Origin of the sequence: Sphingomonas sp. PP-CE-1A-559 (genome assembly GCF_004340965.1) — a bacterium.
Taxonomy (GTDB): Bacteria; Pseudomonadota; Alphaproteobacteria; order Sphingomonadales; family Sphingomonadaceae; genus Sphingomonas.
This window is the reverse complement of sequence record NZ_SLYA01000003.1, coordinates 1-55,527: the sequence shown is the minus strand read 5'-3', so window position 1 is coordinate 55,527 and position 55,527 is coordinate 1. Positions and strand designations below refer to the sequence as shown.

Below are 55,527 nucleotides of genomic sequence, written 5' to 3'. Positions count from 1 at the left end.
AAGCGTCAAAGCGCGAAGTACAAACTCGATCGCCGTATGGGCGAGAACATCTGGGGTCGTCCCAAGTCGCCCGTCAACAAGCGCGAATACGGCCCGGGCCAGCATGGTCAGCGCCGCAAGGGCAAGGTCAGCGATTTCGGTATCCAGCTGCGCGCCAAGCAGAAGCTCAAGGGCTATTACGGCGACGTGACCGAGAAGCAGTTCCGTGCGTGCTACCATGAGGCTGCACGTCTGAAGGGCGATACCTCGCAGAACCTGATCGGCCTGCTCGAGCAGCGCCTCGACATGATCGTCTACCGCGCCAAGTTCGCGCCGACGATCTTCGCGGCTCGCCAGATCGTCTCGCACGGCCATATCCGCGTCAACGGCGTGAAGTGCAACATCGCCTCGCGTCGCTGCTTCGTCGGCGACGAGATCACGCTGGGCACCAAGGCGCAGGAAATGGCGCTGGTCATGGAAGCCCAGAGCCTCGCCGAGCGTGAGATCCCCGACTATGTCGCTACCGACGGCGCCGCCAAGGTCACCTTCACGCGCGTCCCGACGCTCGACGAAGTGCCTTACCCGGTGAAGATGGAACCGAACCTCGTCGTCGAGTTCTACTCGCGCTGATCTTTCGGTACGATCGTTATACGAAAAAGGGCGGTCCTGCGAGGCCGCCCTTTTTTCGTTCTACATCCCCAGCGACGTCCGCAGGAACGCATCGGCCTTGGTCAGCATCGCGGTACGCGCGACATCGTCGTCGAGCTGGTGATCGAGACCGGAGAACTCGACCAGTTCGACCTTGCCACCCGCGCCCCGCAGCTTGGCCGCCATCAATCGCGATTCACCGATTCCGACGTTGCGATCCCGATCGCCGTGGAACAGCAGTACGGGCACCTTGATCTTGTCGGCGTTGCGCGCGGGCGATCCCGCCTGGATATGCGCACCATGCCCGATGAACGTGTCGACCTGGGCGAAGGCCGTAAAGCCTCGCGACTCCTCACGCAACGCGTCCAGATCCGTCACCGGCGCAATGCCGATGACCGCCTTGAACAGGCTAGGATCGAGCACCGCCGATTGTAGCGCTGCATAGCCGCCATAGGACCAGCCAACGATCGCAAGCTTGTCCGGCGCCGCAATCCCTTGCGACATCAGCCAGCGTCCGGCATCGTTGACGTCGCCGATCGCGGTCCGCCACGACTGGAAGCCGTTTTTCTGGAACCATGCCGACCCATAGCCGGTCGAACCCCGGAAGTTCGGCTGCAGCACAGCAAAACCGCGCGCCGCGAAATATTGCGAGAGCCAGTCGAACCCCCATTCGTCGCGTGAGCCCGGCCCGCCGTGCGGCATGACGATCGCGGGCAACCCCTTGCCAGTACCGCCAATGGGCAAAGTCAGATAACCGGGAATCATCGTGCCGTCCGCGGCGCGAAAGGTGATCGACTGGACGCTGGCGAGTGTCGTCTTCCTCAACTCCGGACGTGACGGCGCAACTTCGCCCATCTTGTTGGTCGTCCGATCCAACAGGTAATAACGGCCCGGATCGACGTCGCTGCCGGCGAACAGCAACAGCTTGGTCTCGTTCGCGCTCGCGTCGACGAACGTGATCAGCGGCCTGCCGGGCAAGGCCTTTCGTAACGACGCGGCGAGCTTTTGCAGCGTAGGATCAAAGAATTCGACTTCGCGGCGGTCGGTTGCGTAGGCAGCACCCACCACCCGGTTCTTGCGACCCAACCGGATCAACTGGTCGACGTCCACATCCGGGCGTGCAAGTACGAGATCGCGCTTGAGGCTGCCGTCTAGCGCGATTTTGTACAGCGCTTGCCGGCCGTCCCTGTCGTCGAAGCCGTATGCGACGTTCAGCGCGGGATCGATGGCGTAGGGATCGAACCCGCTCTTGCCACCACTGACAGTACTGGCGACCTGACTTAACGGCTGCCAAGCGCGATCACCGGCCTTGCGGTATGAATAGATCACCTTCGCACCGTCATAGCCTCCACTGGTCATGGCCCGCGAGCCAACGATCCGGACGGAACCCTGGCCGTCGCTGATATATTCAATGGCATTCGCACGGGCCGGCTCGACGACCCGTCTTGTCAGCGTGACGGTGTCGATCCGCTCGACGCCCAAGCCAACCGCCGAACGGGCCAGGAGCGTGCCGATCATCGCCTCGGGTACGAACTTGCGGGTCATCAGCACGGCACCCTCCGCGCCGTCTGCAGTCCAGTCGATGACGTTGCCGCCGTCCTGCATGATACCAAGCGAGCGTTCGTTCGTGCGTGCGCTCAGGATCTTTCTGTTGCCGCCATTGCTGTCGATGGCGAGCGCCCGGCTGAAGGCAAGCAGATCGGTTCCGGTATGTGCGGTAGTGATGAACCGGCAGACGAGGCGCGTATTGGTCGACCAGCGGCAATCCCTCAGGCTTTCGGGGTCGCCGGAGGACGACAGGATCGGGTCGGCGATCTTGCCTCCGACCATGTCGGCGATGCGCAGCATGGCGCCGCGACCCTTCATCGGCACGATCATGGCGATGTGCGTACCGTCGGGCGAGAGGCTCAACTGCTGGATTTCACGAGCGCCGAACGCTGCTTCTGTCGAAATGACCGCCGCGGCATCCTGCGCTGCCGCGGCTACCGGTAGCGCCAAGACGGCCGGTAGCGTCATTACTTTCCAGACCGAACTGCTCGCGCGCAACCCGCCAAAATACCGCATCCTCGTCGCTCCCCAAAGCCCCTACCCCACATCCTATCGAAGCCGGACAGCACGGCAAGCGATGCTTGCGCGGTGCCGGAGCCGCTGCCAAAACGCTCGGCATCTCTTTGGGGGAATGACCTTGCGCGCTGCCATCCTGCCTCTCCTGCTGCTTGGGACCGCTGCGTCCGCGCAGATGTCTCCCGCGATTTCGGTCGAGACGTTGAAGACCGTAACGCAGGTACTGTCGTCGGACGCCTACGAAGGCCGCGCGCCGACCACGCCCGCGGAGGCGAAGACGGTCGCGTATATCGTCGAGCGGATGAAGGCGGCGGGGTTGAAGCCGGGCAACAAGGGCCAGTGGACGCAGGACGTGCCGATGGTGGAGATCACGGCCACGAACGTGCAGCCTTACGTGTTCACCGGCGGCAAGGCGCCCGTCAGTCTCGCCTATCGCACTGACATGGTCGCGGGCACCTATCGCGTGGCGCCGAAGTCCGCGGTGGCGAACAGCGACGTGGTGTTCGTCGGCTACGGCATCACCGCACCCGAAAAGGGCTGGGACGATTATGCCGGCACCGACGTGAAGGGGAAGACCGTGGTCATCCTCATCAACGACGCCGACTGGCAGACGATGTCGCGCGAGGGGCCGTTCGAAGGCCGCGCGATGACGTGGTACGGGCGCTGGCCGTACAAGTTCGAGAACGCCGCCAAGCACGGCGCGGCGGCGGCGATCATCGTCCATGATACCGAGCCGGCGGCGTATCCGTGGGCCGTCGTGCAGTCGTCCTGGACCGGGCCGCAGCTCGAGCTGGACGAGAAGGGCGATCATCTCGACCAGTCGCAGATCGTCGGCTGGATACAGAAGCCGGCGGCAGAGCGCGTGTTCGCGAGCGCGGGCAAGGATTACGCGACACTGGCGGCGGCGGCGAAGGTGAAGGGGTTCAAGGCGGTACCGCTCGGGCTGAAGTTCGGCGGCGGGTTCGACAACACGATCAAGCGGCAGGCGTCGAAGAACGTCATCGGCGTGCTGCCGGGGACGGCTGCGCCCAACGACTACGTGATGTATTCGGCGCATTGGGATCATCTCGGGCGCTGCGACGCGGTCGATGGCGATGACATCTGCAACGGTGCTTTGGACAACGCGAGTGGCGTTGCCGGATTGGTGGCGCTGGCGGAGGCTCAGGTGAAGGCAGGACCAGCCAAGCGTTCGATTGCGTTCCTGGCAGTGACGGCGGAAGAGTCCGGACTGCTGGGGTCGCGCTATTATGCCGAGCATCCGATCTATCCGCTGGCGCATACCGTCGGTGGCGTGAACATGGACGGCTTGAACATCGGTGGGCGCGCAAAAGACTTCGTGCTTGTCGGCGCGGGTAAATCGGAGATCGAGGATCTGGTGAAGCCGTTCGTCGTCGCCGAGGGCCGGGTAATCGGCACTGAAGCGAACCCGGAACGTGGCAGCTATTATCGCTCTGATCACTTTAGCTTTGCGAAGCTCGGTGTGCCAATGCTTGACGGCGGCAGCGGCGAGGACCTCGTCGTCGGTGGCACAGCGGCGGGGCATGCGGCGCGCGAGGATTATGTCGCGCATCGCTATCACAAGCCGGCGGACGAATATGATGCGAAGTGGGACTGGTCGGGTGCGGTCGAGGATCTGACGATCTATTACGGGCTGGGGCGCAAGCTCGCGGACGATACCAGTCTGTGGCCGAACTGGTATAAGACCGCCGAATTCCGCGGCATCCGTGACCGCGATCGCGCAGGAGCCAAGTAAGTGACCACGACTACGCCAGCCGAATGGGCGCACCACAAGGCCGTCTGGATCGGCTTTCCGAGCCATGCGAACCTGTGGCTGGAAGATCTGGAGCCCGCGCGGGACGAGGTCGTCGCGTTTGCGAAGGCGGTGCATGCCGAGGGTCGGGGCGAGACGGTGATCCTGGTCGCGGCCGACGTCGGGTCGGCAACCACCGCCAAGCGGCTCGCACCGTTCGCGGACGTGGTGGTGGAGCCGTTCGGCGACATCTGGCTGCGCGATACCGCACCGATCATCGCCGGCGACGGCAGCGCGCGGGACTTCCGGTTCAATGGCTGGGGCGGGAAGTACGACCTGCCCGGTGACGACACCATCGGCGAGCGGCTGGCGGCGAGCCGGCACAAGCGGGTCGAGGCATGCGACTGGGTGCTCGAAGGGGGGGCGATCGATGGCGATGGCACCGGCACCGTCGTCACGACGGCCCAGTGCCTGCTCAACCGCAACCGCAATCCGTTGCTGAGCAAAGCGGAGATCGAGGCGCGGCTGGCGTCCGACCTCGGGTACACCCGCGTGGTGTGGCTGGGCGACGGGCTGGTCAACGATCACACTGACGGCCACGTCGACAACCTTGCGCGGTTCGTCGGCGAGGGGCGGGTTGCGATTCCGAAGGCGACCGACAATGATCCGAACTGGCAGGTGTACCAGAACGCCGCGCGCGATGCGCAAGCCGCCGGGCTGGAGGTCGTGACGATTCCGTCGCCGGGGCGCGTGCTGCGCGACGAGGAGGTCGTGCCCGCGAGCTACATGAACTTCTATATCGGGAATGCGGCGGTGGTGGTGCCGTTGTATGGGGCGGAGAATGACGCTGCGGCGGTTGCGGCGATCCAGGCGCTGTTCCCGGACCGCGAGGTTGTGGGACAGCGCGCGGATCATATCCTGACGGGCGGCGGGAGCTTCCACTGCATCTCGCAGCAGATCCCGGGGTAAGTTCTTCTCCGGTTTCCCCGCGAAGGCGGGGTCCAGGGTTGCAAGCGATGCTGTTCCTGGCCCCTGGACCCCCGCCTTCGCGGGGGAACGGTAGGCAAGCGGCGTGTATCTACCTTTCCCCAAACCACCTCCCCGGCGAAGGCCGGGGTCCAGTTGGAAAGGTCGGAGTAACAAAGGGCGGTCCTCTGTTAGCTACGTCCCCCAACTGGGCCCCGGCCTTCGCCGGGGTGGAGTTAGGTGGGTCGGCTCAGCGACTCCAGCGCGCCCAGATTGCGGTGGGCAGCGTCAGGCCGCGCGCTTCTTCGCGGACGCCGAGTTCGCCGACTTCGACTTTGCCCGGCAGGTCCGCGAACACCTGGTTCAGCAACTCGCCGATCGCGAGCGCGGACATACGCACCGCGTAGACCGTCAGGAACAGGAAGCGGGAGTTCTCGTCGAGGAGCTTCCGGCAATCGGCGATCAGCTTCGGCAGGTCTTCTTCAAGCCGCCACACCTCTCCCTCAGGTCCACGCCCGTATTTCGGCGGATCGAGCAGGATCCCATCATACCGCCGCCCCCGCCGGACCTCGCGCGCAACGAACTTCGCCGCGTCGTCGGTCATCCAGCGGATCGGCGCGTCGGCCATGCCTGACAGTTTCGCGTTGGCCTTGGCCGCCTCGACCGACTTCTTCGACGCGTCGACGTGCACCATGCGGACGCCCTTGGTCGCCATCGCCAGCGTGCCGACGCCTGTGTAGCCGAACAGGTTCATGCACTCGGGCGAGTCTAGCCCCGCGACGCGCTCGCGCATCCAGCCCCACACCGGTGCCATGTCGGGGAAGAAACCGAGGTGGCGGAACGGGGTGGTCTGCGCGGTGTACGACACCTCGTTCCACTTGAGCGTCCAGCCTTCGCGCGGGACGGGTTCGGAGAATTCCCAGCGACCGCCGCCGTCTTCGTCCGAGCCGGGGACGAATTCGCCCTGCGCCTGCCAGTCGGTCGAGGCAGGCGCCCACATCGCCTGCGGTTCGGGGCGAATGAAGCGGAAGCGGCCATAGCGTTCGAGCTTCTTGCCGTGGCCGGAATCGATCAGGCCGTAATCCGCCCAGGGTTCGCCGATGAGAGTGTGCAATTTCATGCCGACGGCTTCGCGCGCTCGGTGATGTAGGCGGTGATCGCCTCGAACGTCGCGGGCAGCGTGGCGTAACGCTCCTCGCGGTCGAACAGGTCGCCGACTCGCGCGGGTAGAGATGGGCGGACGCCGGTAGCGCGCTCGACCGCGTCGCCGAACTTGGCGGGGTGTGCGGTGGCGAGCGTCACGATGGGAACGCCCGCCGGAACTTCGGTACGCAGCGCAGCCGCGAGGCCGATCGCGGTGTGCGGGTCGATCACCTGGCCCGCATGCTCGTGTGCCCAGCGCATCGCCAGCGTCATGTCGTCGAGGTCGATGCGCTCGCTCTGGAAGAGGGCGGAGGCACCCTGCGACTGCGCGTTGGTAAGGCGCATCGCTCCTGAAGATTCGAAGCCTGACATCTGTGCGGCCAGCGCTGCGCCATCGCGGTCGCCGAGGTCGAACAACAGGCGTTCGAAGTTGGAGCTCACCTGGATGTCCATCGATGGCGTCGGGGTCTGCTGCACCCCCCCCTTCGAATAGTCGCCGGTGCTGAGTGCGCGGTGGAGGATGTCGTTGACGTTGGTCGCGACCACCAGCTTGGCCACCGGCAGCCCCATCTTCGCCGCGACGTAGCCCGCGAACACGTCGCCGAAATTGCCGGTCGGGACCGCGAACGCGACCTCGCGATCGGGGGCGCCGAGGCGGACCGCGGCGTAGAAGAAATACACCACCTGCGCCATCAGCCGGGCCCAGTTGATCGAGTTGACCGCCGACAGCGCGAACTTGGTCGAGAAGGCGCGGTCGTTGAACATCGCCTTCACGAGCGCCTGCGCGTCGTCGAAGCTCCCTTCGATGGCGATGTTGTAGACGTTGGGGCTGAGCACCGTGGTCATCTGGCGGCGCTGCACGTCGGAGATGCGGCCGACCGGGTGGAGCATGAAGATGTCGATGCCCTCGCGCCCGGCAACCGCGTCGATCGCCGCCGAGCCGGTGTCGCCGCTGGTCGCGCCGACGATCGTCAGGCGCTTGTCGGTGCCGGCAAGGAAGCGCTCGAAGAACAGGCCGAGCAGCTGGAGCGCTACGTCCTTGAACGCGAGCGTCGGGCCGTGGAAGAGTTCGAGGAGCCACTGGTCGTGGTCGAGCTGTACGAGTGGTGTCACGGCTGCGTGCGAGAAGCGGCCATATGCCTGTTCGCAGAGTGTCTTCAGTTCCTCGCGGGTCATCGCGTCGCCGACGAACGGGGCCATCACGGCGACCGCGGTGTCGACGTACGACAGGCCCGCGAGTGCGGCGATCTCGTCGCGGGTCATCGTCGGCCACGCGTGGGGGAGGTAGAGGCCGCCATCGGAGGCGAGGCCGGCGAGCGTCGCCGCTTCGAAATCGAGGATGGGCGCCGAGCCGCGGGTGCTGATGTAACGCATGGCCAAGCGGTTAGCGAATGGGCGGTGAGGCGACAAGCTGCCCGCGCTTTCCGTTTTCCTGCGAACGCAGGAATCCAGGGTTACGGAGGAATGCGCGCGGTACCCTGGACTCTTGCGTTCGCAGGAGAACGGCTAGCGAGGCTGTCGGCGGAGCGCGAGCGTGTAGATGATCGCGGCGATGGCGGCGAAGAAGAACCATTGGCCGGCATAGGCGAGGTGATTGTTCGGGACCGACGCGATGTCGGGCTTGCCGTTCGGGTTGAGACCCGCCTGTGGGGTATCAGCGACCAGCATCAAGCGCTGCGGGGTGTGATCGAACAGCGATCCGATCAGCGAGCGGCCGTCGGGCGCGTGGCTGATGTAGCCGGAGACTTCGCCGCCGGACCAGTTCACCTTGGCCATTGGGTCGCGCGTAGTGCCGAGTTGGACGATCATGCCAGGGCCTTCCGCGCCCGTGCGGCACTCGGCGATCGCGCGGAAGCCGGATTTGCCGGCGCCGGCAAGCTTGATGTCGGTCGGCTGGAGGCAGAGGCCGGAGGCGCGGCGGAACAGGAGCGTCTCGTCGGGGAAGCGCGGAAACGCCATTGGCGGCTTGGCGGGGTTGGCGGCGAGCTGCACGAGGAACGCTTCCTTTTTGGGGAGGCGATCGAGCAGTTGCCACAGGCCGAGGCCGATCATCGCTGCGATCGCGAGCGTGACGAGGATGGTCGGGATGACGGGTATGCGTCGTGCGGTGCGGGTCACGGGTTGATTCGGCCTTCGCGGGCTGCGTTGCGGTATTCGGCGGACATGAGCGCGCCCTTCGCTGCTCTTAGGGACAGCACGACTCCGCCGGCGGTGAAGGGGATCCAGATCAGCATGTGCAGCCAGAGCGGCGGGTGGGCTTTGAGTTCGAGCGTGATCGCGAGCGCGACGACTAGCGCGCCGAGGATCAGAGTGAGAAACGCGGCGGGGCCATCGCCGACGTTGAACTTGCTGAAGTCGAGCCCGCAGTTCGGGCAGCGGTCGGCGAAGTTGGACCATTTGGCGAAGAGCGTGGGCTTGCCGCAGCGGGGGCAGAGGCCTTTCAGCGCGACCTGCGCGATCGTGGGGGCGGTGGCGAGGGGGTATTGGTCTTCGGTCACGCCGTCAGGTCCTCCATACCTTGTATCCCCGCGAAGGCGGGGATCCAGACTGGGCTCCCGCCTTCGCGGGAGAACAAGGTTGGAGTGCGAGCGTCGACTTGCAGCAGTGCCTTACCGGCAAACGCCACCCCGGCGGAGGCCGGGGCCCAGTTGGGGGACGGTTCTAACCGAGGACAGCGCTTCGTTACTGCGACCTTGCCAACTGGGCCCCGGCCTTCGCCGGGGTGGTGCCTGCCGGGGTGGTGGCTCACCCCAAAACTAGCAAAGCTCAACCGCCGTGGACGGGGGCGCCCCAGCCGCCCCAGACGTAGACGGTGACGAACAGGAACAGCCACACGACGTCGACGAAATGCCAGTACCACGCCGCCGCCTCGAAGCCGAAATGCTGACGCGGGGTGAAGTCGCCGCGGTACGCGCGGACCAGGCAGACGATCAGGAAGATCGTGCCGATCAGCACGTGGAACCCGTGGAAGCCGGTCGCCATGAAGAACGATGCGCCGTAGTTGATCCCCTTGAACGGGAACGGCGCGTGGGCATACTCGTACGCCTGGATCGAGCTGAACAAGATTCCGAGGATCACGGTCAGCCACAGGCCCTTGAGCACGCCGTCGCGGTTGCCGACGCCGATCAGGCCCCAGGCACCGGTCTTCTCGCCGCCGCGCTGGTTGTGGATCAGCGCGTGGTGCGCCCACGTCACCGTCGTACCCGACGTCAGCAGGATCAGCGTGTTGAGCAGCGGCAGTTCGAACGGGTTGATGACCGTCAGACCCTTGGGCGGCCACTGCGCGACGATCGCCGCACCGCCTTCGACCGCGCGCGTGACGGTGCCATCGGCGAAGGTCATCGCGGTCGGGAACAGCGAGAAGTCGAAGAACGCCCAGAACCAGCCGACGAAGAACATCACTTCGGAAGCGATGAACAGGATCATGCCGTAGCGGAAATGGAGCTGGACGACAGGGGTATGATCGCCGGCGCGCGCCTCGTGCACGACCTGCGTCCACCAGGAATACATCGTGAAGAGCACGCCCGCGAGGCCGATGAAGAACACCCAGCCGCCGCCATTGGGCTTGTCGATATGGCCGCCGTGCATCCACATGATGCCGCCGACCGCCATGATCAGCGCCGAGAACGATCCGACCAGCGGCCAGATGCTCGGCGGCAGGATGTGGTAATCATGGTTCTTGGCGCCGGCCATCGGTACTCCCCTATTTTCTTTGGCGACGTTCTAGCTGGCTGTTTTCGCAGAATCCACCGGGTAAAACGTATAGCTGAGCGTGATCGTCTGGATATCGGCCGCGTCGGGGTCGGTCAGGATCTTCGGATCGACGAAGAAGATCACCGGCATCCGCGCGGTTTCGCCGGGCTTGAGCGTCTGCTGCGTGAAGCAGAAACACTGGATCTTGGTGAAATACTTGCCGGCCTGCGCGGGCTGGACGTTAAACGTCGCGGTGCCGGTCAGCGGCTTGTTCGAGGTGTTGGTCGCGGTGAAGAACGCCATGTCGCGCGCGCCGATGTCGACCGTGTCGGAGCGATTCTCGGGCGTGAACTTCCACGGCAGCTTGGGGCTGACATTGGTGTCGAAGTCGATCTGAATCTTGTGGTCGACCGCGCCGGGGGCGGCAAGGCCACGGTTTGTCGTGCCGTTAAGCCCGGTCGCGGCGCAGAACAGGCGGTAGAGCGGCACGCTGGCCCAGGCGAGCCCGGTCATGAAGCAGATGAAGAGCACCGCGAGCGCTGCGGTACGGTTGGTGCGCGACATGGCTCTCCACGTGGCCATCAGTGCGGCATTCCCGCGCGGATCTTGGCGATCGAGATGGCGAAGACGAGGATGACGAACGCACCGAGGAGCAGCGCCATGACGCGCGCGCGACCGCGCTGGCGGCTGCGGATCAGGTCGGGATCGGGCAGGCTCATGCGAACCACCGGTCGACGACCAGCGCGCCGAACATCACGAACAGATACAGGATCGAGTATTTGAACAAGGCCTTCTCCGGTTTCATCGCATCGTCGGCATGGGTGGTGCGCTTGGCGACGCGGATGGCGAGCAGAGCGAACCAGCCAGTCAGCAGGACGGCCGCGACGCCGTAGATCGGCCCGGTCAGCCCCAGCGGCCAGGGCAGGATCGCGACCGCCGCCATCGGGATCGTGTAGAGCCCGATCTGCGTCCGCGTGGTGCGTTCGCCCGCGACGACCGGCAGCATCGGCACGCCGGCGGCGGCGTAATCGCTCTTCATGAACAGCGCGAGCGCCCAGAAATGGGGCGGCGTCCAGAGGAACACGAACAGGAACAGCAACACCGGCAGCAGCGCGATATCACCGGTCGCCGCGGCCCAGCCGATAAGCGGCGGGAACGCACCCGCGGCACCACCGATGACGATGTTCTGCGGCGTGCGGCGCTTGAGCCAGACGGTGTAGACCAGCACGTAGAACAGGATCGAGACGGTCAGGATCGCCGCAGCGACGATGTTCACCGCGACGCCGATGAACAGCACCGAGAACGCGCCGAGCCCGACGCCGAAATGCAGTGCCGCCTGACGGTCCATGCGGCCATCGGGGAGCGGACGCTTCTGCGTGCGGCGCATGACCGCGTCGATGTCCGACTCATACCATTGGTTGAGTGCTCCCGCTGCCCCGGCGCCGAGCGCGATGCAGAGGATCGCGGTAAAGCCGATCACCGGATGCACGCCGATTGGCGCCGCGAGCATCCCGCAGAGCCCGGTGAAGACGACGAGCGTCATCACGCGCGGCTTGGTCAGCGCAAGGAAATCGCGCCAATGCGCCGGTGGCAGGAGGGGGGTGGCAGGAGTCATGGTTCGGGTACGCTATACGCGTTGCGGGGGAGGTCGGAAAGCCTTCGTGATGGCTCAGCGGTTTGCCCGGTGCGTGGGTACGGCTTGGTGAATGACCGCGGTATCGTCCGCGTAGATCCGCCGCCAAGTGGGGTCATGGTCGAGCAGGCGGACCAGTGGTGAGCGCGGCGGCAGGATGGTCCAGCCGAAATGCCACTTCGCATTCGCCGCATGCCAGCGATCCGCGTCGCCGCGGGCGATCGCAAAATAGTCGAGCGTGAAGGCGTCGCCGTACATGTCGGTTCGCCCGTCGATATACGGACGGATGCCCGCGAGGATCAGCGATCCGCCGAAGCCGTATTCGTTGAAGACGCGCTGGTGGCGTAGCGCGGACGGCAGATTCGCGAGCGCGCGGACGGGAATGCCCTTGGTTTCCGTGCGGACGACCGGCACTGCGATGCGGTAGGCGGTAAGACTGACTGTAAGCGCGGATACCAGAATGGCAACGATCAGTCGCTCTGGGCCATGGGAAAGGGGCTTCGAAAAGCTGGTATCGCGGTAGCTCCGCGCGCGGCCGAGTGGCTTGGCCAGCACGAGAATGCCGACGGTCACCAGGATGATTTCGTGGCGGGTGTGCTGCAGCGTCATGTGGAGCATGCCGAGTACCAGCAGCAGGCGGATCGGTGGGATACGGATCGGCCGCGCCAGCAGGAACGCGAGGCTCGCGAGCAAGATCGCCTCGAAGCCGGAAAAGGTTCTGAAGTCGGACGGCTGCCATTCGTTGATCTGACCGAGCGCTTTCAGGTCGTTCAGATAAAATGGAAACGTCAGGCCGTGCACGCCCCATGGTGTGACGGCTGCGGCTATCGTCATGCTAATTCCGAATAGGCCCCAACGCTGGATCACGGTGCGGCGGTCGGAGGTCTTGGCGGCCAGCAGCGCCTCGATCGCGAATACGCCGACCAGCGCCAGTCCGAAGACGTAGCTGCCATGCGCATTCGCCCAGATCAGCATCGCCGCCGCCATCGGCAGTGGTGGGGCTCGGTCGTGTTCGCGCGCGCGCAACAGCGCGATCGTCCAGCCGGCAAGGATCGGCAGCACCAGCATGTGCGGCCGCGCGACCAGCGACGGGATCAGCGCGGTGCCGAGCAGCAGCAGCGCGATGATGCTCGCCCGCGCGCTCATCCAGCGGCGGAGTTCGGCGGCTATCAGCGCGAACAGCGCCGCCATTGCCACGCCGACCAGGACGATCAGGCCGCTCCAGCCGCCCGCGCGGTAACTCGCGTACATCGCTACTTCGGAGAGCCATTCGTGTGCGACCCAGAGGCGGCCGACGACGCTGAACGAGAACGGATCGGTGGTCGGAACGGCCGCATGCGCGACGATCCAGGCGCCTGCGACGAGATGCCAGCCAGTGTCGCCGTCGCGCAGCATGGTTGGGACGATGATCGTGAACGCAAACGCCGCGAAGGCGGAGAGCAAGGCGAAGGTCGAACAGGCGATGCCGGTTGGCGCGTTGGGGCGGACTGGGGGTTGCGCGCTCGGCATGACGCGGGGTTAGCGCGATTGTCCTGTGGAATGATGAATGTGAAGCGCTCGGGTTGGGATTTGGCCAGCCCTATCTCGTCATACGAGCGAAAGCTGGGGTCTCGCTCATGACGCGCGAGTGGAAGCAAAGGGTGCAATCCCAACCCCGCTGGGAGGACGTATGCGGGGGATGACGTCCGCAGGTGCTCCCTTCCTTCGTTCTCCTGCGGAGGCGGGAGCCTAAGGTGGCTCCCCGCCTTTCCGCGGAAACATCGTGGGACTGGGGACGGCCATTTAACGAAAACGCCCCGGGTTTCCCCGAGGCGTCTTCCTTTTTGGCTGGCCCGACACGGGAGTTAATCCCGTGTCGTCGGACGCGGCGTTGCAGCGCCGGCCGGTCGGATGCGTGCGGCTGGGCCGCACCGGCGCGTAGCTGGCGCTACGTCACCTCGCATCCTCAGTCGATCCGCGGCAGCGTCTCAAACTGGTGGTACGGCGGTGGCGAGGAGATCGTCCACTCCAGCGTCGTCGCGCCTTCGCCCCAGGGGTTGTCGCCCGCCTTCTTGCCGGCCGCCAGCGACCAGATCAGGTTGACGAAGAACACCACCATGCCCGCGGCCATGATCATGTAGCCGACCGAGGCGACCGTGTTCCAATGCTCGTACTGCGGCGTGTAGTCCGGAATGCGGCGCGGCATGCCCTGCAAGCCCAGGAAATGCATCGGGAAGAACATCACGTTCACGCCGACGAAGAACACCCAGAAGTGCAGCTGGCCGAGGAACTCGTTGTACATCTTGCCGGTCATCTTCGGGAACCAGTAGTAGAACCCGGCGAACAGCGAGAAGACCGCACCCAGCGACAGCACGTAGTGGAAATGCGCCACCACGTAATAGGTGTCCTGCATGTAATCGTCGATGCCGCCGTTGGCGAGCACGACGCCGGTTACGCCGCCGACGGTGAACATGAAGATGAAGCCGATCGACCACACCATCGGCGTCTTGAAGGTGAGCGAGCCGCCCCACATCGTCGCGATCCACGAGAAGATCTTGATGCCGGTAGGGACCGCGATGACCATCGTCGCCGCGGTGAAGTACATCTTGGTGTTCACGCTGAGGCCGGTGGTGAACATGTGGTGCGCCCACACGACGAACCCGACCACGCCGATCGCGACCATCGCATACGCCATGCCGAGATAGCCGAACACGGGCTTGCGGCTGAACGTCGAGATGATCTGGCTGACGATGCCGAAGCCCGGCAGGATCATGATGTAGACTTCGGGATGGCCGAAGAACCAGAACAGATGCTGGTACAGGACGGGATCGCCGCCGCCGGCCGGATCGAAGAACGTCGTGCCGAAGTTGCGATCGGTCAGCAGCATCGTGATCGCCGCGGCGAGCACCGGCAGCGCGAGCAGCAGCAGGAACGCGGTGACGAGCATCGACCACACGAACAGCGGCATCTTGTGCAGCGTCATGCCAGGCGCACGCATGTTGAAGATCGTCGTGATGAAGTTGATCGCGCCGAGGATCGACGACGCACCCGCGAGATGCAGCGCGAGGATCGCCATGTCGGTCGACGGCCCGGGCTCGCCGTACGTCGAGAGCGGCGCGTAGAGCGTCCAGCCGTTACCGGCACCTCCGAAGAACGGCGAGGCCAGCAGCAGCGTGAAGGCGGGGATCAGCAGCCAGAACGACACGTTGTTCATGCGCGGGAACGCCATGTCCGGCGCGCCGATCATGATCGGCACGAACCAGTTGCCGAAGCCACCGACCATCGCCGGCATGACCATGAAGAACACCATGATCAGGCCGTGCGCAGTGATCAGCACGTTCCAGAGATGGAGCGATTCGTCGAGGCTGGCGGGGCCGCCGTGGAGCATGCTAGCCCAGCCCTGCAGATACTGGATGCCGGGATGCGCGAGTTCGGCGCGCATGAGCCCCGAGACCGAGCCGCCGATGATCCCCGCGACGATCGCGAAGATCAGGTACAGCGTGCCGATGTCCTTGTGGTTGGTCGACATGAACCAACGCGCGAAGAAGCCCGGCTTGTGATCGGTATCATGGTGATGGTCGTGCGCTTCGTGGGACACGAAGGCCGACGGGGTGAGAGCGGTGTCGGTCATCTTACTGTCCCGCGTTGCCGGCGCCGGCCGGGTTTGAGGTCGCGCCCTGCGTCGTCGCCGGGGCTGCGGTTGTTACGTTCTCGACCGGGCCGGTGGCGTTGGCGGTTTCCGCAGCCTCCTCGACCTTCGCCGCGGAGCCGTCGGCGCCGGGCTGCGGGATGACCTTATCGGACGCCTTGCCGGGGGTCGGCATCGTGCCGCCCTTGGCCTTGACCCACGCCGCGTATTCGGCGGGCGGAACCGCCTCGACCGCTATCGGCATATAGCCGTGGCGCGCGCCGCAGAGCTCCGAGCATTGGCCGAAATACAAGCCCGGCTTTTCGATCGTGAAGCTGGTCTCGTTCAGGCGGCCGGGGATTGCGTCGAGCTTGATCCAGAATGCCGGGACCGCCCAGCTGTGGATCACGTCGTTCGACGTGGTGATCAAGCGGATCGGCACGCCGACCGGGAGGACGATGCGGTTGTCGGTGGCGAGCAGCTTGGGGCCGTCGGCATCGGTGCGCGGGCGTTCGCCCGCAGCGACGTCAGCCTTTTCCTTCAGCATGTTGGCGGTGATCTCGAAGCCGCCATTGTCCGGATACTGGTAGGTCCAATACCATTGATTGCCGATCGCCTTCAGCGTCACCGCGCCGGAGGGCGCCGGCTTGAACTGGGCTTGCAGCAGGCCAATCGAGGGGACCGCGATCAGGACGAGGATCACGACCGGTGCGAGCGTCCAGATGATCTCGATGAAGGTGTTGTGGCTGGTCTTCGACGCGACCGGGTTGCGCGCCTTGCGATAGCGGAACGAGACCCAGAACAGCAGCGCGAGTACGAACAGCGAGATGATCGTGATCGTCGGCACCAGGATCGAATTGTGCATCCAGTGCGCGAACTGGCCGTTCTTGGTCACCTGCGGCTGCAGGCCGAACAGGCCGTCGGTCGGCTGGCCGATCATCGGCTTGACCGTCATCGCGGGGGCGCCGTCCATCGCGAGCTCTGGGCTGGATGGGTTGGCGGTCGGCTTTGCCGCGGCGGTAGTCGGTGCGGTGTTCGAGACACCGGCGGGCGCTGCAGCAGCCTGTGGTGCCGGTGCGGCTGGCGTTGGCTGGGCCGCATGCCCGGCGACGCCACCGAGACTCGCCAGTGCGAGCCCCGCTGCCATCGCAAATCCTCTCATCCCCATCTTGCGCATCGTTATTCTTGACCCCGGTTTATAGCGAACCCGATATCACGGACGCGCGGATGTCTGCTTATGATTTGGGAAGAGCTATACCCAGCGGGGGGGCTCGCCTCAAGCCTTGTCTGGCATGAGCCCTTCAGGCGCCCGCACTAACCCCCCGTCATCCTGACGAAAGTCAGGATCCAGGATCACGAACGCCGTCCCCTGCGGTTCTGGGTCCTGACTTTCGTCAGGATGACGGTGGGCCGCCGGTTCTCGTTGCACGTGGTTTCGTGCGCTCGTATCAGCGCGGGCAGACCATTTGGAGCGATGACCCGCGATGACCGAAGACGACGTGCTCGCCGAATTCCGCGCTGCCGAAGCGTTGCTCGAAGGGCATTTCATCCTGTCCTCCGGCCTGCGCAGTTCGCGCTATCTGCAATGCGCGCGCGTGTTGATGGATCCGGCGCGAGGCGCGCGTTTGTCGGAGGCGCTCGTCGCGTCGATCCCCGAAGAACTGCGTGAGCAGATCGATATCGTGGTCTCGCCGGCGATGGGCGGCGTCATCGCCGGCCACGAGATGGGCCGCGCGCTGGGTGTCGAGGCGGTATTCCTCGAGCGGCCCGACGGCGTGTTCGAACTACGCCGCGGGTTCCGGCTCGCGCCCGGCCAGCGCGTGCTGATGATGGAGGACGTCGTCACCACCGGGCTGTCGTCGCGCGAGGCGATCGCGGCGATCGGCCGTGCTGGCGGCGTGACGGTCGCGGCGGCGGCTTTGGTCGATCGCTCGAACGGGACGGCGGATCTCGGCGTACCGTTCTTTCCGCTGATCCGGCTCGACGTGCCGACCTATCCGGCGGACGCGTTGCCGGCCGAACTCGCGGCGATCCCGGCGATCAAGCCCGGCAGCAGGGCTGCGGCATGAGCCCCCCCGGCAATGACCACCTGCGCCTCGGGGTGAACATCGATCACGTCGCGACGGTGCGGAATGCGCGCGGCGCGGGGTATCCCGATCCGGTGCGCGCGGCGCTGGTCGCGGCGGCTGCGGGGGCGGACGGTATCACGGCGCATCTGCGAGAGGATCGCCGGCACATTACGGATGACGACATCGCGCGGCTGTCGGCCGAGCTGACGATCCCGCTCAACCTGGAGATGGCGGCAACCGACGAGATGCTCGGCATCGCGCTGCGCCACAAGCCGCACGCGGCATGCATCGTGCCGGAAAAGCGCGAGGAACTGACTACCGAGGGCGGGCTCGACGTCGCCGGCCATTACGACCGGATGGCGCGGCTGGTCGATGTGCTGGCGGGGGCGGGGATCCGCGTGTCGCTGTTCATCGAGCCCGACGCGCGCCAGATCGAGGCGGCGGTGCGGCTCAAGGTACCGGTGGTCGAGCTGCACACCGGGTTGTACGCGGAACTGTCGGGCGAGGCGCGGACGGTCGAGCTGCGACGGCTGAGCGACGCGGCGGCGCTGGCGGCGAAGAACGGCATCGAGGTGCATGCGGGGCATGGGCTGACCTACGACAATGTCGCGCCGATCGCGGCTATCCGTCAGGTGCGCGAGCTGAACATCGGGCATTTTCTCGTGGGAGAGGCGCTGTTCGTCGGGCTTGGCGAAGCGGTGCGGTTGATGCGCGAGGCTATGGATGCGGCGCGGTAAATTAGAAGGTTTGTTCACGCGGAGACGCGGAGACGCGGAGCAGAAGGGGGTTGCTGGTAGCCGTCCCGGCGGCTTCTCACCTTCGCCGCCCTTGCGGCTCTCATACTCTCCGCGTCTCCGCGTCTCCGCGCGAACAGAATCTTTTGTCTTCCGACCCCAGGCGTCGCGATGATTATCGGGCTCGGGTCCGACCTGTGTAACATCGAGCGGATTGCGGCGTCGGTCGAGCGGTTCGGCGAGCGGTTCGAGCAGCGAGTGTTTACCGATGTCGAGCGGACGAAGGCGGCGCGGCGGCCTTTTACCAAGGCTGGCACGCTGGCGAAGCGCTTTGCCGCCAAGGAGGCGTTTTCGAAGGCGGTCGGGACCGGGTTTCGCGCGGGCGTGTTCATGCGCGACATCGGCGTGGTCAACGCCCCGAGCGGCGCGCCGACGCTGGCGCTGACCGGGGGCGCCAAAGCGAGGCTTGACGCGTTGACTCCCGAAGGCCACGCCGCGCGCGTGCATTTGACGATGACCGATGATCACCCGTGGGCGCAGGCCTTCGTGATCATCGAAACTATACCTCTGATATCCCCGGACATGCGCCAGGATACGAACCGATGAAGGACGCGGCGTTGGACGGCAACGAGTTCCCAGAAAAGCCCCTCGCGCAGACCCCCCTAGTGCAGACCGCGGCCGATACCGCGCCACCGGCCGGCACAACACAGGAAACGGCCCGCCGCCGCGGCACCGACTGGTGGGGCGAGGTGAAGGGCATCTTCTGGCTGATCCTGGTCGTACTCGGCTTCCACAGCTTCATCGCCAAGCCCTTCTATATCCCCAGCGAATCGATGCTGCCGGGCCTTCGTATCGGCGACCGACTGGTGGTGACCAAGTTCGCGTATGGCTGGTCGTTCGTGTCGCCGACGATCCCCAACCCGGTCGCGATCTTCAAGGGCGTCGTGCTGCGCCAGCAGGAAGACAGCTGGAGCGTGTCGCTACCGTTCATCCACGGCCGCCTCTTCGGCTCGCTGCCGACGCGCGGCGACGTGGTGATCGTGACGCCGCCGGGCACGCACAACGACTATATCAAGCGCGTCATCGGGTTGCCGGGCGACAAGCTCGCCGTGCGCGGCGGGATCGTGTTCCTGAACGGCGTCGCGGTGAAGCGCGGCTCGCTGCACGACACGCTGATCCCGGTCGACACCAACAGCCCGTGCAGCGAGATCGACTATCCCGGCGCGCGCGAGACGCTGCCCGACGGGCGCGAGATGTGCCGCCTGCCGACTTATACCGAGACGCTGCCCAACGGCCGCCGCTACGAGACGATCGATCTCGAATCGGACAGCCAGGGCGACAATTTTGCCGAAATCACGATCCCCGCGAACCACGTCTTCCTGATGGGCGACAATCGCGATCGCTCGGCCGACAGCCGGTTCGCGCTGAGCCAGCTCGGGCTCGGCGGACCGGTGCCGTACGAGAATCTCGGTGGCCGTGCGGAGTTCATCACCTTCAGCCTCGACGGCGATGCGACGTTCAATCCGCTGAGCTGGTGGAGTTCGCTGCGCCCGGATCGCGCGGGCACCTCGCTCCATCCCGCCAAGGCGAACTGAGATGGCCGAGACGAAGACCGTCGACGAACTGAGCCCGGTCGAGATGCGCGATCCGTTCCTGCGCAAGGAACTGAAGCGCGCGGCGATCTGGCTCGGGCTCGCCTGCGTGATCGCGCTGCTGATCGTGCTGGTCCAGCCGTTGCTGATCATCTTTGCGGGTGTGGTGTTTGCGGCGTTGCTCGACGGCGGTGTGCGGTTGCTCGGGCGGGTGCTGCCGATCGGGCGTGGCTGGCGGTTGCTGATCGTCGTGCTGCTGACCTTCGCGTTCCTGGTGGGCACGTTCATTTTGACCGGCGTTCAGGTCACCGAGCAGGTGACGCAGTTGCGGTCGACCCTGGAATCGCAGGCCAATCGCTTCACCGGCTATCTGACCTCGCAGGGGCTGATGCCGGGTGCGTCGGACGTCAACGGGATCGTCAAGCAGGCGCTCGGCTCGGTCGGGCGCGTGACGTCGTGGGTGGGCAGCGCGATCGGCGCGATCACCAGCATGTTCATGATCCTGATCCTCGGATTGTTCATCGCGATGGACCCGGGGACGTACTCGCGCGGGCTCCAGTGGATAGTGCCACTCGATCTCCGCCCCGAGTTCGCCAGGACTTTGGTCAAGATGGGCGCGACGTTGCGGCGGCTGCTCGCCGGACGGTTGCTCGGGATGGCGGTCGAGGGTGTCGCGAGCGGCATCGCCTTGGCGGTCGGCGGCGTGCCGATGGCGATGCTGCTCGGCATCATCGCGGGGATCTTGGCGTTCATTCCGAACGTCGGCGCGATCGTGACCGGCGTGCTGATGGTCGCGGTCGGGTTCAGCGCGGGCGTCGATACGGGGTATTGGGCGATCGGCACGTATCTCGTGGTGCAGACGATCGACGGGTATGTGATTGTGCCGATGGTGGCGAAGCGGACTGTGGATCTGCCGCCGGCGTTGACGTTGGGCGCACAGATCCTGGCGAGCGCGCTGTTCGGGATTTTGGGGCTGGCGCTGGCCGATCCGATGACCGCGATGTTGAAGACCGCGCTGGAGCGACGGTCCGAGCGGGAAGAGGAAAAGGCGGAGGCGTGTGAGGGTGTGGCTACGGCCTGATCTGATTTGGCGCCGCCTCTCACGTAATGCGGGTTCAAGCTCACCACCCGTCATCCCCGCGGACGCGGGGACCCATATCCTCCGAGGTTTGCCAGTATGGGTCCCCGCGTCCGCGGGGATGACGGAAGGTGGGGGCGGAAACCGACAATGGGTCGGGGACAAGAAAGGCTAGGACGCTAGCACCTTACCAATCGGTCGAAGATCGCGAGGTAGCGGTCAGCCGAATCCGCACCGGGTTGCGGGACCGGCTCCGGCCGTTGCCCAGATGGCGTGAGCCATGCGTCCAACGCTGCAACCAGTGCCGCCGCATCGTCCCGCGCGACGATCGTCCCGCGCTCGGGACGATCGATGATCTCTGCGACCGCCGTGCTCGAATCCGTGGAGATCACCGGCGTGCCGACCGACAGCGCCTCGCGCAACACGCCGGGTACGCCTTCATAGTCCGAGGTCAGCACGACCACTTCCGTGCGGGCCATGATCGGCAGCGGGTCGCTGCTGTGGCCCAGCAGACGGACGCGGTCTCCCAAACCCAGCGCGCGGATCTGCGTTTCGATCGCGCCGCGCTCGTCGCCTTCGCCGAGGATGATCAGCGGGATGCTCTGGTCCGCGAGGCGCGGCAGCGCAGCGATCAGGCGGTCCCAGCGTTTCTGCGGTTCGAGCCGGCCGACGCCGAGAAGGAAGCGCGCCGGCAGATCGGGCAGCGTGCCGGGGATGGGCACCGCCGGCGGGTTCGGGATGACGCTCGTCCGCCCAATCATTCGGGTCGCCAACGCCGCCTCGTCCGCGGTCGCCAGCGTCATCGCGACGAGGTGATCGAGGAACCCGCCATGGCGCGCTAGCCAGATCTGGTGCGCGGCGTGCATCAGGCGGCCGTGATCGGCGCGTGCGGGGGCGTTGGACATCTTGGCGACGATCGGCGGGCACGTCCTGCCGAGTCGCAGCCGGGTCCATGCCGCGATGCCGGAGTAGAAGTTGCCAGGGCAGAATATGATGTCCGGCGCGAGACGTCGCACGACATTCGGGAGCGCGAGCAACCGCGACGGCGTGACGATCTCCAGACCTTCCGGGAGTTCCGCCGCCAGCGGCCCGGAAATATCCTCGATCGCCAGCGTCACGCGCCGGCCCGCCGCGAGCCAGCCGCGTGCGAGGCGCAGTTGCGCGCGCTCGACCCCGCCGCCGCGCAGATCCTCGGCATAGGTCAGGATGTGCTGGGCGATCGGTGGCTTGCTCACAAGTGACATATGGGGGTCATCATACTGCGCGATGGGTAGAGCGGAGATCGCGACCGAATGAAACCGACTTTGCGTGCATGCACGGCGGCGGGTGGCTATCAGGCCGCGCGACGGAGGCGGGCACCAAGTAGCAGGGAACGGGCGGCGGAACGGCTTGAGGACAATGGTTTGAGGACCGGCGAGTGAATATCCGTACGAAAACTGCCGATCGCGACGGCTATGCGGACATCGCGCGCGCCGGGCTCGAGCCGCTGAAGGCGCTCGGCAGCCGCTGGCCCGCGATCATCGGTGCGGTGCTGACGCTGGCGATGATCGTCGGGCTGGGGCGCGAACTGCTCGGGCACGGCCTTGCCGGGCTGTCGCGCTCGGTGCCGCAGGACCCGCGCTTCTATGTGTGCTTCGGCCTGCTCTATATGTCGCCGCCGACCGGGGACTACGTCATATTCCGCCGGCTCTGGGGCATTCCGCTCGGCGGCCTCGTCGCGCTGATCAAGAAGCGGATCGCGAACGAAGTCGTGTTCGGATACTCCGGCGACGCGTATTTCTACGCCTGGGCGCGGGCGAAGGCGCGCATGGTGGCGTCGCCGTTCGGCGCGGTGAAGGACGTATCGATCCTGTCGGCGATCGCGGGCAATGCGGTCACGCTGCTGCTGGTGGCGATCGCGTTGCCGCTCGGCCGGCATCTGCTGACGCACGACCAGTTCCGCACCGTGCTCGCGTCGGCGGGTGTGACGCTCGCGATCTCGCTGCCGTTCCTGATCTTCTCGCGCCGGGTATTCTCGCTGCCGCGCGCGAAGCTTTGGTGGGTATTCGGGATCCACTGCATCCGGTTGCTGTGCGGATCGGTGCTGATTGCGTTCGCGTGGCATTACGCGTTGCCGGGCGTGCCGGTGGGGATGTGGCTGTTCCTTGCAGCCGGACGCCTGCTGGTGTCGCGCCTGCCGCTGGTGCCCAACAAGGACCTGCTGTTCGCCAGCGCCGCGATCCTGTTGATCGGGCAGGACCAGGCTTTGTCGGAGCTGATCGCGTTTACCGCCGCGCTGACGCTGCTGGTGCATGTCGCGCTGATCATCCTGTTCGGCATCCATGCCGGGCTCACCCGGTTGCGCGCATGATCCGCGCCGGTGTCGCGCTGGCCGCGATCGTTGCGCTTACAGCGCCGGCCGGCGCGCAGGTGCTCGGTAGCGATGCGGCGGCGTGTCGACCGGGCGAGGGGCCGGCGATCGCGGTTGAGGTCACCGGACTGAAGGATCGCACGGGCGAGTTGAAGCTCGAACTCTATCCTGATGATGAAGCGGGCTTTCTCAAGGACGACCACGTGCTGATCGCGGCGGGCAGGACGTTTCGGCGGGTGGTTGTGCCGACGCCGCCGAGCGGGGCGCCTATGCTGTGCATCCGGGTGCCGCGGCCCAGCCGCTATGCGCTGTTGCTGACGCATAATCGCGACGGGAAGAACAAGTTCAGCTTCTGGACCGATGGCGCCGGGTTCGCGAGCAAAGCGATGCTCGGGCGGTCGCGGCCGAAGGTCGAGCAGGCGCTGGTCGAGGTCGGCGCGGGCGTGACGACGGTGCGGATCACCGTGCAGTATCTGCGCGGGCTCGGCGGGTTCGGGCCCGTCACGCCATGAGAGTGGTGGCATGAGAATCGTCGACGTCAACGAGTTCTACTCGCCGACCGGCGGCGGTGTGCGGACCTATGTCGATCGGAAGATGGGCATCATGGCGGACATGGGCCACGAACTCATCGTCGTCGCACCGGGCAAGGAGGACCGCGTCGAGGAACGGCCGGGCGGCGGGCGGATCATCTACCTCAAGTCGCCGGGGATGCCGTTCGATCGCAATTACGGGTTGTTCTGGGACGAGGGCGCGGTCCACCGCGTGCTTGACGATCTCGATCCGGACGTGGTCGAGTGCTGCTCGCCGTGGCGCCCGGCATGGTTCGTCGGCGACTGGCAGGGGCGCGCGGTGAAGGCGTTCTTCATGCACAACGACAATATCGCCGCCTATGCACAGCGCTGGTTCGCGAGCGTTGCGAGCCACGACCAGATCGAGCGCGGGTTCGCCTGGTACAGCCGGTACATGCGCCGCTTCCTCGAGAAGTACGATGTCGTCGTCACCAACGGCCCGGCACTGGAGAAGCGGTTGCGCGCGCGCGGGCTGCGGATCGATGCGGCGATGCCACTCGGGATCGAGCGCGGGCATTTCTCGCCGGACCTACGCGATACGCGGTTGCGCGCGGCGTTGCTGCGGCAGTGCGGGTTGCCCGAGGACGGGATGCTGTTGCTCGGCCTCGGGCGGCATCATGGTGAGAAGCGCTGGCCGCTGGTGGTCGATGCGGTGGCGCGGGCGGGGGCTACGCTGCCGGTCGGGCTGGTCCTGATCGGTGCGGGGGCGCAGACCAAGGCGATCCAGCGCCGAATCGGTGGCTCGCCGCATATCCGGATGTTCGCGCCGGTGTACGACCGCGAGCGGTTGGCGCGGATCATGGCCAGCTGCGATGCGCTGATCCACGGGTCGGAGGCAGAGCCGTTCGGGTTGGTCGCGTCGGAGGCGATGGCGTCGGGCCTGCCGCTGATCGTGCCGGATACGGGCGGGTGCGCGGAAGTCGCGGACCGCCATGCGAGCGAGCTCTACGCGGCGCGCGATGCGGAGAGCGCGGCGGTGGCAATCGGGCGGTTGTTCGCGCGCGATCCGGCGTTGCTCCGGCGAGCGGCGGCGGTGGCGGCCCGGCATGTCCGCAGCGACCGCGAGCATGCGGTCGAGCTTATGGACTATTATGCGGGGCTGATCGCGGCGAAGCATGGCGTGCGACGTACAGCGTGAAGCGCGTGTCGGGGACGGGGACCGCTCGATAGCCTTCGCGAATCGCGTAGGTGGCGAGCGCTGCGTCGATCCGGTCGTCGCCACTGCTCCACGCGCCTTCGCCGCCGGTCAGGATCACGGGCGGTTGGCCGAGCAGGGCGATCCGTGCGTGCGAGACTAGGCGGAGTTGGCGTTCCTGATCCGCGTTCAGGAGCGCGGTGCTGCGGAAATAGAAGGGGCCGGTAGCGAAGCGTGGGTCGATCGCTCTGCCGGGGAGGAATTGCGGGGAGAGCGTCGCAACCGGGCCGGTGACGTGTTCGCGGTCCAGGATCTCGCGTACCACGGCGGCGTCTCGCATCGCATCGAGCATCGGGATGCGGCCGCTCGCGACGGCCTCGACGGTGGGGGCGAGTCCGGCGCAGGCGAAAGCGACGGCCGCAATCCGCATCGCCTTGCCGGGTGGATGCGCGTGCCAGACCAACGCGAGCCGCACGAACAGTGCAGGGAGCATCGGCAGCAGATATTGCCGCCACGTCGGTACCGGCGCGAGCGCGGCGATGAGCCCAGCGAGGATCAGCAGGTCGAGGATCCTGTGCCAGCGATCGCGTTTGCCTGCGGTGGCGACGATCGCGAGCAGGGCTGGGCCGAGTGCGAGGAACTTGAGGATGTCGATGATCTTGGCGGTGTTTGACAGCTTCCAAGGATGGGCCTGGTACCATTCGGTGGGTGCTTGACCGGGGAAGCTGATGACGCCGAACAGGAAACCTTCGGGGGCCTGGATCAATAGGGCTGTGGTCAGGGCGACGAACGGGAGCGTGCCCAGCAGGGTCCACCACGGGCGGCGGTCGGCGCGGAACAGTGTCCAGATGCCGTAGGTCAGCGCGGGGAGTGCATAGGAGATTTTCGCGGTCGCGGCGGCGGCGAGCAGTGCGCCGATCAGGATCGCGTCGCGGCGGCTTGCCTGGTCCCGCGCGGTTCTGACGATCGCGGGGAGGGCTAGCGCGAGGCAGGCGGCGGGGAACGCGTCGTTGCGGGCCGTGCCGATGCTGAAGAGGAGGATGTCGGAGGTGGCGAACAGCGCGGCGGCGAAGGTGGCGGCGCGGGTGCTGGCACCACCGATACGGGCGGCGTGGTGGACGGCGGCGATGGTGGCTGCGCCGAGGAGGGCGTTGGTTATGCGGAGGGCTGGCCAGGTCCAGGTGCCGGCTAGGGCTGCGATCGGGGCGAAGAGATAGGGCTGGAGTGGGGTCTGGAGGTAGGCGAAGTCTTTGTACGGGAGCAGGCCTTGCGCAGTGAGGATGGCGGCGGCGACGTATTGGCTCTCGTCGTGGTCGACGGGGCGGAGGAGGGCGAGGGTCATGAGGATCATTGCCAGCGCCGCAAACGCCAAAAGCATGTTCACCCGCGAAGGCGGGTGCCCAGTCTGGGCACCCGCCTTCGCGGGTGAACAGGGTTGGGGAGCGGTATGCTCCATTACTCAGTCCTACCCCGCTCGCGACCACCCCGGCGGAGGCCGGGGCCCAATTGGGGGACGGTTATGGTTGAGGATGGCGCCCCATCACGCCGGTCTTCCCAATTGGGCCCCGGCCTCCGCCGGGGGGGAGGGGAAAACCGGGACGGCGAGGGGGGCAAGGTCAGGCTTTTACCGCGGTCAGGAAGTAGTCGAGGTTCGTCGAACCGCTCAGTGCAAACCCAGTCGCGGGGGAAAAACTCAACCCCCGCGTGTCCGTCACGCGAAGCCCCGCGTCCTTCAGCAACGCGGTCAGTTCCTCAGGCGTGAGGAACTTGTTCCAGTCGTGCGTGCCCTTGGGAATGACGCCAGCGCCCTCCGCCACGGTAATCATCGCCAACCGCGACAATGGCGTCCGGTTGGGCGTCGAAAGAATCAGCAATCCACCCTCCGCCAACGTCCGCGCCAAGCCCCGCACGAAGCCGGCGGGATCGCTGACATGCTCGATCACCTCCAAACTGGTGACGAGGTCGAACTGTCCCACCAGTCCCTCGACTCCCCCCGCGCGGTAATCGATCGCAAGCCCGCTCTGCGCCGCATGGATCTCCGCAACCGCGATATTCTCGGGTGCCGCATCGATCCCCATAACCTCTGCACCAAGCCGGGCGAGCGGTTCGCACAGCAACCCCGCACCACACCCCACGTCGAGCGCGGTCTTCCCCGCCAGCGGCGTAAAGGTCGAACCATCCCCCCCCCAATGCGCATCGACCTGCTCGCGAATATAGCGCAACCGCGGCGGATTGAGCTTGTGGAGCGGCGCTGACGAGCCCTTCGGATCCCACCAGTCCTTCGCCATGGTGCCGAAATGCGCGGCCTCGCGCGGATCGATTGTTGCGTTCGTTACGGTGTCGCTTGCCAGTATCATGCGCGCTACCTATCAGGGCCGCCGCTTCGACCCAAAGGGATTTGCGCTGCCAATGGCCCGTATCGTGATGAAATTCGGCGGGACGTCGATGGCTGGGATCGGGCGTATCCGCAACGTCGCCGCGCGCGTGAAGCGCGAAGTCGACGCCGGCAACCAGGTCGCCGTCGTCGTCTCCGCGATGGCGGGCGAGACCGACCGGCTGGTCGGCTTCTGCCGCGAGGCGTCGTCGCTGTACGACGCGAAGGAATATGACGTCGTCGTCTCGGCCGGCGAGCAGATCACGAGTGGACTGCTCGCGATCGCTTTGCAGGCGGCCGGGTGCAAGGCACGGAGCTGGCTCGGCTGGCAGTTGCCGATCAACACCTCGGACGCGCATGGATCGGCCCGCATCGGCGAGATCGACACGGCCGCGCTCGACGCGAGCCTTGCGGACGGCGTCGTCGCGGTGATCCCCGGTTTCCAGGGCGTCGCGGACGGCCAGCGCGTCACGACGTTGGGTCGCGGCGGCTCGGATACGTCGGCGGTGGCGATGGCGGCGGCGATGAAGGCCGACCGCTGCGACATCTATACCGACGTCGACGGCGTCTACACGACCGACCCCCGGATCGTGCCTCGCGCGCGGAAGCTGAGCAAGGTCACGTACGAAGAGATGCTGGAACTCGCCAGCGTCGGTGCGAAGGTGCTGCAGACGCGGTCTGTCGGCCTGGCGATGAAAGAGAATGTGCGTGTGCGCGTATTGTCCTCGTTCGAGGATGGCGACACCAATGATGGTCACCGCGGCACGTTGATCGTGGGCGAAGAGGAAATCGACGATATGGAACGCCAGCTCATCACCGGCATCGCGCACGACAAGAACGAGGCGAAGATCACCCTGACGCAAGTCAGCGATCGGCCGGGCTCGGTCGCCGCGATCTTCGCGCCGCTCGCGGACGCGGGGATCAACGTCGACATGATCGTGCAGAACGTCGCCCATTCGACCGGGTCGACCGACGTGACGTTCACGGTGCCGGCGGCGGACCTCGCGCGCTCGCTCGACGTGCTCGACAAGGCGAAGGACGCGATCGGCTATGCGACGATCGTCCACGACACGCGCGTCGCCAAGGTGTCGGTGGTCGGCGTCGGGATGCGCAGCCACGCGGGCGTCGCCTCGACGATGTTCACCACGCTCGGCGAGCGCGGCATCAACATCCAGGCGATCGCGACGTCGGAGATCAAGGTCAGCGTGCTGATCGAAGAGGATTATACCGAGCTGGCGGTGCGCGTGCTGCATACCGCGTATGGCTTGGATGCCGAAGACGCAGCGTAGGCGCTACCAGACTTCGACGGTGGGATCGAAGGCACCGTGCTTGCCGTGGCTGTCGATGGCGTGGAACACGATACGCGAGGGTATGAAGCTGTTGCCGCGGTATTCCGGCGTTACGGTGAGCTTGTCGATCAGGCCTTCGCTGACGAACCGACGCAGGGTGCCGATGATCAGCGTGCGTGCCTCCGCGGCCTGCGGGGGCACGTACACAATGTTCTGAGGAACGTCCTCGCCGCCCAGTTCCGCGGGGAACAGCAAAATCCCGGTGAGCTTGCCGTCCTTGGCGAGCGCCTGGGCGGCCTTGAGCGTCTTGACGTGCGAATAGTCGGGCATTGTCATGCGCGTTCTCCTTGCGTCGCGATCTCCGGGCATGCGGCTGGTCGCGACCGCCGGTGCGAATGTCGTTACGATGAACGACAGGCAGAGCAGTGCAAGCCGGGACAGGCCTACAATTGAGCCGGGGTATTTCATGGCGCCGACGATACAGGGTCCGCTTTGAACGTCCAGGCGAACCGCTCCCAGCTTAGAGTGCGGACGATGGTTTCGCTCCGTATATAAAATGATCTAAGGCGCGACGTATGAACGACACATCTTCGATCGGGGCGGGCCGGCTGGCCCGCCGCATGGCGCGTGGCGCCGCATTTCTGGGCAGCGAGGTCGCGATTCTCGGGGGCGCGATGTCGTGGGTGAGCGAGCGTCACCTCGTCTCGGCGATCTCCAACGCGGGTGGGTTCGGCGTGATCGCGTGCGGCGCGATGACGCCTGCGTTGCTCGATACCGAGATCGCCGCGACCAAGGCTCTCACGACCAAGCCGTTCGGCGTGAACCTGATCACGATGCACCCCGACCTGTTCGAGTTGATCGCGGTCTGCGCCAAGCACAAGGTCGGCCATGTCGTGCTCGCGGGTGGCCTGCCGCCCAAGGGTAGCATCGAGGCGATCAAGGAAACCGGCGCCAAGCTGATCGCGTTCTCGCCGGCGCTGGCGCTCGCGAAGAAGCTGATCCGCAGTGGCGTCGATGCGCTGGTGATCGAGGGGATGGAGGCCGGTGGCCATATCGGCCCGGTCTCGACCAGCGTGCTCGCGCAGGAGATGCTGCCCGAGATCGCGGAGCAGGTGCCGGTGTTCGTCGCGGGCGGGATCGGTCGCGGCGAGGCGATCGCGGGGTATCTCGACATGGGGGCGGCGGGCGTCCAGCTCGGCACGCTGTTCGTCTGCGCGACCGAATCGATCGCGCACGCCAATTTCAAGAAGGCGTTCATCCGGGCGTCGGCGCGCGACGCGATCGCCAGCGTGCAGATCGATGCGCGGTTGCCGGTGATCCCGGTCCGTGCGCTGAAGAATGCGTCGAGCGAGTTGTTTACGGCGAAGCAGCGTGAGGTTGCCGGGCATCTCGATGGCGGACGCGTGGAAATGGCCGAGGCGCAGTTGCAGATCGAGCATTACTGGGCGGGCGCGTTGGGCCGCGCGGTGATCGATGGCGATGTCGAGCATGGCTCGGTGATGGCGGGCCAGTCGGTCGGCATGGTCAAGCGCGAGGAGCCGGTCGCGGACATCATCGGCGGGCTGATGGCGCAGGCGGCCGCGGCGCTGGAGGCGCGTGCGGTTTAACTTCTGACCCTCCCCCGCAAGGGGGTAGGTGTCAGGCACTTGCCTGACGGAGGGGGGGGATAGCGAAACGTCTGTTCCGTGTCCTCCCCCTCCGTCACCTGCGGCGCCACCTCCCCCTTGCGGGGGAGGATCGAGAGGGCGGCGTCTTCTGCTCAAGCGGTGATGCTCATACAGGCGCTTACCAAGCACCACCCCGGCGGAGGCCGGGGCCCAATTGGGGGCGTCGCTGACTGAGGTCGCGCTTCGTTACTGCGACCTCTCCAATTGGGCCCCGGCCTTCGCCGGGGTGGAGGTAACTTGGGGAACGGCCAACGCGCTCCCGCCCAGCTCCAGCTCCATCCCCTCTCCAATCGCCGCAAAGCGCGTACGGCTTACGTCTCGTTAACCTGCTCGCCGGCATAGAGTGTCCCGTCGGGGGACGTTACGAGGTGTTGCGATGAGTCGTCGGTTTGCTTTGCTGTCCGTTACCGCGCTGGGCCTGCTGGCCGGCTGCACGTCGAAGCCACGGACCGTTGCGCAGGTCGCGCCGCCCGTGATCATGGTGCCGGTGCCGGCGCCAGTGATGCCGAAGGGCGCGTCGCCGACCATCGTCATTCCGGTCGCGCTCGCCGACGGCACCTATCCGACGCCGAATCGCAACCTGACGACGTCCGCGAAGGTCTGGCACCTCCGCGCCGCGCTCAACGTCGCAGCGCTGGCGTGTCGCGGGCCGCAGGAGGTGGTGATCGTCGCGGGCTACAACGCGCTGCTGTCGGCGCAGAAGCCGGTGCTCGCCAAGGCCGAGGCGACCTACGCCAGCGAGTACAAGTCGGGCGGTGGCGACTGGCAGGATCGCTACGACGATTCGATGACGCGGCTGTACAACTTCTTCTCGCAGTCGCCCGCGCGCGACGAGTTCTGCGCCGCGGCAGGCACGGTTCTCGCGCAGAGTGCCGGTCTGACGGCCGAGGCATTGCCTGCTTTCGCTGCACAGAATCTCCCCGTGCTCGAGCGGCCGTTCACCGATTTCTACCGCGCGGTCGACGCGTGGCGGGGTCGCACCGTACGTCCCGTCCAGCCGCAGCTGATGGTCTCGCGCCAATATGCGTCGAACATGCCGGTGCAGACGGTCACGCAGGCGCGGCTCCAGCCGATCTCGCAGCCGGTGCCACCCGCGCAGCCGCGCCTGAAGCTGGACCCCAGCGTTTTCCAGTAGGCTGATCAGGCCTTGATGGGCGATCCGACCGACCAGCTATGGCCGAACGGATCGCGCACCTGGCCGTAGCGATCGCCCCAGAACTGGTCCGCGACGGGCATCGTCACGACCGCTCCTGCCGCCACCGCGCGGTCCACCCAGGCGTCGGTGTCGTCGACCCTGAGATGCAAAGTGATGCCGGCGGGTTCGGGTTCGTCATGACCACGCCATTCGGGAAACTCGTCAGACAGCATCAGCCAGGCGTCGTTGATACGCAGACTCGCCTGCATCAGTTGAACGCCGTCGTCCGCGAAGTTCGTCTCGACGAGCGTTGCGGCGAACGCGGCTTCGTAGAAGGCGAGGGCCTCGCGTCCGCGTTGGCCGCGAATGACGAGGAACGGTGTGATTCCGCTGGTGGGACGATCGGCCATGCGAGTCTCCTGCGTTGGATGCCGCCAGGCTAGGCGCATCGCGGAGCGCCGCCCAGCGCGATCTTGCAGGCAAAGCTTGGCTTACCTGCAAAGACTGCGTTAACAGCCGCCGGAATGGCAGAGGTTTCAGATCGTCCGGCGGAAGGCCGCTTCGACGGGCGCGAGCACCGGTTTCCGGTACGCGTGTATTTCGAGGACACCGATCTGTCGGGTGCGGTCTATCACGCCAACTATCTGCGCTACATGGAGCGCGCGCGTTCGGACATGCTGCGGCTCGGCGGGATCGATCAACGCGCGACGTTCGAGGCGGGCGAAGGCTCCTACGCGATCGCCAGCGTCACCATCCGCTATGCCGCACCGGCGAGGCTCGACGACGCTCTGCTGGTCGTCTCGCGGATCGTGCAGGTCCGCGCGGCCGGGGTCGCCATTCATCAAAGGGTCATGCGCGACGGGCTTGTCTTGGCCGAGGCGGACGTGGTGGCGGCATTGGTCGCTCCCAACGGCCGCCCACGCCGCCAGCCGCGTGCCTGGATCGATATCTACGAACGCCTAGTCTGGCAGGGGGAAGCATGAATCCGGTGTTGACTATGGATAGCGCGACGCTGTCGCCGATCCACTTGTTCCTCCAGGCCGACTGGGTGGTGAAGGGCGTGATGATCGGGCTGTTGCTCGCCAGCATCTGGACCTGGGCGCTGATCGTCGCGTTTTGGCGGCGGATCGGCAAGACGCGCAAGGGAATGACCCGGTTCGAGCGCGATTTCTGGAAGGCCGAGGATATCGACGTCTTCTACAAGGCGGAGGGCGAGAACGACCTGCCGTCGGCACGCGTGTTCGCCGCCGGCGTGACCGAGTGGCGGCGCTCGACCGCGGGCGGCACGATCGACAAGAGCGGTACGCGCGAGCGGCTGGCGACGACGATGGGCGCGGCGGTCGCAGGCGAGATCGACAAGCTGTCGGACCGGCTCAACGTGCTGGCGACGGTCGGTTCGGTCGCGCCGTTCGTCGGGCTGTTCGGCACGGTCTGGGGCATCATGCGAAGCTTCACCAGCATTGCCGCGGCGCAGAACACGTCGCTGGCGGTGGTCGCGCCGGGGATCGCGGAGGCATTGTTCGCGACTGCGATCGGCCTGTTCGCGGCAATTCCCGCGGTGATCGCGTACAACCGCTTTTCGCACGGCATCAATCGGATCGAGGCGAGCCTCAACCGCTTCGCCGACGGTTTCCACACGACGTTAAGCCGCCAGCTGGACGGGTCGCGATGAGCGGCCTTCTCATTCCCCTTCCACTTGCGGGAGGGGTCATGGGAGGGGCATCTATCTCTTCCTCGTACGGTTATCGCGGCACTGCCCTCCCCCGACCCCTCCCGCGAGCGGGAGGGGAGTAAGGTGGCGATGAACCTTCCTTCGTCGCGGGGGCGCGGGCGGCGCGCGCCGATGGCGGATATCAACGTCACGCCGCTGGTCGACGTGATGCTGGTGCTGCTGATCATCTTCATGGTGACCGCGCCGCTGATGACCGCGGGCGTACCGGTGAATCTCCCCGACGCGCGCGCGAAGGCGCTGGACCAGGAGCAGAAGCCGGTCGAGATCTCGATGGACGGCACCGGCGCGCTGTTCATCGATAAGGATCAGGTGACCGACGACGCGCTGCCGGTGCGGTTGGCCGCGATTGCCGCCAGCCGAGCGGTCGGCGACGAGCCGCAGGTGCTACTCCGCGCGGACCGGAAGCTCGATTACGGGCGCGTGATGCGCGTGATGGGCGAACTCAACCGCGCCGGGCTCAACCGCGTCGCGCTGGTGACCGTCGAGGGTAACCAGAACTGATGGCTGGCTGATGGATCGCTCGGAGAAGATCGGCTTAGGCGTCGCGATCGTCGGGCACGTCCTGCTGTTCGGCGCGCTGTCGCTCGGCTTTCTCGGTGCGCCCGAACTGCCGAAGAAGATCGAGCAGCAGCCGATCGACGTGAGCCTCGTGCCCGACGTGGCGCTGGAGGCGACCGCGCCGCAATCGGTGGAGACGCCGGCCGAGTCGGTCGCGCCGGACGAAGGTGCGCCCGAGGATGCCGCGCCGCCTGCTCCGGAAGAAGCCGAGCCCGAGCCGAAGCCCGATCCCGTGCCGCCTGCGCCGCAGCCCAAGCCCGCCCCACCGAAGCCTGCGCCCAAACCGCAACCGGCACCCGAGCCGAAGCCTCAACCCAAACCCAAGCCCGCGCCGCCGAAACCCGTCGCAAAGCCCGCGCCGGTCTCGAAGCCCGTCGTGAAGCCACAGCCCAAGCCCGAGAAGGCGCCACCCGCCAAGGCCGCGCCCGCGAAGTCCGCGCCGACCAAGGCTGCGGCGAAACCGAGCGCCGCGCCCGCGAAGACGTCGTCGTCCGCGTCGTCGGCCAAGCCCGCCAAGCCGTCCTCGACCAAGGGCAGCGGCTCGACCGCCGAGGCGAAGGCGTCGCGGCCACGCGGGTCGCGGCTCGGCGACAATTTCCTGAAAGGTCTGTCGGCCGATCCGTCGCCGAGCAAGTCGGAGGCGCCCAAGGCCGCCAAGCTCGGCGCGCAGGCGGCGGCCAACATCGGTTCGGCGATCCTGCGGCAGGTGCAGCCCTGCGCGAATCGCCAGGTCACGCCGGGGCCCGGCGCGGAGCGGATCCGCGTGACGATCAACCTGAAGCTCAACCGCGACGGCACGCTGAAGTCGCGGCCGACGATCAGTGGTCATGCCGGCGTCGACGACGACAACCGGCGCTATGTCGACCGCGTCGACGATCTGGCGATCGCGACCTTCGTCGGGTGTTCGCCGCTACGCGGTTTGCCCGACGACCTGTATGACGTGCAGAACGGCTGGAGCAATTTCAGCCTGCGCTACAAACTTCCCGGCTGAGGATGTCCGTTATGACTCGATCGATCCTGGGATTTTTCCCTTTGCGCCAGCAGCCTTCCGTTGAGAAACACCACCCCGGCGAAGGCCGGGGCCCAATTGCGAAGGTCGATGTAATGATGCGCAACGCTCCCTCAGCGGCGTCCCCCAATTGGGCCCCGGCCTCCGCCGGGGTGGAGGCTGTGTTGGGTGGGCGTAGGGCTCGATCGGTTCTGGCTTCGGTCGGGCTGCTTGCGTTCGTCTCGGGTGGCGCAGCGTTCGCGCAGGACGCGCCCGCTCCCGCTCCCGCTTCAGCACCCCAGCAAACGCCCGCTGACCCCGCCGCCCCCGCCCCGGCAGGCGATCAGTCCGGCGGACTCGTCGTCGACGTCACCGGCGGTATCTCCGCGCCGATGCCGATCGCGATCCCCGTCATGCCTACCGCAGCGGTCGTCTCGACACCCGCCGGCCAGACCGACGTTCTCGGCCGCCAGCTCGCCGACATCGTCACCAACGACCTCCGCAACTCCGGCCTGTTCACGCCACTCTCACCCGGCCAGCTCCGCCCGATTACCTTCCCCGAAGTCACCGCACCCGGGTTCGATTATTGGGGCAGCACCGGCGCGCAGGCGCTGGTGCAGGGCTTCATCCGCGCCAACGGCGACGGCAATCTGACCGTCGGCTGCTACCTCTACGACGTGTCGTCGAAGGCCGAGCTGACGCGCACTGGGTTCGTCGTTCCGCCGTCCGACTGGCGGCGCGCCGGGCACAAGTGCGCTGACATGGTCTACACCCGCCTGACCGGCGAAGGCGCGTATTTCGACAGTCGCGTCGTCTACGTGTCCGAGACCGGCCCCAAGGGTCACCGGATCAAGCGGCTCGCGATCATGGATCAGGACGGCGCCAACCACCGCTTCCTGACCAACGGCCAGTCGATCGTGCTGACGCCGCGGTTCGCGCCGAACCAGCAGTCGATCGTCTATATGAGCTATCTCAACAATCGCCCGGCGATCTATGTCTATGACATTGGTTCGGGCAAACAGCGGCTGGTGGTCGCGAACGCGAACCTGACGTTTGCGCCGCGCTTCTCGCCGGACGGTCGCAACATCCTGTTCTCGATGGCGCAGGGCGGGAATACCGACGTCTATCGCGTGTCGAGCCAAGGCGGCACGCCGCAGCGGCTGACCAACTCGCCCGGGATCGATACCGGCGGGTCCTATTCGCCGGACGGCTCGAAGATCGTGTTCGAGAGCGACCGCTCGGGTGGCCAGCAGATCTACGTGATGAACGCGGACGGCTCGAACCAGCAGCGGATCAGCTTCGGCGGCGGGCGCTATGCGACGCCGGTATGGAGTCCGCGCGGCGACCTGATCGCGTTCACCAAGCTCGGCGGCGGCTTCCGGATCGGCATCATGAGCCCGAGCGGCGGCGGCGAGAAATTGCTCACCAACGACTGGCAGGATGAGGGGCCGAGCTGGTCGCCGAACGGTCGCGTGATCAACTTCTATCGCTCGGGACGCGGCAGTGGCGGCAAGGCGGACCTCTGGTCGGTCGACCTGACAGGCGTCAACGAGCGGAAAATCCCGACGCCGCTCGACGGCTCGGATCCGGCGTGGGGCCCCTTGCGGCCCTGAACCTGCTATGGGGGCATAACGGGGAAACGTGATTTTCTACGGGAGACTATCTATGTCGAAGCTTTCCAACATCTTGCTTGCATGTACTGCGCTGATCGCCGTTGCCGGCTGTGCCAAGAAGCGTCCCGAAGTGCTGCCGCCCGCACCGGTCGACAACAATGCGCCGGTCGACCCGAATGCGGGCCAGAACGGCGGCAATGTCGGTGGTGCGATCGTGCCGGGGTCGGATGCCGACTTCCAGCGCTCGGTCAGCTCGAACACGGTGAATTTCGGGCTCGACATGTACGACATCGATCCGACCGCGCGCGCGATCCTCGACAGCCAGGCGCAGTGGCTGGCGAAGTTCCCGAACCAGCGGATCACGATCGAAGGCCATGCCGACGAGCGTGGCACGCGCGAATACAACCTCGCGCTCGGCGACCGCCGCGCGAATGCGACCAAGAACTATCTGGCCGCAAAGGGCGTGTCGTCGTCGCGGATGACGACGATCAGCTACGGCAAGGAGCGGCCGGTGGCGATGGGCTCGGACGACCAGAGCTGGGCGGCGAACCGTCGTGCGGTCACGGTGGTGCTGAACTAGGGTTGTCGCGGCAGTCCCTCTCCCCTCCGGGGAGAGGGAAGGAGGAGCCGCTTGGCGACGGAAGGGTGAGGGGCTGTTGGGATTGTCGTCTCGAGCCTCAAGCCCCTCACCCTCCCACGTGCAAGCGCACGCGGGCCCCTCCCTCTCCCCGGAGGGGAGAGGGTAAGCGGTTTAGCCCAGCGCCTTGTCGAGCAGCTTCGCTAGGCGGATACCCCCGCGGCGGATCTCTTCTCGCGACACCGGCACCATCTTGGCGATCGTGGCATCGTCCATCTTCACGCGCGCAGGCACGGTACCGCACGCGTCGCCGCCAAGTGCCGCCGCATACGCCGTATACGCGGCTTCCCAGCTCTCCCGGCTCCAGTCGGTAACCGTCCCAGCCCCGATCTTCGCCCGCTCGGCCGCAGGATACCGCCTTACCAGCGACGGCGGCGTCGAGATCGCGCGCTCGGCGAGCGGCCCGTCCCAGATCGAATGCAGGTTGAACCGCGCCGGGCCGTAGATCCCGTAGTCCGCCTTCACGTCGTTGCCGCCCTTGTCGTGGCGGTCGCCGGCGTGAAGCGGCTGGTGCAGATCGCCGACGAAGTGGATCAGGAACGCCAGTGCCTGGACGCGGTCCTTCGGCGACGTGGCGCGATCCCTCAACAGCTTCACGTCGCGGTCGATCTGGACCGAGACGCAATTGCCGTCTTTGCACGACTCGGTGACGTCGAACGGCGCGCAGACGTCGGCGTCCTGGAAATGCCAGTTATACGCAAAGCCGAACCGCGACTTGCCGTGGGCGGTCTTAAGCGGCTTGATGCAATCCGCCCAGACGCTCGCCTGCTCGATCGTGCCGGCCGGACATTCCGGTGTGTCGAGCAGCGCCTGTTGCGCGAGCAGCTTGCGGATCGCAGCCTTGGTCTTCGGCGTGACGTTGGCATAGGCGATCTGCGCGACGGTCTGGTGGCCGTACTCCCAGAACGCAATGGCGGGGGAGGCGAGGCCGATAGCGGCCGCAGCCACGGCGATCGGGGCGAGGAGATAGCGCTTCATGCCGGCTCGTTAGCGTAGATCGCGACGGTCCGGCTACCCGCTGACGACGCCGTCCCACGGTACATGCCGACGGTGTTGAAGCCCCACGCCATGTCGCCGTCCGGTCCCGCGACGATCACCCCGCCCGTGCCACCGAGCGCCTTCACTTCGGCGAGCACGGCGTCGGCCGCGACCTGCAACGACTCGCCCGCCAGCCGCACCCGAGCGGCGATCTCGTGGCCAACGCCGACTCGCAGGAAGAACTCGCCGGAGCCGGTGCAAGACACGGCGCACGCGCGGTCGTCGGCGAAGGTACCCGCGCCGATCACGGGCGTATCGCCAATCCGGCCCCAGCGCTTGCCGGTCACGCCGCCGGTCGAGGTGGCGGCGGCAACGTGGCCGTCCATGTCGCAGGCCACCGCGCCGACGGTGCCGTATTTCATGTCGACGTCGAACCCGCCGCCGTCCGCCTGGAACTCGGCGAACTGCCGGCGGCGTTCGTCGGTCGCGAACCAGTCGGCGTCGGCTTGTCGCAATTCGCGATCGCGGGAGAACGCATCGGCGCCCTTGCCGGCGAGGAAGACGTGGCGGCCGTCGTCGAGGATCGCGCGGGCGAGACCTACCGGGTTGCGCGTGGCTGTGGCTGCGGCGACTGCCCCCGCCGCCCGCGTGCGCCCGTCCATGATCGCGGCGTCGAGTTCCAGCGTGCCGTCATGCGTGAAGACCGCGCCGCGCCCCGAGTTGAAGTGCGGGTCGTCCTCCAGTGCGCGCACCGCCGCCTCGACCGCATCTAGCGCGCTGCCGCCGTCCGCCAGCACCTTCGACCCGACGTCGAGCGCGCGTGACAGGCCGGCCCGCGCACCCGCATCCTGCTCGGGCGAGACCATCTGGCTGTCGAGTTTGCCGGCGCCGCCGTGGATGACGAGGGTCCAGGTCATGCTGAGTCTTTCGAGGGTAGGGCGCGAAGGCCGATGAGGGGACGGAGCGGCGCGATGCTGCGGCCGATCCAGTAGAAGGCGATGCAGCCGATCGTCGTCGCGGCGAGCAGGCACGCGAACTCCGCCCAGCCCGGCAGGCCGGCGGGGAGCAGCGCATACATCACGAGGACGATGATCGTCTGGTGGATCAGGTAGAACGGGAACACCGCCTCGGTCAGCGTGCGGCGCCAGCGATGGTCGCGGTTCCAGTGGCGCTCCGCGATCCCGATCAGCGCGACGATCGCGCCCCATTGCTCAAGCGCGTGCGCGACACCGTATGCCGGATAGATCCAGCGCGGCGTCACGACATCTGCGGGCCAGCGAAGCTCGACGCCGATGATGCAGAGATAGCCGAGCAGCGCGGCGACCGCGCCGACCTTCCACCAGCGGGTGATCGCGGCCATCGCGGGCTCGGAGCAGGCGAGGCCGAAGCCGAACAGGAAGGCAGGGAAATAGGTGACGTGCGCGACCCAGTCGCCGAACAGGGCTTGCGATTCCGCGGCCATCTGGAACCACCAGCCGTGGACGAAGACGAGCCATGCAACGGGAAGGGCTAGCACCGCCCAGCCGCTAAAGATCCGATCGAACGCACGTTGCAGCCAGTCGCCGCGGACGACAAGCAGCCCGAGCGTCAGAACAGTCGTGTAGACCCAGAGATAGACGACGAACCAGAGGTGATTCCAGGTCGGCAGCGACAGTCCGGCGAGCTTGCCGAACCGGAAATAGTCATGGGTCCAGAACGTCAGATAGCTGCCGACATAGGCATGCTTGGTGACCAGCTCGACCCAGGGTTGCGGCGGTACGATCACCGCCATGCCGAACAGCAGCGGTATGAGCAGGCGGTAGCAACGGTTGGCGAAGAATCCGCCTGTGCCGCTCGACCGGTTGAGCAGCGCGCGGCTGGCATAGCCCGATACGACGAACAGCAGCGTCAGCCGCCACGCGTTGCTCGCCAGCATCGGCAGCCGCACCCAGTCCTCGACATGAAGCGACTTCACATGGAAGTTCCACGGCACGAAGACCATGCCGATATGGTAGAGGATCAGCAGCGCGAACGCACCGATCCGCAGCCAGTCCATGCCGAAATGCCGCGTCATCGCGCGGCCCTACGGGGCGAGGGCCGGTGCCGCAAGCTTGCGACCGGTGAGGTGGTGCTAGTGACCGGCCGGTGATCCTGCGGTCCTCCCCCGCAAGGGGGAGGTGGCTGGCATTTGCCAGACGGAGGGGGAGGACACGAAACAGCGGTTGCCCTTACCGCCCCTCCGTCACCTTCGGTGCCACCTCCCCGTAGCGGGGGACGATCAACTGCGCGGTATTTGCGTTTCCGACCGCTTACGCTTTCATGCGCGGCGTGCCCATGAAGTCGCGCTTGCCGATCGGTACGCCCTGCGCGCGCAGGATCGCGTACGCAGTCGATGCGTGGAAATAGAAGTTGGGCTGCGAGAATGAGAGCAGGAAGTTCGCGCCGGTGAACGGCATGACGAACGTGCCGAACTCGAAGGTCGTGTCGTTATCGGCCAGCGCATCGAACGCGTCCCGGTCGATCGCTTCTAGGGTGGCGATCGCGGCGCGCATCACGGTGTGGAGACCGGCGAAGTCGGTCGGCCAGGCCGACCGGTCGGGCGCGAAGGTGCCGGCGCGGACACCTTCGATCCCGCCGACCGAGTGACTGGCGCAGGCCTTCACCTGGTAGCCGAACGGCAGCATGTCGTCCGCCAGCTTCGCGTCGATCAGAGCCGCAGGTTCGATCCCGCGTTCGGCCGCGAACGCCTCGGCCTTGTCGAGTAGTGCGTCGACCGCACGGAGAATCTGGAGGTTCGAGGGAATCGTCGCATCGTACAGGGACAGGGTCATCGCGTTCGCTCCTAAAGCCGTGCGCCGCTATGGCCGACGATCGCTACTCCGGCCAGCGATGTTCCGTTCCAGCGCGCAAGTCGCTATATAGGCCTCGAACTCCCGAGGAATCTTCATGTCCCTTCGCCCCTGGCGCGATATCACCCGCCGCAAGAGCCGCCAGATCATGGTCGGCAACGTCCCCGTCGGCGGCGATGCGCCGGTCACTGTGCAGACGATGACCAACACGCCGACCGACGACGTGCGCGCGACGGTCGACCAGATCCGGCGCTGCGAGGACGCTGGCGTCGACATCATCCGCGTGAGCTGCCCCGACGTCGAATCGACCGCCGCGCTGAAGCAGATCGTCCGCGCGAGCCGCGTGCCGATCGTCGCGGACATTCATTTCCACTACAAGCGCGCACTCGAAGCCGCCGATGCGGGCGCGGCGTGCCTGCGCATTAACCCGGGCAATATCGGCTCGGCTGCGCGCGTGAAGGAAGTCGTCGATGCAGCCAAGTCCAATGGCTGCGCGATCCGGATCGGCGTCAACGGCGGCTCGCTCGAGCGGCATCTGCTCGAGAAATACGGCGAGCCTTGCCCCGATGCGCTGGTCGAGTCGGCGCTCGATCATATCAAGCTGTTGCAGGACCACGACTTTCACGAGTTCAAGGTCGCGGTGAAGGCGTCCGACCTGTTCCTCGCGGTGGCGGCGTACCAGCAGCTCGCCGAACAGGTCGATTGCCCGCTGCATCTCGGCATTACCGAGGCGGGCGGGTTCGTGGGCGGCACGGTCAAGTCGGCGATCGGGATGGGGAGCCTGCTCTGGTACGGCATCGGCGACACGATCCGCGTGTCGCTCTCGGCCGAGCCGGAAGAGGAAGTCCGCGTCGGCTTCGAGATCCTCAAAGCGCTCGGCATCCGCAACCGCGGCGTCCGCGTCGTGTCGTGTCCTTCGTGTGCGCGGCAGGGCTTCGATGTGATCCGCACCGTGCAGGCGCTCGAAGAACGGTTGCAGCATATCCGCACGCCGATGTCGCTTTCTGTGCTGGGCTGCGTCGTGAACGGTCCGGGTGAAGCGCGCGAGACCGACATCGGCATCACCGGCGGCGGCAACGGCAAGCACATGGTGTACCTGTCGGGTGTGACCGACCACCACGTTCAGGATGCCGACATGGTCGACCACATCGTCCGGCTGGTCGAGGCGAAAGCCGCGGAAATCGACGCGGCGGATGCGGCTATCGCGGCCTTGGTACCGGAGATGGCGGCGGAATAGGTTTCAGCGGTTAGCTGCTTACGCGCGCCTTTCACTAACTCTGACTTCTGTGAGGAGGACGGCGTGACGCGCGCATCCTCCTGCCGTACTCCCGCGAAAGCGGGAGTCCAGGGTTACCGGCGACAGCGTTCGTGGTCCTGGACCCCCGCGTTCGCGGGGGAACAGCACCTTGGACACCGCTTTATCAAACCGTCGACGTCCGCAACGGCAATTCCAGTACCGGCGATGGCGTCTCGATAGGATGCGGGTTAAGCGGACCGCATGAGGATGATCCGAACATTGACCGTTCACGATGCGGTCTAGTCCGATGACATCCCGCACCGTTTCCTCCGCTTTAGCCTTCGCGGTCGCCGCGCTGGGCATCGGCCTGTTCTCCATGATGGACGCGGTGATGAAGTCGCTCGTCCTGGCGATCGGCGTCTATAACGCACTGCTCTGGCGGCAGATGATCAGCGTCGGGCTCGGCGCAGTGGCGTGGAGGCTCGGGAACAGCGGACGGCCGAGCGAGCGGGCGCTGAAGCTGCATCTTGCGCGCGGGTTGGTGACGACGGTGATGGGTCTTCTGTTCTTCTGGGGGCTCGCGCGCGTGCCGATGGCGCAGGCGATATCGCTGACCTACATAGCGCCGATCCTCGCGCTGCTGCTCGCCGCGGTCACGCTGGGCGAGCGCGTCGGGTGGAAGACGTTCGTCGCCTCGATTGCCGCGCTTGGCGGCGTGCTGGTGGTGATGATCGGGCAGGGACGCGAGGTGCCGGGACCCGAGACGTTCCACGGGACGCTCGCCATCCTCGGCTCGGCGGTGCTGTACGCGGTCAACCTCGTGATCGCGCGGATGCAGAGCCAGGCGGCGCGGCCGGGCGAGATCGCATTCTTCCAGGCGCTCGTCATCACAGTAACGCTGGGGCTCACCGCGCCGTGGCTGGCGGTAGTGCCCGAGGCGGTGCAGTGGCCCAAGCTCATACTCGCCGCTGGACTCGCGACCGCGTCGTTGTGGCTGCTCGGTTGGGCCTATGCGCACGGCGATACCGGGTTCCTCGCGACCACCGAATACACGTCGTTCGTCTATGCCGCCGTGCTGGGTTTCCTGGTGTTCGGCGAGCGGGTATCGGCATTTACGCTGGCGGGCGCGGCGATCATCGTCGTCGCGTGCCTGTATGCGGCGCGGCGGCGTGATATCGCGCAAACTTCTATCGAGGCTAGTGCATGACCATCATCCGTTCCGCTACCGCTGCCGATGTCGGCACGATCCTGCGCTTCGTCCGCGAACTTGCCGCGTTCGAGCGCGAACCGGATGCGGTCGAGGCGACCGAGCCGATGCTGGCGGAGGCGCTGTTCGGGGAGCGACCCGCCGCGGAGGCATTGATCGCGGAGACTGAGGAAGGCCCGCTCGGGTTCGCGCTGTTCTTCCACAATTTCTCGACCTGGACCGGCAGGCGGGGGCTGTATCTGGAGGATCTCTACGTGACGCCGGAAGCGCGTGGGCAGGGGGGCGGAGGTGCGTTGCTGGCGCATCTGGCGGGCATGGCGCTCGATCGCGGCTGCGCGCGGTTCGAATGGTCGGTGCTCGACTGGAATGCCGATGCGATCGCGTTCTACCGGAAGGTCGGTGCGGTCGGGATGGAGGATTGGACAATCCAGCGGATGTCTGGGGATGCTTTAGTGAAGCTCGCTGGCCGGTAGATCGAAGCGCCGTCCCGCTCCCCTCCCTGAAAGGGAGGGGTTGGGGGGTGGGTTGGCCAGTTTAGCCACTCACCCACCAAGGTCGGAAATGCGGAAGCCGACCCACCCCCGACCCCTCCCTTCCAGGGAGGGGAGAAGGTCAGGGTGTCGCCAACGGGGGGCCTAGCCCTTCACGTCGATGTTCATCGCGATCGAGATGCGGTCGCCTGTTCCCAAGTGCGGGCGGACGCCGTGGCGGAGCCAGGCGGGGAACAGGATCAGGTCGCCCGCTTCGGTCGGCAGGCGGCGTTCGACCGGTTGCGGCTGGCCGTCGATCCCGACGAGCCGAAATCCCGGAAGCCGCATGAACGGCACCGGAAAGCGCGGGTCCTCGAAGAATAGCTCGCCGCCCGCTTCGCCCTCCGCAGAGGCAACGCCCATGTCGATATAATAGACCGCGGCCCACAACACGCCGGGATGCGCGTGGCTCATGTTGAGCGCACCGGGCGGCGACACGTTCGCCCACATCTTGACGGTCCACTCGACCGTCGCGGCATCTCGCCCATCGAAATGCGAGGCGCGCTTCGCCATCTTTACCGCGGTATCGGCGAGCGCGACCGCCGCCGGCCCGCCCCAGTCGAGCATGTCGGTAGCCGAATGCCAGCCACCGACATTCGATCGAGCCAAGCTGGGCGCGGCGGCGTAGCGATCAAGGATCGCGGTGCGCAACGCCGCCGTCAGCGCGGCGGCATCGGCCAGCCGTCCGTGCAGGATCGGCGTCTCGTACAGTCCGATCTGCGCCGCGCGGACGCGGATGCCGTCGAACGTAGAAGACGCCGTGGTCATGCTATCAGCGCCCTGCGGTGTCGTCCGCGTTCATCGGCTCTTCGCCCTTGGCCTTCTCGGCGTTGTAGCGCTCGATCGCCTCGATCGTGACGCGCTTGGCTTCTTCGGCATCGCCCCACTTGCCGACGCGGACCCACTTCGTCTTCTCCAGGTCCTTGTAGTGGGTGAAGAAATGCTCGATCTGCTCGAACACGATCTCGGGCATGTCGCCACGCTCGCCGATATTGGCGTAATACGGGAACACCGCGTCGACCGGCACGCAGACGAGCTTCTCGTCGCCGCCGGCTTCGTCTTCCAGGTTCAGCACCGCGATCGGCCGCGCGCGGACGACGCAGCCCGGGATGAACGGCGAGCGTGCGATTACCAGTGCATCGAGCGGATCGCCATCAGGGCTGAGCGTGTGCGGCACAAAGCCGTAGTTCGCCGGGTAACGCATCGGCGTGTGCAGGATGCGATCGACGAACAGCGCGCCCGATGCCTTGTCGAACTCGTACTTCACGGGCTCGCCGCCGGTCGGCACTTCGATGATGACGTTCAGATCCTCGGGCGGGTTCTTGCCGGTCGGGATGAGGTCGATACGCATGGCGGTCCTTTCGATATGACGATGCCGGCGCTCCTCGTCTGGGGGAGCGGCCGGCACCACGTTGGATTAGTCTCTGGTCAGCGCGGCATCAGCAGCTTGTCCAGCCCGCCGTCACCTGTACCCACCTTCTGGAGCCGCGGATAGCGCGGGCCGTCATGGTAATCGAGCAAGATGTCGCGGAAACGGTCATTGTTCTTTACAGTCAGGCGGATCGGCAGCTTCGTACCCTTCGCGGCCAGGATCGCCGCCTTGATCCGGTCCGACGAATAGGCCTCGCTGTTGACCGCCTCGATCTCGGTGCCGACGTCGAGGCCCGCCTTGAACGCGGGGCTGTCCCAGATCGACGAGGTGACGATGCCCTCCTTGTTGATCACCATGCCCAGCGAATAGCTGACGTCGGTGCCGCGCGTCTTCTCCGCCTGCTTCAGATACGGGCTCTGCTCGGGGCCATAGACCAGCTTGTAGCCGTTCATCGCGAAGCCATTGATCGGCGCGGGCTTGCCCGTCTCGGTCAGGCGCGTGTTCAGGAACGTCGCCCAGTCATAAGGGACGATGCCGTTCAGCGTCTTCGCGACGTCGGCGAAGGTGTAGGTCAGCTCGCCGTAATCGCCGTCACGCACGCCGAAGAACGCCTTGGCGAAGTCGTCGATCGACTTGGTCCCGCCGGACTTCTGGCGGAGCATCGCGTCGACTTCCATCCAGACCATCAGGCCCTCGTTGTAATAATCCTCCGAACGCTGCCAGCTGGTCCAGCCCTTCGGTTTCCGCGCCGAGATCACCGGATCGTTGGTCGTGTCGATCAGGTTACGCCACTGACGGCCCGGCGCGGTATCGTAATTGCCGAGGATCGAGGCGTAGCCGTCGAGCGTGTCCTGCTTGCTGACCAGGCCCGAGCGCGCCTGGAGCACATAGCCCCAGAACTGCGTCTGGCCTTCATATACCCACAGCAGCGAGTCGCGCATCGGCGTGCGGAAGTCGGGCGTCCACAGGTCGGCGCCGCGCCGGAACTTGCCGTCCCAGCTATGCGTGTATTCGTGCGGCAGCAGGTTGCGCGCGGCGGCGCCGGTTTCCCATTCGGTGAAATAGCCGGGACGGACGCCGTTCTCGGAGCTGCGATGATGCTCGAGGCCGATTCCGCCAAGCTGGTCGGTGATCGACAGCAGGAATTCATAGTGATCGTAGTGCTGTGCGCCGAAGGTCTTCACCGCCTGGTCGACGAGCCGCTTGTGTGCATCGATCTGCTCGGGCTTGGCAGCGAGCTGGTCGGGGCTGTCGGCGAACACGTTCAGGTCGACGCGCGGGGAGAGCGGCCAGACCTTGCCGTATTTGCCCGCGAGCGTCGGCGAATCGACGAGGATCTCGTAGTTGGTCGTGTCGTAGCTGTAGGTCGAGCCCACGACCTTGGCGGGCACCGCACCGGCGGCGGTCCAGCCGGCCGGGTAGGTGACGGTCATCTTGATCGGGATCTGGCGCGTGAAATACCCCGCGGGGTACAGGCTGACGAGGTTCGGTTCGAGGCTGACCATCGTCGGCGTCATGACGATACGGCCCTGGTCGCCCTTGGTCGCGGAGATGAACTGGAACTCGGCCACCACCGACTTCGCGCCGGTCGGCACGTCGATGTGGAACGCGAAGACATCGACCGGATCGCGCGTCCAGGGGACGATCTTGCCGTTTGCGCGGATCACTAGGCCGGCGAGCTTCTCGATCTCGCCACGCGGGGAATGCGCGCCGGGCAGCCACTTCGGATACAGTAGCGCCATCGGGCCGGACTTGGCGACCGGAATCGTCTGCTTCACGCGGAAGATGCCGCGCTCGGTATCGGTCGCATCGACGTCGAGCAGCAGCGTGCCGGGATACGGCGTGTCGACCGCGTCGGGGATGGTGTCGACGAACGGCACCGGCTGCGGCGCGGTGTTGCCCGCGGGGACTTGCGCGAAGGCGGGTACGGCGGATGCGAGCAGGGACGCGACGAGAAGCTTGCGGATCAAGGAATGGCCTTCCGGCTGAGAGACGATGACACGAGGTGTAATCGCGATAAAGGGCAGCCGTCCAGTCCTTTACCCGGTACCCTCAGCCAGCGCTCCCGAGCACGTTGATGGTGAACGCGAGCACACCGATGTTGAACACGAACGCCGCCATGCACTGGCCGAGCGCGGCTTTGCGGACCCGGCGCGAGGTAATCTCGACGTCCGAGGTCTGGAACGTCATCCCCAGCGTGAACGCAAAATAGGCGAAGTCCCAGTAATCGGGTTCGTCGCAGCTCGGGAAATCGAGGCCCTTGGCGTCTTTGCCGTCCGGATCGTCGACATAATAGAGATGCGCGTAATGCAGCGTGTAGATCATGTTCGAGAACAGCCACGCGAGCGCCAGCGTCGAGATCGTCAGCGCGATTCCGACCGCGTCGTTCTTGCCCTGCAATTCCTTCGCCACCGCGACCAGGATGACCAGCATGATCGTCCCGCTGAACCCGAGCAGCACCGCTCGGTTGGCGTCGTTCTCCTCCGCCGCGCGGCGCATCCGCTCGGCGGTGGCGTTGCGGAACAGCGTCGAGACCGCGATCAGGAACACGACCGCGGCGACGTCGAACGCCGCCATCGTACCGCGCCCGAGCCCGAACCGCGGGATCATCCCGACCAGCCCGATCGCGAAGACCAGCACGAACAGGATGAAGCGCGGCGGGGCAACGCGTTGGCCGAGGCCCCAATATCTGGGTTTGTCGTTCATGCCACAGCGCTAGCGCTTAGCGGGGACGTCGCCTAGATACGCGCGCATCATGGCCAAGACAGAAACCCCGCGCCGCATCCGTGGCACCCAGGACATTTTCGGCGACGAGCAGCGCCGGTTCGCGCATGTCCTGTCGACGTTCGAACGCGTGCGGGCGCTGTATTGCTTCCAGCGCGTCGATATCCCGGTGTTCGAGTCGACGGCGGTGTTCGCACGCTCGCTCGGCGAGACGACCGATGTCGTGTCGAAGGAGATGTACACGTTCGAGGATCGCGGTGGGGACTCGCTCACGCTCCGCCCCGAGTTCACCGCCGGCATTGCGCGCGCGTACCTTACCGAAGGCTGGCAGCAGTTCGCGCCGCTGAAGCTCACCACCAGCGGGCCTGTGTTTCGCTACGAACGCCCGCAAAAGGGGCGCTTCCGCCAGTTCCACCAGATCGATGCCGAGGTGATCGGTGCGGCCGAGCCGGCGGCGGACGTCGAGCTGCTCGTGCTCGCGGACCAGCTGCTGCGCGAACTCGGCATTTCCGAGGGCGTGACGTTGCAGCTCAACACGCTGGGCGACGCGGCGACGCGCGACGCGTGGCGCGAGGCGCTGGTGGCGCATTTCGAGGCGCATCGCGGGGAGTTGTCCGAGGACAGCCTGACCCGGCTTGAGAAGAACCCGATGCGGATCCTCGACTCGAAGGACCCGCGCGACCGCCCGATTGCCGACAGCGCGCCGGATATCGACGCGTATCTGACCCCCGAGGCGCGTGCGTTCTTCGAAGCGGTCACCGCCGGGCTCGATGCCGCAGGTGTCGCGTGGGAGCGCAACGCACGGCTGGTCCGCGGCCTCGATTACTACCGCCACACCGCGTTCGAGTTCGTTACCGACAAGCTGGGTGCACAGGGGACAGTCCTAGCCGGCGGCCGGTATGACGGGCTGATCGGGTCGCTCGGTGGGCCCGAGACGGCAGGCGTTGGCTGGGCTGCGGGTGTCGAGCGTCTCGCTATGCTGATTGATGAGCCGGCGGTGCCCGAGGTCGACGTCGCGGTTGTTGCCGAAGCTCAAGAGTTTGAGTCGGCGGCTACTAAGCTGACGGCAGCACTTCGGCGAGCAGGCTTTACCGTGGAAGTGAGTGTCACCGGAAACCCGAAAAAGCGGTACGAAAAGGCACTTAAGACAAACCCGGCCTACACGATTTCATTGTCTCGCAGAGACGGTCTCGCGAGCGTTAGCGAACGTGGCTTACGAGCTAAATTCCAGCCGGATCAGTTCAGGGCGATCATCGACTCGGCAACCGGCGGTCTTGAATGACCCAGATCTCCCCCGACCGCATCCGCGCGATCGAGGCGCGGCGTGACGAGCTGCAAGCGCTGATGTCGACCGGCGATCTCCCCTCCGACCGCTTCGTCGCGGTGTCGAAGGAATATGCCGAGCTCGAACCCGTCGCCCAGGCCGCCACCGAAGTGCGCCGGTTGCGGCAGGAGGCCGAAAGCCTCGCCTTCATGGCGGACGATGCCGACGACGAACTCCGCGCGATGGCGTCGGACGAGCTGCACGAGAACCGCACGCTGCTCGAGACCGCCGACCGCAAGCTCGCGCTCGCGCTGTTGCCGCGCGACTCTGCCGACGAGCGCTCGGCGATGCTCGAGGTCCGCGCCGGCACCGGTGGCGACGAGGCGGCGCTGTTCGCGGGCGACCTGTTCCGGATGTACCAGCGCTATGCCGAATCCCAGGGCTGGCGGGTCGAGATGATCTCCGGTTCGTCGTCCGACGCGGGCGGCTTCAAGGAAGTCGTCGCCAGCGTCACCGGCCAGGGCGTGTTCGCCAAGCTCAAGTTCGAAAGCGGCGTCCACCGCGTCCAGCGCGTGCCCACGACCGAGGCGGGCGGCCGGATCCACACCTCGGCGGCGACCGTCGCGGTGCTGCCCGAGGCGGAGGAGGTCGACGTCAAGATCGACGACAAGGACCTGCGCATCGACGTCTATCGCTCGTCGGGGCCGGGCGGGCAGTCGGTCAACACCACCGACAGCGCCGTGCGGATCGTCCACATCCCGACCGGGCTGACCGTCATCCAGCAGGACGAAAAGTCGCAGCACAAGAACAAGGCGAAGGCCCTCCGCGTGCTCAGGACGCGGTTGTACGAGGCGGAGCGTGACCGGTTGCATGCCGAGCGAGCAGGGGCGCGGAAGTCGATGGTCGGCTCGGGCGATCGCTCGGAACGCATCCGAACGTACAACTTTCCCCAAGGCCGCGTGACCGATCATCGCATCAACCTGACGCTGCATCGCCTGCCGGAGATCGTCGCGGGCGAGATGGACGAACTGATCGGCGCCCTGGTCGCGCAGGACGAAGCGGATCGCCTGGCGCAACTGGATGGCTGAGCCCTACTCCTTCACCCCCTCCCGCAAGCGGGAGGGGGCCGGGGGGTGGGCTCGCGGCTGGTTCCAGACGGGCGTTGAGCTTGGGTCTCTCGACCGATCGCAACCGGTGCGTCCGCGGTGAGCGCGTGCCCACCCCCCAACCCCCTCCCGCAAGCGGGCGGGGGGGTAAGTGCAGCGATCGCCACCGCCGCCGCGCGGTTCGGCTTCTCCGCCACCCCGCGCCTCGACGCGGAACTCCTCATGGCGCACGCACTCGGCGTCGAGCGCAACGCGATCCTCCTCGACCCGGATCGCTACGCCGTCCCCGAGACCTTCGCCGCGCTCGTCGACCGCCGCCTCAATCACGAGCCGATCGCCTACATCACCGGCACCCGCGGCTTCTGGTCGATCGACCTCGCCGTCGGCCCCGGCGCACTCGTCCCCCGCGCCGACAGCGAAACCCTCCTGATCGCCGCCCAGGCGCATTTCGCCGGCCGCGCGCCCGCAACGATACTCGATCTCGGCACCGGCCCCGGCACGCTGCTCCTCGCCGCGCTCGACGAGTGGCCGGCGCAAGGCCTCGGCGTAGACTATTCCCCCCAAGCACTCGCCTACGCCCGCGCCAACGCCGCAACCCTCGGCGTCACCGACCGAGCCCACTTCATCCGCGGCAGCTGGGCTAGCGCGATCGTCGGCCAGTTCGACCTGATTCTCGCCAACCCCCCCTACATCGCCACCGACGAACGCCTCCCAGCCGAAGTCCACGACCACGAACCCCACGCCGCGCTCTACGCCGGCGCAGACGGGCTAGACGACTACCGTATCCTCGCCGAACAACTCCCCGCCGTGATCGCCCCCGGCGGCGCGGCGGTGATCGAGATCGGTTCGACGCAGGGTCCCCCCGTCACCACGTTGCTCGAAGCGCAAGGTCTGCACGTCGCGCTCCATCACGACTATGGCGGCAACGCGCGTGCGTTAGTGGCAACCCACGCCCCCGCGACTTGAACAATATGGCGCTAAACCTCACATTTCGCTTGTAGTAGGTCCCTTGCGGACGCTATCACGCGGGCAGGGGCACGCAATCTCGACATCATGGTCGGTTTTGAGCGTTGACCCGCATCCTTCGCTTTGAGGTCGCTGCAGTCCGGCGGCCCTGGCAAGTTCGACGCACCGATCTCGTCTAGATCGTCGGTGCGCGACGGGGGTTTGCACCGCATTTCGGAGCACGACCAGATTTTGGTTCGACGACTGAGGACACAAGCTTGATCAACAACCGGCAAGCCGGCCGCCGTCGCGGTCGTGGCAACAATAATAATGGCGGCGGCGGTAGTGGCGGCGGTCAACGCCAAGGTGGCGGCGGTGGCCAGGGTGGTCGCGATACCGGCAACCGCATCGACAGCCGCGCGCGCGGCAACGCGAGCCAGCTGTACGAGAAGTACAAGAACCTCGCGCGCGACGCGCAGCAGCAGGGCGACCGCGTCAACATCGAATATTACCTCCAGTTCGCGGACCATTATTTCCGCGTCCTGAGCGAAACCCGCGCCCGTTTCGAAGAGAGCCAGCCGCAGGCGCAGCAGCAGCCACGCCGCCAGCAGCCGTTCGATCTCGACGGCGACGACGATTACGGCGACGAGGGCGAACCGATCCGCTCCGGCGAGCAGCAGGGTACGCCTGAGCAGCCTCGTGGCGAGCAGAATGGCGGCCAGCAGAACGGCCAGTACCAGAACGCGCCCCGCCAGAATCGTGAGGGCCAGAATCGCGAGGACCGCCCTCAGCGTGAAGATCGTCCGCAGCGCGAAGAGCGTCCGCGGTACGAGAACAACCGCTACGAGGGCCAGCGTAATGAGGGTCAGCGCAACGAGGTGCAGCCGCGCAATGAGGGCCAGCGCGAAGACCGCGTCCGTGGCGACAACCCGCGCAACCAGCGCAACGCCCCGCGTGACGCCCAGCCGCGCGACGACCGCAACGGCGAGGAGCAGGGGCAGGCTCGCGAAGCGCAGGCTCGCGAGAATCAGGCTCGTGAGAACCAGCCCCGCGACGAGCAGGTCCGAGAACCCCGCAGCGATTACCGCGATGCGCCGCAGCGTGAGACGATCCGCCGCACGCCCCGCGTGAGCGCACCGGTCGCCAACGCCAACCAGGATTCGGAAGCCGATGCGGTCCGTTCGGTAACCGAAACCACCGAGCAGGCGGCTCAGCCAACCGAAACCGTCGAGACGGCGATCCCGGTCGCTGCGACCGAGGAGCAGCCCCGCCGTCGCGGTCGCCCGCGCCGCGATCGCAGCCTCGACGCACCCGTCGCACAGGATCAGGGCACGACCGAAGATACGGCACCGACCGCATTCGACGCGGACCGCCTGCCGCCATCGCTCGGCATCTCGGCAATATCGCCGGCGCCAGCACCTGCGAAGGACTCGCCCGCTGCCGATGCCGCGCCCGAAGAAAAGCCCCGCCGTCGCCGCGTTCGTGCGGTACCGGACGAGGTCGCAGGCTGAAGCCGTCATCCCGGACCTCTCCGGGATCACGCCAAGACCTGAAAAGGCCGGTGTCGCTTCACGCGACACCGGCCTTTTTCATGCGCGACTACATCCCCAACTATATCCGCTCCGCCCGCTCAATCGATCCGCGTCACGTCCTCGTCATGCCCGCTGCCCGAACTGAGGAATGCGAGCCCCATCAACAGTCCGGCCATTATCACCGATCCGCCGACACCGCCCATCACCGCGAGCATCGTCACCAGATGCAGCGGCCCTTGCACATGCGCCATCGCCACGATGATCGCCGCGACGCATATCGCCGCCGCCAGCACCATCCACGCCATGATCCCCCGGAACCGTGCCCAGGCGAATGCAGCGTAATGCGGGTCGTCCAACCCGGCCGGCGGTTCAGGCAGTCGATCGGTCATCGCTTCACATTGCCGCGCAAACATGGTTTCCTCAAGCCAGGCGCAACAGACGCAGTTGAGGAGAGGCGAAGATGACGATCGCGGCGATCCTGAAGGACAAGGGCGACATACAGTCGCTGAGCCCCGACTCTACCGTGGCCCAGGCGGTGGCCCTGCTCGGGGAGAAGCGGATCGGTGCGGCGCCGGTCCTGGACGGCGGCAAGGTCGTCGGTATCTTCTCCGAACGCGACGTCATCCACTGTCTGCAGTCGGATGGCGTAGCGGCGCTGGAACGGCCGATCGGCGACGTGATGACCACCGCGGTAAAGTCGATCGGACCTAATGAATCGGCGATCGGTGCCCTGTCGCTGATGACCCAGCGCCGCATCCGCCACCTGCCGGTGATCGATGGCGACACGCTGGTCGGGTTCGTCTCGATCGGCGACTTGGTCAAATACCGCATCGACCGGATCGAGGCCGATGCCGCGGCGATGCGCGAATATATCCAGTCCGCGTAACTAAGCGGCGACCGGCTGCTTCCGCGCGACCGCGATCAGTTCGCGCACGGTCGCTCGCGCAAAGATCAGCATCCACGCCGCGTAGACCGCCGCGCCGATCGCCACGAGCATCATCAGCCTCCAGTGTGCGTCAAGCGGTGGCAGCGCGCGATCCACCAGCCCGACGATCAGCGCCATCGCGATCGCCGCCAGTGCCGGAGATGCGACCGCGCGTGCCACGTCGCGCGCGCGAACGCCGATCACTGGCAGAGTCCGCCAGGCGCTGATCGCTAGGTAAAGTGGATAGGCCGTGATCCACGCCACGCCCATGCCGGTCGGGCCCCATTTCACGCCGACCAGGAATGCCGTGGTCAGGATCAGCGCTCCGACCGCGCCGTTCTGGACGCCGATCCCCGGTCGGCCGCGCGCATCGGACGCCGGCGTGAACAGCACCTGCAACGTCATGAACGGCATCGCCAGCGCGAGCAGGTGGACGATCGGCGCCGTCTCGCGCCATTTGTCGCCCAGCACGGTCAGCACCAAAGGCTCGGCGGTCGCGGCCAGCCCCATGTAGAACGGCATCGCGACGATCATCACCATCCGGACGCCCTTCACGAACGCGCGTCCGATCGCATCGGGATCGGCCTGCATTCGCGCATAGGCGGAGAAGGCGACTTCGTTGAGCGGCGGCACGAACTTCGAGACGAAGATCTGCGTCAGGAACAGGCTCGTCGTGTAAATCCCCAACGTGTGCGCCGAGAAGCTGCGCCCGGCGATGAACACGTCGGTCTCGCTCTGCAGGAACCAGAACAGCTGCCCCGCCGCCATCACCCCGCCATAGCGCGCGATCGTCCCAGCACCGCGAAAGTCGAAACTCGGCCATACGAGGGACCGCGCGCTCCACGTCATCATCGCGCCGCGCACGCTGAACAGCACGATCGGCGCGATCACGAGCGTCCAGACCCCAAGACCGTACAGCGCGCCACCCAAGGCAACGCTGGCGGAGGCGATCGACGCGGTGATGTTGGCCTTCGCCTGATGGCGAAAGTCCATCGACCTGGAAAGCAGCGCGTACGGCAACGCGATGAAGGGCGTCGTAAGGTATAGCAACGCCTGTACCCGCAGCATCTCGCCGACGATCGGTTGCCGATAATAGGCTGACGCAAGCGGCGCCAACGATACCTGTATAATCGCCAGCGTGACGTTGAGCAGGATCAGCATGCCGAACAGCTGGCGAACTTCGCGCTCGGTGATTGTCTTCTGCTGGATCAATCCGCTGGCGAGGCCATAGCCGTTGAGCATCCCCATGAAGGTCAGAATGACCTGGCACATCGCGAATAGTCCGTAGTCCGATGGCGCCAGGATACGGATGACTAGGAAGGTGGCGCTCCATTGTACGAGCTGCGCGACGATCTGGCTCCCCGACCGCCAGATCAATGCACTGCGCACCTGTCCGGCGAGCGAACTCGGTTCGCCGGGAACAGGGGTGGCTGCAACAGGTGCGGGGCTCACGGTGTCCATCGTATCGGGCATGTAGCGGTAATGGCCTTCACAATCGCTTAAGGCGATGACGTAGAGACGATCGAGCCAAGGCGTCGGACGTGATGTGCAGCGGCAAAGGCGCTGGACGCGATCGTCAAACGTGTTGTGATCAGCGGCTTGGAAGGGGTGTGGGGCGTCCTAAACGCGCCAATCCGAGAAAATTGCCACAAATGTGAAAGATTGTGTTTGACGCGAATCGGAACCCCGCCTAGAGGGGTGTCACCGCAGCGAACGGCCTTACGGTCTGGTTGGTGTGGTCGCAAGAAAACCAGATGCTCCAAGCTTCTTCTACGGGAGGGGGTTATGCGAGTGTCGGTATTTTTGTCGGCTCTTTGACATTGTAGGTTAAGATGAAGGGACATGTGGGCGGCGGCTTGCGGTTTCCGGGCTCCTC

General features: G+C 66.2%; 55 protein-coding genes (1 of these 55 only partly in view). 28 read left to right on the top strand and 27 right to left on the bottom strand.

Annotation, left to right across the window (positions count from 1 at the left end; all coding sequences use genetic code 11):
- On the top strand, positions 1 to 609 hold the 3' portion of the coding sequence (gene rpsD, locus C8J42_RS10505; RefSeq protein ID WP_056487297.1) for a 30S ribosomal protein S4. Its footprint begins 6 nt before the window's first position; the window shows 609 of its 615 coding nt (coding positions 7-615); its start codon lies off the left edge, out of view; its stop codon occupies positions 607 to 609.
- Positions 610 to 669: 60 nt separating this feature from the next.
- On the opposite strand, the gene C8J42_RS10500 is transcribed toward rpsD, so the two are convergent.
- A complete protein-coding gene (locus C8J42_RS10500) occupies positions 670 to 2,691 on the bottom strand; it encodes a S9 family peptidase (protein ID WP_279388734.1) in 2,022 nt (673 codons plus the stop codon).
- Positions 2,692 to 2,866: 175 nt separating this feature from the next.
- On the opposite strand from C8J42_RS10500, the gene C8J42_RS10495 reads away from it, so the two are divergent.
- Positions 2,867 to 4,444: a M28 family peptidase gene (locus tag C8J42_RS10495; RefSeq protein WP_243644391.1), complete on the top strand. Its 1,578-nt coding sequence runs from the start codon at positions 2,867 to 2,869 to the stop codon at positions 4,442 to 4,444.
- The gene (locus tag C8J42_RS10490; protein WP_133020043.1) at positions 4,445 to 5,410 is read left to right on the top strand and encodes an agmatine deiminase family protein; all 966 of its coding nucleotides are present in this window, start codon (positions 4,445 to 4,447) and stop codon (positions 5,408 to 5,410) included.
- A 247-nt stretch (positions 5,411 to 5,657) separates the two neighbouring features.
- Here C8J42_RS10490 and C8J42_RS10485 read toward each other — a convergent pair whose 3' ends face one another.
- From C8J42_RS10485 to coxB, 11 genes are all read right to left on the bottom strand, one after another.
- A complete protein-coding gene (locus tag C8J42_RS10485) occupies positions 5,658 to 6,527 on the bottom strand; it encodes a class I SAM-dependent methyltransferase (protein ID WP_133020042.1) in 870 nt (289 codons plus the stop codon).
- Positions 6,524 to 7,924: a threonine synthase gene (thrC, locus tag C8J42_RS10480; protein WP_133020041.1), complete on the bottom strand. Its 1,401-nt coding sequence runs from the start codon at positions 7,922 to 7,924 to the stop codon at positions 6,524 to 6,526. Before thrC ends, C8J42_RS10485 begins: the two co-directional genes overlap by 4 nt.
- Before the next feature lie 132 nt (positions 7,925 to 8,056).
- Positions 8,057 to 8,668 carry an SURF1 family cytochrome oxidase biogenesis protein gene (locus tag C8J42_RS10475; protein WP_335337814.1) on the bottom strand — a complete coding sequence of 204 codons (612 nt, stop codon included), beginning with the start codon at positions 8,666 to 8,668 and terminating at the stop codon, positions 8,057 to 8,059.
- Entirely contained in the window at positions 8,665 to 9,048 is a 384-nt protein-coding gene (locus C8J42_RS10470) for a DUF983 domain-containing protein (RefSeq protein ID WP_056066263.1), read from the bottom strand. Before C8J42_RS10470 ends, C8J42_RS10475 begins: the two co-directional genes overlap by 4 nt.
- 268 nt (positions 9,049 to 9,316) lie before the next feature.
- Complete coding sequence (locus C8J42_RS10465; RefSeq protein ID WP_107954064.1) at positions 9,317 to 10,243, bottom strand: cytochrome c oxidase subunit 3; 927 nt, start codon at positions 10,241 to 10,243, stop codon at positions 9,317 to 9,319.
- Between the two features lie 30 nt (positions 10,244 to 10,273).
- A complete protein-coding gene (locus C8J42_RS10460; protein ID WP_133020040.1) occupies positions 10,274 to 10,825 on the bottom strand; it encodes a cytochrome c oxidase assembly protein in 552 nt (183 codons plus the stop codon).
- A complete protein-coding gene (locus C8J42_RS20105) occupies positions 10,825 to 10,962 on the bottom strand; it encodes a hypothetical protein (protein ID WP_165886435.1) in 138 nt (45 codons plus the stop codon). Before C8J42_RS20105 ends, C8J42_RS10460 begins: the two co-directional genes overlap by 1 nt.
- Entirely contained in the window at positions 10,959 to 11,858 is a 900-nt protein-coding gene (locus C8J42_RS10455) for a heme o synthase (protein WP_133020039.1), read from the bottom strand. The genes C8J42_RS20105 and C8J42_RS10455 overlap by 4 nt, the downstream gene beginning before the upstream one ends.
- 54 nt (positions 11,859 to 11,912) lie before the next feature.
- The gene (locus tag C8J42_RS10450) at positions 11,913 to 13,385 is read right to left on the bottom strand and encodes a hypothetical protein (RefSeq protein ID WP_133020038.1); all 1,473 of its coding nucleotides are present in this window, start codon (positions 13,383 to 13,385) and stop codon (positions 11,913 to 11,915) included.
- A 436-nt stretch (positions 13,386 to 13,821) separates the two neighbouring features.
- The gene (gene ctaD, locus C8J42_RS10445; RefSeq protein WP_133020037.1) at positions 13,822 to 15,486 is read right to left on the bottom strand and encodes a cytochrome c oxidase subunit I; all 1,665 of its coding nucleotides are present in this window, start codon (positions 15,484 to 15,486) and stop codon (positions 13,822 to 13,824) included.
- 1 nt (position 15,487) lies between these two features.
- Positions 15,488 to 16,630 carry a cytochrome c oxidase subunit II gene (gene coxB / locus C8J42_RS10440; RefSeq protein WP_243644304.1) on the bottom strand — a complete coding sequence of 381 codons (1,143 nt, stop codon included), beginning with the start codon at positions 16,628 to 16,630 and terminating at the stop codon, positions 15,488 to 15,490.
- 337 nt (positions 16,631 to 16,967) lie between these two features.
- On the opposite strand from coxB, the gene pyrE reads away from it, so the two are divergent.
- The 5 genes from pyrE to C8J42_RS10415 all read left to right on the top strand — a co-directional run bounded on the left by pyrE (position 16,968) and on the right by C8J42_RS10415 (position 20,959).
- Positions 16,968 to 17,552, top strand: a complete 585-nt coding sequence (pyrE, locus tag C8J42_RS10435) for an orotate phosphoribosyltransferase (RefSeq protein WP_133020036.1) — start codon at positions 16,968 to 16,970, stop codon at positions 17,550 to 17,552.
- Entirely contained in the window at positions 17,549 to 18,289 is a 741-nt protein-coding gene (locus C8J42_RS10430; RefSeq protein WP_133020035.1) for a pyridoxine 5'-phosphate synthase, read from the top strand. Before pyrE ends, C8J42_RS10430 begins: the two co-directional genes overlap by 4 nt.
- A 168-nt stretch (positions 18,290 to 18,457) precedes the next feature.
- Positions 18,458 to 18,892, top strand: coding sequence for a holo-ACP synthase (gene acpS, locus C8J42_RS10425; RefSeq protein WP_133020034.1), 435 nt, complete (start codon positions 18,458 to 18,460; stop codon positions 18,890 to 18,892).
- Entirely contained in the window at positions 18,889 to 19,881 is a 993-nt protein-coding gene (gene lepB, locus C8J42_RS10420) for a signal peptidase I (RefSeq protein ID WP_133020033.1), read from the top strand. Before acpS ends, lepB begins: the two co-directional genes overlap by 4 nt.
- Before the next feature lies 1 nt (position 19,882).
- Positions 19,883 to 20,959 carry an AI-2E family transporter gene (locus tag C8J42_RS10415; RefSeq protein ID WP_056066231.1) on the top strand — a complete coding sequence of 359 codons (1,077 nt, stop codon included), beginning with the start codon at positions 19,883 to 19,885 and terminating at the stop codon, positions 20,957 to 20,959.
- Between the two features lie 176 nt (positions 20,960 to 21,135).
- On the opposite strand, the gene C8J42_RS10410 is transcribed toward C8J42_RS10415, so the two are convergent.
- Positions 21,136 to 22,200 carry a glycosyltransferase gene (locus C8J42_RS10410; RefSeq protein ID WP_133020032.1) on the bottom strand — a complete coding sequence of 355 codons (1,065 nt, stop codon included), beginning with the start codon at positions 22,198 to 22,200 and terminating at the stop codon, positions 21,136 to 21,138.
- A gap of 173 nt (positions 22,201 to 22,373) precedes the next feature.
- Between C8J42_RS10410 and C8J42_RS10405 the strand changes: the two genes are divergently transcribed.
- Genes C8J42_RS10405 through C8J42_RS10395 form a run of 3 tightly spaced genes read left to right on the top strand, consistent with a single transcriptional unit; the run spans position 22,374 to position 25,013 of the window.
- Positions 22,374 to 23,306 (top strand): hypothetical protein, encoded by a 933-nt coding sequence (locus C8J42_RS10405; protein ID WP_243644301.1) that lies wholly within the window; start codon positions 22,374 to 22,376, stop codon positions 23,304 to 23,306.
- Complete coding sequence (locus C8J42_RS10400; RefSeq protein WP_133020031.1) at positions 23,303 to 23,818, top strand: DUF2141 domain-containing protein; 516 nt, start codon at positions 23,303 to 23,305, stop codon at positions 23,816 to 23,818. The genes C8J42_RS10405 and C8J42_RS10400 overlap by 4 nt, the downstream gene beginning before the upstream one ends.
- A gap of 10 nt (positions 23,819 to 23,828) precedes the next feature.
- On the top strand, positions 23,829 to 25,013 hold the full coding sequence (locus C8J42_RS10395) for a glycosyltransferase (RefSeq protein WP_133020030.1): 1,185 nt from the start codon (positions 23,829 to 23,831) through the stop codon (positions 25,011 to 25,013).
- Here the strand turns inward: C8J42_RS10395 and C8J42_RS10390 are convergent.
- Both C8J42_RS10390 and ubiG read right to left on the bottom strand, forming a co-directional pair.
- Positions 24,955 to 26,361, bottom strand: a complete 1,407-nt coding sequence (locus C8J42_RS10390; protein ID WP_243644299.1) for a DUF2029 domain-containing protein — start codon at positions 26,359 to 26,361, stop codon at positions 24,955 to 24,957. The two genes, C8J42_RS10395 and C8J42_RS10390, sit on opposite strands and share 59 nt — an antisense overlap.
- 265 nt (positions 26,362 to 26,626) lie before the next feature.
- Positions 26,627 to 27,367 (bottom strand): bifunctional 2-polyprenyl-6-hydroxyphenol methylase/3-demethylubiquinol 3-O-methyltransferase UbiG, encoded by a 741-nt coding sequence (ubiG, locus tag C8J42_RS10385; protein ID WP_133020029.1) that lies wholly within the window; start codon positions 27,365 to 27,367, stop codon positions 26,627 to 26,629.
- A 52-nt stretch (positions 27,368 to 27,419) separates the two neighbouring features.
- Between ubiG and C8J42_RS10380 the strand changes: the two genes are divergently transcribed.
- On the top strand, positions 27,420 to 28,673 hold the full coding sequence (locus C8J42_RS10380; protein ID WP_133020028.1) for an aspartate kinase: 1,254 nt from the start codon (positions 27,420 to 27,422) through the stop codon (positions 28,671 to 28,673).
- Between the two features lie 3 nt (positions 28,674 to 28,676).
- On the opposite strand, the gene C8J42_RS10375 is transcribed toward C8J42_RS10380, so the two are convergent.
- Positions 28,677 to 29,009, bottom strand: coding sequence for a hypothetical protein (locus C8J42_RS10375; RefSeq protein WP_132833654.1), 333 nt, complete (start codon positions 29,007 to 29,009; stop codon positions 28,677 to 28,679).
- Positions 29,010 to 29,248: 239 nt separating this feature from the next.
- Here C8J42_RS10375 and C8J42_RS10370 point away from each other — a divergent pair, with 239 nt between their 5' ends.
- On the top strand, positions 29,249 to 30,280 hold the full coding sequence (locus C8J42_RS10370) for a nitronate monooxygenase (protein ID WP_207897112.1): 1,032 nt from the start codon (positions 29,249 to 29,251) through the stop codon (positions 30,278 to 30,280).
- 436 nt (positions 30,281 to 30,716) lie between these two features.
- The gene (locus tag C8J42_RS10365; protein WP_133020027.1) at positions 30,717 to 31,475 is read left to right on the top strand and encodes a hypothetical protein; all 759 of its coding nucleotides are present in this window, start codon (positions 30,717 to 30,719) and stop codon (positions 31,473 to 31,475) included.
- 5 nt (positions 31,476 to 31,480) lie between these two features.
- On the opposite strand, the gene C8J42_RS10360 is transcribed toward C8J42_RS10365, so the two are convergent.
- Entirely contained in the window at positions 31,481 to 31,885 is a 405-nt protein-coding gene (locus C8J42_RS10360) for a VOC family protein (protein ID WP_133020026.1), read from the bottom strand.
- A 114-nt stretch (positions 31,886 to 31,999) separates the two neighbouring features.
- On the opposite strand from C8J42_RS10360, the gene C8J42_RS10355 reads away from it, so the two are divergent.
- The 6 genes from C8J42_RS10355 (at position 32,000) to pal (ending at position 36,946) form a co-directional block, all read left to right on the top strand.
- The gene (locus C8J42_RS10355; RefSeq protein WP_133020025.1) at positions 32,000 to 32,458 is read left to right on the top strand and encodes a YbgC/FadM family acyl-CoA thioesterase; all 459 of its coding nucleotides are present in this window, start codon (positions 32,000 to 32,002) and stop codon (positions 32,456 to 32,458) included.
- Positions 32,455 to 33,147: a protein TolQ gene (tolQ, locus tag C8J42_RS10350; RefSeq protein ID WP_056053223.1), complete on the top strand. Its 693-nt coding sequence runs from the start codon at positions 32,455 to 32,457 to the stop codon at positions 33,145 to 33,147. The genes C8J42_RS10355 and tolQ overlap by 4 nt, the downstream gene beginning before the upstream one ends.
- Before the next feature lie 123 nt (positions 33,148 to 33,270).
- Positions 33,271 to 33,708 carry a protein TolR gene (tolR, locus tag C8J42_RS10345; RefSeq protein ID WP_056053220.1) on the top strand — a complete coding sequence of 146 codons (438 nt, stop codon included), beginning with the start codon at positions 33,271 to 33,273 and terminating at the stop codon, positions 33,706 to 33,708.
- A gap of 10 nt (positions 33,709 to 33,718) precedes the next feature.
- Complete coding sequence (locus C8J42_RS10340) at positions 33,719 to 34,756, top strand: cell envelope biogenesis protein TolA (RefSeq protein ID WP_133020024.1); 1,038 nt, start codon at positions 33,719 to 33,721, stop codon at positions 34,754 to 34,756.
- A gap of 209 nt (positions 34,757 to 34,965) precedes the next feature.
- On the top strand, positions 34,966 to 36,366 hold the full coding sequence (tolB, locus tag C8J42_RS10335; RefSeq protein WP_243644388.1) for a Tol-Pal system beta propeller repeat protein TolB: 1,401 nt from the start codon (positions 34,966 to 34,968) through the stop codon (positions 36,364 to 36,366).
- Positions 36,367 to 36,418: 52 nt separating this feature from the next.
- A complete protein-coding gene (gene pal / locus C8J42_RS10330; protein ID WP_107964487.1) occupies positions 36,419 to 36,946 on the top strand; it encodes a peptidoglycan-associated lipoprotein Pal in 528 nt (175 codons plus the stop codon).
- Positions 36,947 to 37,117: 171 nt separating this feature from the next.
- Here the strand turns inward: pal and C8J42_RS10325 are convergent, their stop codons facing one another.
- The 4 genes from C8J42_RS10325 to C8J42_RS10310 form a co-directional block, all read right to left on the bottom strand.
- On the bottom strand, positions 37,118 to 37,981 hold the full coding sequence (locus C8J42_RS10325) for a S1/P1 nuclease (RefSeq protein ID WP_133020023.1): 864 nt from the start codon (positions 37,979 to 37,981) through the stop codon (positions 37,118 to 37,120).
- Positions 37,978 to 38,898: an isoaspartyl peptidase/L-asparaginase gene (locus C8J42_RS10320; protein ID WP_133020022.1), complete on the bottom strand. Its 921-nt coding sequence runs from the start codon at positions 38,896 to 38,898 to the stop codon at positions 37,978 to 37,980. The genes C8J42_RS10325 and C8J42_RS10320 overlap by 4 nt, the downstream gene beginning before the upstream one ends.
- Positions 38,895 to 40,034 carry an acyltransferase gene (locus tag C8J42_RS10315; protein WP_133020021.1) on the bottom strand — a complete coding sequence of 380 codons (1,140 nt, stop codon included), beginning with the start codon at positions 40,032 to 40,034 and terminating at the stop codon, positions 38,895 to 38,897. The genes C8J42_RS10320 and C8J42_RS10315 overlap by 4 nt, the downstream gene beginning before the upstream one ends.
- 235 nt (positions 40,035 to 40,269) lie before the next feature.
- Positions 40,270 to 40,791, bottom strand: coding sequence for a DUF1993 domain-containing protein (locus tag C8J42_RS10310; RefSeq protein WP_133020020.1), 522 nt, complete (start codon positions 40,789 to 40,791; stop codon positions 40,270 to 40,272).
- A gap of 115 nt (positions 40,792 to 40,906) precedes the next feature.
- Between C8J42_RS10310 and ispG the strand changes: the two genes are divergently transcribed.
- From ispG to C8J42_RS10295, 3 genes are all read left to right on the top strand, one after another.
- Positions 40,907 to 42,046, top strand: a complete 1,140-nt coding sequence (gene ispG, locus C8J42_RS10305) for a flavodoxin-dependent (E)-4-hydroxy-3-methylbut-2-enyl-diphosphate synthase (RefSeq protein WP_133020019.1) — start codon at positions 40,907 to 40,909, stop codon at positions 42,044 to 42,046.
- Positions 42,047 to 42,353: 307 nt separating this feature from the next.
- Complete coding sequence (locus C8J42_RS10300; RefSeq protein ID WP_133020018.1) at positions 42,354 to 43,253, top strand: DMT family transporter; 900 nt, start codon at positions 42,354 to 42,356, stop codon at positions 43,251 to 43,253.
- A complete protein-coding gene (locus tag C8J42_RS10295; protein ID WP_133020017.1) occupies positions 43,250 to 43,726 on the top strand; it encodes a GNAT family N-acetyltransferase in 477 nt (158 codons plus the stop codon). Before C8J42_RS10300 ends, C8J42_RS10295 begins: the two co-directional genes overlap by 4 nt.
- A 162-nt stretch (positions 43,727 to 43,888) precedes the next feature.
- On the opposite strand, the gene C8J42_RS10290 is transcribed toward C8J42_RS10295, so the two are convergent.
- From C8J42_RS10290 to C8J42_RS10275, 4 genes are all read right to left on the bottom strand, one after another.
- The gene (locus C8J42_RS10290; protein WP_133020016.1) at positions 43,889 to 44,551 is read right to left on the bottom strand and encodes a TIGR02466 family protein; all 663 of its coding nucleotides are present in this window, start codon (positions 44,549 to 44,551) and stop codon (positions 43,889 to 43,891) included.
- A 4-nt stretch (positions 44,552 to 44,555) separates the two neighbouring features.
- A complete protein-coding gene (gene ppa, locus C8J42_RS10285) occupies positions 44,556 to 45,134 on the bottom strand; it encodes an inorganic diphosphatase (RefSeq protein WP_056066165.1) in 579 nt (192 codons plus the stop codon).
- Positions 45,135 to 45,211: 77 nt separating this feature from the next.
- A complete protein-coding gene (locus tag C8J42_RS10280; RefSeq protein WP_133020015.1) occupies positions 45,212 to 47,125 on the bottom strand; it encodes a M61 family metallopeptidase in 1,914 nt (637 codons plus the stop codon).
- Between the two features lie 82 nt (positions 47,126 to 47,207).
- The gene (locus tag C8J42_RS10275) at positions 47,208 to 47,861 is read right to left on the bottom strand and encodes a DUF1345 domain-containing protein (protein ID WP_133020014.1); all 654 of its coding nucleotides are present in this window, start codon (positions 47,859 to 47,861) and stop codon (positions 47,208 to 47,210) included.
- Between the two features lie 49 nt (positions 47,862 to 47,910).
- Between C8J42_RS10275 and hisS the strand changes: the two genes are divergently transcribed.
- From hisS to C8J42_RS10255, 4 genes are all read left to right on the top strand, one after another.
- Positions 47,911 to 49,161, top strand: coding sequence for a histidine--tRNA ligase (gene hisS / locus C8J42_RS10270; RefSeq protein WP_243644298.1), 1,251 nt, complete (start codon positions 47,911 to 47,913; stop codon positions 49,159 to 49,161).
- Positions 49,158 to 50,231, top strand: a complete 1,074-nt coding sequence (prfA, locus tag C8J42_RS10265; RefSeq protein ID WP_133020013.1) for a peptide chain release factor 1 — start codon at positions 49,158 to 49,160, stop codon at positions 50,229 to 50,231. Before hisS ends, prfA begins: the two co-directional genes overlap by 4 nt.
- A gap of 117 nt (positions 50,232 to 50,348) precedes the next feature.
- Positions 50,349 to 51,215 carry a peptide chain release factor N(5)-glutamine methyltransferase gene (prmC, locus tag C8J42_RS10260; protein WP_133020012.1) on the top strand — a complete coding sequence of 289 codons (867 nt, stop codon included), beginning with the start codon at positions 50,349 to 50,351 and terminating at the stop codon, positions 51,213 to 51,215.
- A 257-nt stretch (positions 51,216 to 51,472) separates the two neighbouring features.
- Positions 51,473 to 52,705 carry a DUF4167 domain-containing protein gene (locus C8J42_RS10255; protein ID WP_133020011.1) on the top strand — a complete coding sequence of 411 codons (1,233 nt, stop codon included), beginning with the start codon at positions 51,473 to 51,475 and terminating at the stop codon, positions 52,703 to 52,705.
- Between the two features lie 119 nt (positions 52,706 to 52,824).
- Here C8J42_RS10255 and C8J42_RS10250 read toward each other — a convergent pair whose 3' ends face one another.
- A complete protein-coding gene (locus C8J42_RS10250; protein WP_243644296.1) occupies positions 52,825 to 53,115 on the bottom strand; it encodes a hypothetical protein in 291 nt (96 codons plus the stop codon).
- 71 nt (positions 53,116 to 53,186) lie between these two features.
- Here C8J42_RS10250 and C8J42_RS10245 point away from each other — a divergent pair, with 71 nt between their 5' ends.
- The gene (locus tag C8J42_RS10245; RefSeq protein WP_133020010.1) at positions 53,187 to 53,612 is read left to right on the top strand and encodes a CBS domain-containing protein; all 426 of its coding nucleotides are present in this window, start codon (positions 53,187 to 53,189) and stop codon (positions 53,610 to 53,612) included.
- Here C8J42_RS10245 and C8J42_RS10240 read toward each other — a convergent pair whose 3' ends face one another.
- Complete coding sequence (locus C8J42_RS10240) at positions 53,613 to 55,112, bottom strand: lipopolysaccharide biosynthesis protein (protein ID WP_133020433.1); 1,500 nt, start codon at positions 55,110 to 55,112, stop codon at positions 53,613 to 53,615.
- Between the last annotated feature and the right edge of the window lie 415 nt (positions 55,113 to 55,527).

What these genes read in the sequence shown, in the direction of transcription:
- C8J42_RS10500 (WP_279388734.1), bottom strand. Translation starts at nt 2,691, where the DNA reads ATGCGGTATTTTGGCGGGTTGCGCGCGAGCAGTTCGGTCTGGAAAGTA.
- C8J42_RS10495 (WP_243644391.1), top strand. Translation starts at nt 2,867, where the DNA reads ATGTCTCCCGCGATTTCGGTCGAGACGTTGAAGACCGTAACGCAGGTA.
- C8J42_RS10485 (WP_133020042.1), bottom strand. Translation starts at nt 6,527, where the DNA reads ATGAAATTGCACACTCTCATCGGCGAACCCTGGGCGGATTACGGCCTG.
- thrC (WP_133020041.1), bottom strand. Translation starts at nt 7,924, where the DNA reads ATGCGTTACATCAGCACCCGCGGCTCGGCGCCCATCCTCGATTTCGAA.
- C8J42_RS10465 (WP_107954064.1), bottom strand. Translation starts at nt 10,243, where the DNA reads ATGGCCGGCGCCAAGAACCATGATTACCACATCCTGCCGCCGAGCATC.
- C8J42_RS10460 (WP_133020040.1), bottom strand. Translation starts at nt 10,825, where the DNA reads ATGGCCACGTGGAGAGCCATGTCGCGCACCAACCGTACCGCAGCGCTC.
- C8J42_RS20105 (WP_165886435.1), bottom strand. Translation starts at nt 10,962, where the DNA reads ATGAGCCTGCCCGATCCCGACCTGATCCGCAGCCGCCAGCGCGGTCGC.
- C8J42_RS10455 (WP_133020039.1), bottom strand. Translation starts at nt 11,858, where the DNA reads ATGACTCCTGCCACCCCCCTCCTGCCACCGGCGCATTGGCGCGATTTC.
- C8J42_RS10450 (WP_133020038.1), bottom strand. Translation starts at nt 13,385, where the DNA reads ATGCCGAGCGCGCAACCCCCAGTCCGCCCCAACGCGCCAACCGGCATC.
- ctaD (WP_133020037.1), bottom strand. Translation starts at nt 15,486, where the DNA reads ATGACCGACACCGCTCTCACCCCGTCGGCCTTCGTGTCCCACGAAGCG.
- coxB (WP_243644304.1), bottom strand. Translation starts at nt 16,630, where the DNA reads ATGGCAGCGGGGCTCGCACTGGCGAGTCTCGGTGGCGTCGCCGGGCAT.
- pyrE (WP_133020036.1), top strand. Translation starts at nt 16,968, where the DNA reads ATGACCGAAGACGACGTGCTCGCCGAATTCCGCGCTGCCGAAGCGTTG.
- C8J42_RS10430 (WP_133020035.1), top strand. Translation starts at nt 17,549, where the DNA reads ATGAGCCCCCCCGGCAATGACCACCTGCGCCTCGGGGTGAACATCGAT.
- acpS (WP_133020034.1), top strand. Translation starts at nt 18,458, where the DNA reads ATGATTATCGGGCTCGGGTCCGACCTGTGTAACATCGAGCGGATTGCG.
- lepB (WP_133020033.1), top strand. Translation starts at nt 18,889, where the DNA reads ATGAAGGACGCGGCGTTGGACGGCAACGAGTTCCCAGAAAAGCCCCTC.
- C8J42_RS10415 (WP_056066231.1), top strand. Translation starts at nt 19,883, where the DNA reads ATGGCCGAGACGAAGACCGTCGACGAACTGAGCCCGGTCGAGATGCGC.
- C8J42_RS10410 (WP_133020032.1), bottom strand. Translation starts at nt 22,200, where the DNA reads ATGTCACTTGTGAGCAAGCCACCGATCGCCCAGCACATCCTGACCTAT.
- C8J42_RS10400 (WP_133020031.1), top strand. Translation starts at nt 23,303, where the DNA reads ATGATCCGCGCCGGTGTCGCGCTGGCCGCGATCGTTGCGCTTACAGCG.
- C8J42_RS10395 (WP_133020030.1), top strand. Translation starts at nt 23,829, where the DNA reads ATGAGAATCGTCGACGTCAACGAGTTCTACTCGCCGACCGGCGGCGGT.
- C8J42_RS10390 (WP_243644299.1), bottom strand. Translation starts at nt 26,361, where the DNA reads ATGATCCTCATGACCCTCGCCCTCCTCCGCCCCGTCGACCACGACGAG.
- ubiG (WP_133020029.1), bottom strand. Translation starts at nt 27,367, where the DNA reads ATGATACTGGCAAGCGACACCGTAACGAACGCAACAATCGATCCGCGC.
- C8J42_RS10380 (WP_133020028.1), top strand. Translation starts at nt 27,420, where the DNA reads ATGGCCCGTATCGTGATGAAATTCGGCGGGACGTCGATGGCTGGGATC.
- C8J42_RS10375 (WP_132833654.1), bottom strand. Translation starts at nt 29,009, where the DNA reads ATGACAATGCCCGACTATTCGCACGTCAAGACGCTCAAGGCCGCCCAG.
- C8J42_RS10370 (WP_207897112.1), top strand. Translation starts at nt 29,249, where the DNA reads ATGAACGACACATCTTCGATCGGGGCGGGCCGGCTGGCCCGCCGCATG.
- C8J42_RS10365 (WP_133020027.1), top strand. Translation starts at nt 30,717, where the DNA reads ATGAGTCGTCGGTTTGCTTTGCTGTCCGTTACCGCGCTGGGCCTGCTG.
- C8J42_RS10360 (WP_133020026.1), bottom strand. Translation starts at nt 31,885, where the DNA reads ATGGCCGATCGTCCCACCAGCGGAATCACACCGTTCCTCGTCATTCGC.
- C8J42_RS10355 (WP_133020025.1), top strand. Translation starts at nt 32,000, where the DNA reads ATGGCAGAGGTTTCAGATCGTCCGGCGGAAGGCCGCTTCGACGGGCGC.
- tolQ (WP_056053223.1), top strand. Translation starts at nt 32,455, where the DNA reads ATGAATCCGGTGTTGACTATGGATAGCGCGACGCTGTCGCCGATCCAC.
- C8J42_RS10340 (WP_133020024.1), top strand. Translation starts at nt 33,719, where the DNA reads ATGGATCGCTCGGAGAAGATCGGCTTAGGCGTCGCGATCGTCGGGCAC.
- pal (WP_107964487.1), top strand. Translation starts at nt 36,419, where the DNA reads ATGTCGAAGCTTTCCAACATCTTGCTTGCATGTACTGCGCTGATCGCC.
- C8J42_RS10325 (WP_133020023.1), bottom strand. Translation starts at nt 37,981, where the DNA reads ATGAAGCGCTATCTCCTCGCCCCGATCGCCGTGGCTGCGGCCGCTATC.
- C8J42_RS10320 (WP_133020022.1), bottom strand. Translation starts at nt 38,898, where the DNA reads ATGACCTGGACCCTCGTCATCCACGGCGGCGCCGGCAAACTCGACAGC.
- C8J42_RS10315 (WP_133020021.1), bottom strand. Translation starts at nt 40,034, where the DNA reads ATGACGCGGCATTTCGGCATGGACTGGCTGCGGATCGGTGCGTTCGCG.
- C8J42_RS10310 (WP_133020020.1), bottom strand. Translation starts at nt 40,791, where the DNA reads ATGACCCTGTCCCTGTACGATGCGACGATTCCCTCGAACCTCCAGATT.
- ispG (WP_133020019.1), top strand. Translation starts at nt 40,907, where the DNA reads ATGTCCCTTCGCCCCTGGCGCGATATCACCCGCCGCAAGAGCCGCCAG.
- C8J42_RS10300 (WP_133020018.1), top strand. Translation starts at nt 42,354, where the DNA reads ATGACATCCCGCACCGTTTCCTCCGCTTTAGCCTTCGCGGTCGCCGCG.
- C8J42_RS10295 (WP_133020017.1), top strand. Translation starts at nt 43,250, where the DNA reads ATGACCATCATCCGTTCCGCTACCGCTGCCGATGTCGGCACGATCCTG.
- C8J42_RS10290 (WP_133020016.1), bottom strand. Translation starts at nt 44,551, where the DNA reads ATGACCACGGCGTCTTCTACGTTCGACGGCATCCGCGTCCGCGCGGCG.
- ppa (WP_056066165.1), bottom strand. Translation starts at nt 45,134, where the DNA reads ATGCGTATCGACCTCATCCCGACCGGCAAGAACCCGCCCGAGGATCTG.
- C8J42_RS10275 (WP_133020014.1), bottom strand. Translation starts at nt 47,861, where the DNA reads ATGAACGACAAACCCAGATATTGGGGCCTCGGCCAACGCGTTGCCCCG.
- hisS (WP_243644298.1), top strand. Translation starts at nt 47,911, where the DNA reads ATGGCCAAGACAGAAACCCCGCGCCGCATCCGTGGCACCCAGGACATT.
- prfA (WP_133020013.1), top strand. Translation starts at nt 49,158, where the DNA reads ATGACCCAGATCTCCCCCGACCGCATCCGCGCGATCGAGGCGCGGCGT.
- C8J42_RS10250 (WP_243644296.1), bottom strand. Translation starts at nt 53,115, where the DNA reads ATGACCGATCGACTGCCTGAACCGCCGGCCGGGTTGGACGACCCGCAT.
- C8J42_RS10245 (WP_133020010.1), top strand. Translation starts at nt 53,187, where the DNA reads ATGACGATCGCGGCGATCCTGAAGGACAAGGGCGACATACAGTCGCTG.
- C8J42_RS10240 (WP_133020433.1), bottom strand. Translation starts at nt 55,112, where the DNA reads ATGGACACCGTGAGCCCCGCACCTGTTGCAGCCACCCCTGTTCCCGGC.